The 55,516-nt window shown below is 72.9% G+C and carries 57 protein-coding genes (2 of these 57 running past the window's edge); 27 read left to right on the top strand and 30 right to left on the bottom strand.

Annotated features, from left to right (window positions below):
• The 4 genes from ftsL to mraZ all read right to left on the bottom strand — a co-directional run.
• Positions 1-244 carry the 5' portion of a cell division protein FtsL gene (ftsL, locus tag AC2YHB_RS04575; RefSeq protein WP_179650842.1) on the bottom strand. Its footprint begins 332 nt before the window's first position, so 244 of the gene's 576 nt are visible here — the first part of the coding sequence; it begins with the start codon at positions 242-244; its stop codon lies off the left edge, out of view.
• Positions 241-1,245, bottom strand: coding sequence for a 16S rRNA (cytosine(1402)-N(4))-methyltransferase RsmH (rsmH, locus tag AC2YHB_RS04570; RefSeq protein WP_179650840.1), 1,005 nt, complete (start codon positions 1,243-1,245; stop codon positions 241-243). Before rsmH ends, ftsL begins: the two co-directional genes overlap by 4 nt.
• Positions 1,246-1,252: 7 nt before the next feature.
• Positions 1,253-1,426, bottom strand: coding sequence for a hypothetical protein (locus AC2YHB_RS04565; RefSeq protein WP_179650839.1), 174 nt, complete (start codon positions 1,424-1,426; stop codon positions 1,253-1,255).
• A gap of 319 nt (positions 1,427-1,745) precedes the next feature.
• Positions 1,746-2,168, bottom strand: a complete 423-nt coding sequence (gene mraZ / locus AC2YHB_RS04560; RefSeq protein ID WP_036542364.1) for a division/cell wall cluster transcriptional repressor MraZ — start codon at positions 2,166-2,168, stop codon at positions 1,746-1,748.
• Between the two features lie 352 nt (positions 2,169-2,520).
• On the opposite strand from mraZ, the gene AC2YHB_RS04555 reads away from it, so the two are divergent.
• Genes AC2YHB_RS04555 through AC2YHB_RS04545 form a run of 3 tightly spaced genes read left to right on the top strand, consistent with a single transcriptional unit; the run spans position 2,521 to position 7,179 of the window.
• A complete protein-coding gene (locus tag AC2YHB_RS04555; protein WP_179652520.1) occupies positions 2,521-3,564 on the top strand; it encodes an AAA family ATPase in 1,044 nt (347 codons plus the stop codon).
• A gap of 13 nt (positions 3,565-3,577) precedes the next feature.
• Positions 3,578-4,807: a DUF58 domain-containing protein gene (locus AC2YHB_RS04550; protein WP_257026937.1), complete on the top strand. Its 1,230-nt coding sequence runs from the start codon at positions 3,578-3,580 to the stop codon at positions 4,805-4,807.
• Positions 4,804-7,179, top strand: coding sequence for a transglutaminase TgpA family protein (locus AC2YHB_RS04545; RefSeq protein ID WP_487353556.1), 2,376 nt, complete (start codon positions 4,804-4,806; stop codon positions 7,177-7,179). The genes AC2YHB_RS04550 and AC2YHB_RS04545 overlap by 4 nt, the downstream gene beginning before the upstream one ends.
• A 163-nt stretch (positions 7,180-7,342) precedes the next feature.
• On the opposite strand, the gene AC2YHB_RS04540 is transcribed toward AC2YHB_RS04545, so the two are convergent.
• The 5 genes from AC2YHB_RS04540 to AC2YHB_RS04520 form a co-directional block, all read right to left on the bottom strand.
• Positions 7,343-7,771: a DUF3040 domain-containing protein gene (locus AC2YHB_RS04540; RefSeq protein WP_036542353.1), complete on the bottom strand. Its 429-nt coding sequence runs from the start codon at positions 7,769-7,771 to the stop codon at positions 7,343-7,345.
• A gap of 93 nt (positions 7,772-7,864) precedes the next feature.
• Complete coding sequence (gene dinB / locus AC2YHB_RS04535; protein WP_218864761.1) at positions 7,865-9,130, bottom strand: DNA polymerase IV; 1,266 nt, start codon at positions 9,128-9,130, stop codon at positions 7,865-7,867.
• A gap of 21 nt (positions 9,131-9,151) precedes the next feature.
• Positions 9,152-9,865 carry a methyltransferase domain-containing protein gene (locus AC2YHB_RS04530; RefSeq protein WP_179650835.1) on the bottom strand — a complete coding sequence of 238 codons (714 nt, stop codon included), beginning with the start codon at positions 9,863-9,865 and terminating at the stop codon, positions 9,152-9,154.
• Between the two features lie 30 nt (positions 9,866-9,895).
• The gene (locus tag AC2YHB_RS04525; protein ID WP_179650833.1) at positions 9,896-10,375 is read right to left on the bottom strand and encodes an SAV_6107 family HEPN domain-containing protein; all 480 of its coding nucleotides are present in this window, start codon (positions 10,373-10,375) and stop codon (positions 9,896-9,898) included.
• A 43-nt stretch (positions 10,376-10,418) separates the two neighbouring features.
• The gene (locus tag AC2YHB_RS04520) at positions 10,419-10,871 is read right to left on the bottom strand and encodes a hypothetical protein (protein WP_036542347.1); all 453 of its coding nucleotides are present in this window, start codon (positions 10,869-10,871) and stop codon (positions 10,419-10,421) included.
• Between the two features lie 52 nt (positions 10,872-10,923).
• Between AC2YHB_RS04520 and AC2YHB_RS04515 the strand changes: the two genes are divergently transcribed.
• The gene (locus AC2YHB_RS04515; RefSeq protein ID WP_036542344.1) at positions 10,924-11,397 is read left to right on the top strand and encodes a YbaK/EbsC family protein; all 474 of its coding nucleotides are present in this window, start codon (positions 10,924-10,926) and stop codon (positions 11,395-11,397) included.
• 2 nt (positions 11,398-11,399) lie between these two features.
• Positions 11,400-12,716, top strand: a complete 1,317-nt coding sequence (locus AC2YHB_RS04510) for a phytoene desaturase family protein (RefSeq protein ID WP_036542341.1) — start codon at positions 11,400-11,402, stop codon at positions 12,714-12,716.
• Positions 12,717-12,728: 12 nt separating this feature from the next.
• Here the strand turns inward: AC2YHB_RS04510 and metF are convergent, their stop codons facing one another.
• Positions 12,729-13,619, bottom strand: a complete 891-nt coding sequence (gene metF, locus AC2YHB_RS04505) for a methylenetetrahydrofolate reductase [NAD(P)H] (protein ID WP_036542330.1) — start codon at positions 13,617-13,619, stop codon at positions 12,729-12,731.
• Between the two features lie 76 nt (positions 13,620-13,695).
• On the opposite strand from metF, the gene AC2YHB_RS04500 reads away from it, so the two are divergent.
• A complete protein-coding gene (locus AC2YHB_RS04500) occupies positions 13,696-14,784 on the top strand; it encodes a polyprenyl synthetase family protein (RefSeq protein WP_308645648.1) in 1,089 nt (362 codons plus the stop codon).
• Positions 14,785-14,821: 37 nt separating this feature from the next.
• Here the strand turns inward: AC2YHB_RS04500 and AC2YHB_RS04495 are convergent, their stop codons facing one another.
• The 4 genes from AC2YHB_RS04495 to AC2YHB_RS04480 are packed head-to-tail and all read right to left on the bottom strand — an operon-like array spanning position 14,822 to position 17,029.
• Complete coding sequence (locus AC2YHB_RS04495; protein WP_179650829.1) at positions 14,822-15,652, bottom strand: methyltransferase domain-containing protein; 831 nt, start codon at positions 15,650-15,652, stop codon at positions 14,822-14,824.
• A gap of 54 nt (positions 15,653-15,706) precedes the next feature.
• A complete protein-coding gene (locus tag AC2YHB_RS04490) occupies positions 15,707-16,120 on the bottom strand; it encodes a barstar family protein (RefSeq protein WP_179650827.1) in 414 nt (137 codons plus the stop codon).
• The gene (locus tag AC2YHB_RS04485) at positions 16,117-16,641 is read right to left on the bottom strand and encodes a guanyl-specific ribonuclease (RefSeq protein ID WP_308645647.1); all 525 of its coding nucleotides are present in this window, start codon (positions 16,639-16,641) and stop codon (positions 16,117-16,119) included. The genes AC2YHB_RS04490 and AC2YHB_RS04485 overlap by 4 nt, the downstream gene beginning before the upstream one ends.
• 7 nt (positions 16,642-16,648) lie before the next feature.
• Positions 16,649-17,029: an Rv2175c family DNA-binding protein gene (locus tag AC2YHB_RS04480; protein WP_051931777.1), complete on the bottom strand. Its 381-nt coding sequence runs from the start codon at positions 17,027-17,029 to the stop codon at positions 16,649-16,651.
• Positions 17,030-17,164: 135 nt separating this feature from the next.
• On the opposite strand from AC2YHB_RS04480, the gene pknB reads away from it, so the two are divergent.
• The 4 genes from pknB (at position 17,165) to AC2YHB_RS04460 (ending at position 21,866) form a co-directional block, all read left to right on the top strand.
• A complete protein-coding gene (pknB, locus tag AC2YHB_RS04475; RefSeq protein ID WP_308645646.1) occupies positions 17,165-19,270 on the top strand; it encodes a Stk1 family PASTA domain-containing Ser/Thr kinase in 2,106 nt (701 codons plus the stop codon).
• A gap of 17 nt (positions 19,271-19,287) precedes the next feature.
• Positions 19,288-20,196: a DMT family transporter gene (locus tag AC2YHB_RS04470; RefSeq protein WP_179650825.1), complete on the top strand. Its 909-nt coding sequence runs from the start codon at positions 19,288-19,290 to the stop codon at positions 20,194-20,196.
• 69 nt (positions 20,197-20,265) lie between these two features.
• Positions 20,266-20,751 (top strand): SRPBCC family protein, encoded by a 486-nt coding sequence (locus AC2YHB_RS04465; protein WP_051931775.1) that lies wholly within the window; start codon positions 20,266-20,268, stop codon positions 20,749-20,751.
• A gap of 65 nt (positions 20,752-20,816) precedes the next feature.
• Positions 20,817-21,866, top strand: a complete 1,050-nt coding sequence (locus AC2YHB_RS04460; protein ID WP_179650823.1) for an NADase-type glycan-binding domain-containing protein — start codon at positions 20,817-20,819, stop codon at positions 21,864-21,866.
• A gap of 14 nt (positions 21,867-21,880) precedes the next feature.
• On the opposite strand, the gene AC2YHB_RS04455 is transcribed toward AC2YHB_RS04460, so the two are convergent.
• The 3 genes from AC2YHB_RS04455 to AC2YHB_RS04445 form a co-directional block, all read right to left on the bottom strand.
• Positions 21,881-23,218: a class II 3-deoxy-7-phosphoheptulonate synthase gene (locus tag AC2YHB_RS04455; RefSeq protein WP_036543165.1), complete on the bottom strand. Its 1,338-nt coding sequence runs from the start codon at positions 23,216-23,218 to the stop codon at positions 21,881-21,883.
• Positions 23,219-23,283: 65 nt separating this feature from the next.
• Positions 23,284-24,789 carry an APC family permease gene (locus tag AC2YHB_RS04450; RefSeq protein ID WP_036542321.1) on the bottom strand — a complete coding sequence of 502 codons (1,506 nt, stop codon included), beginning with the start codon at positions 24,787-24,789 and terminating at the stop codon, positions 23,284-23,286.
• 42 nt (positions 24,790-24,831) lie between these two features.
• Positions 24,832-25,467, bottom strand: a complete 636-nt coding sequence (locus AC2YHB_RS04445; protein WP_051931771.1) for a nucleotidyltransferase family protein — start codon at positions 25,465-25,467, stop codon at positions 24,832-24,834.
• 87 nt (positions 25,468-25,554) lie between these two features.
• Here AC2YHB_RS04445 and AC2YHB_RS04440 point away from each other — a divergent pair, with 87 nt between their 5' ends.
• Complete coding sequence (locus tag AC2YHB_RS04440; RefSeq protein WP_179650821.1) at positions 25,555-26,382, top strand: endonuclease/exonuclease/phosphatase family protein; 828 nt, start codon at positions 25,555-25,557, stop codon at positions 26,380-26,382.
• On the opposite strand, the gene AC2YHB_RS04435 is transcribed toward AC2YHB_RS04440, so the two are convergent.
• Complete coding sequence (locus AC2YHB_RS04435; RefSeq protein ID WP_179650819.1) at positions 26,339-27,367, bottom strand: 6-phosphofructokinase; 1,029 nt, start codon at positions 27,365-27,367, stop codon at positions 26,339-26,341. The genes AC2YHB_RS04440 and AC2YHB_RS04435 overlap by 44 nt on opposite strands.
• Positions 27,368-27,377: 10 nt before the next feature.
• The gene (locus AC2YHB_RS04430; RefSeq protein WP_487353555.1) at positions 27,378-28,487 is read right to left on the bottom strand and encodes an ABC transporter ATP-binding protein; all 1,110 of its coding nucleotides are present in this window, start codon (positions 28,485-28,487) and stop codon (positions 27,378-27,380) included.
• 252 nt (positions 28,488-28,739) lie between these two features.
• On the opposite strand from AC2YHB_RS04430, the gene AC2YHB_RS04425 reads away from it, so the two are divergent.
• The 7 genes from AC2YHB_RS04425 to AC2YHB_RS04395 are packed head-to-tail and all read left to right on the top strand — an operon-like array spanning position 28,740 to position 35,903.
• A complete protein-coding gene (locus tag AC2YHB_RS04425; RefSeq protein ID WP_308645645.1) occupies positions 28,740-30,047 on the top strand; it encodes an ABC transporter substrate-binding protein in 1,308 nt (435 codons plus the stop codon).
• Between the two features lie 45 nt (positions 30,048-30,092).
• Positions 30,093-31,118 (top strand): carbohydrate ABC transporter permease, encoded by a 1,026-nt coding sequence (locus AC2YHB_RS04420; protein ID WP_036542307.1) that lies wholly within the window; start codon positions 30,093-30,095, stop codon positions 31,116-31,118.
• Positions 31,115-31,939: a carbohydrate ABC transporter permease gene (locus tag AC2YHB_RS04415; protein WP_036542304.1), complete on the top strand. Its 825-nt coding sequence runs from the start codon at positions 31,115-31,117 to the stop codon at positions 31,937-31,939. Before AC2YHB_RS04420 ends, AC2YHB_RS04415 begins: the two co-directional genes overlap by 4 nt.
• The gene (locus AC2YHB_RS04410; RefSeq protein WP_051931769.1) at positions 31,936-33,402 is read left to right on the top strand and encodes a glycoside hydrolase family 1 protein; all 1,467 of its coding nucleotides are present in this window, start codon (positions 31,936-31,938) and stop codon (positions 33,400-33,402) included. The genes AC2YHB_RS04415 and AC2YHB_RS04410 overlap by 4 nt, the downstream gene beginning before the upstream one ends.
• A gap of 10 nt (positions 33,403-33,412) precedes the next feature.
• A complete protein-coding gene (locus AC2YHB_RS04405) occupies positions 33,413-34,453 on the top strand; it encodes a LacI family DNA-binding transcriptional regulator (RefSeq protein WP_036542301.1) in 1,041 nt (346 codons plus the stop codon).
• A 26-nt stretch (positions 34,454-34,479) separates the two neighbouring features.
• Positions 34,480-35,298 (top strand): DUF1028 domain-containing protein, encoded by an 819-nt coding sequence (locus AC2YHB_RS04400; RefSeq protein ID WP_179650815.1) that lies wholly within the window; start codon positions 34,480-34,482, stop codon positions 35,296-35,298.
• Positions 35,295-35,903 carry a maleylpyruvate isomerase N-terminal domain-containing protein gene (locus AC2YHB_RS04395; RefSeq protein WP_179650813.1) on the top strand — a complete coding sequence of 203 codons (609 nt, stop codon included), beginning with the start codon at positions 35,295-35,297 and terminating at the stop codon, positions 35,901-35,903. The genes AC2YHB_RS04400 and AC2YHB_RS04395 overlap by 4 nt, the downstream gene beginning before the upstream one ends.
• A gap of 10 nt (positions 35,904-35,913) precedes the next feature.
• Here the strand turns inward: AC2YHB_RS04395 and AC2YHB_RS04390 are convergent, their stop codons facing one another.
• The gene (locus AC2YHB_RS04390) at positions 35,914-36,804 is read right to left on the bottom strand and encodes a hypothetical protein (protein ID WP_179650811.1); all 891 of its coding nucleotides are present in this window, start codon (positions 36,802-36,804) and stop codon (positions 35,914-35,916) included.
• A gap of 13 nt (positions 36,805-36,817) precedes the next feature.
• Positions 36,818-37,438 (bottom strand): TetR/AcrR family transcriptional regulator, encoded by a 621-nt coding sequence (locus tag AC2YHB_RS04385; protein WP_051931767.1) that lies wholly within the window; start codon positions 37,436-37,438, stop codon positions 36,818-36,820.
• A 59-nt stretch (positions 37,439-37,497) separates the two neighbouring features.
• Here AC2YHB_RS04385 and AC2YHB_RS04380 point away from each other — a divergent pair, with 59 nt between their 5' ends.
• Positions 37,498-38,715, top strand: a complete 1,218-nt coding sequence (locus AC2YHB_RS04380) for an oxygenase MpaB family protein (RefSeq protein ID WP_051931764.1) — start codon at positions 37,498-37,500, stop codon at positions 38,713-38,715.
• A gap of 15 nt (positions 38,716-38,730) precedes the next feature.
• Here the strand turns inward: AC2YHB_RS04380 and AC2YHB_RS04375 are convergent, their stop codons facing one another.
• Genes AC2YHB_RS04375 through AC2YHB_RS04360 form a run of 4 tightly spaced genes read right to left on the bottom strand, consistent with a single transcriptional unit; the run spans position 38,731 to position 41,759 of the window.
• On the bottom strand, positions 38,731-39,387 hold the full coding sequence (locus AC2YHB_RS04375) for a response regulator (RefSeq protein WP_036542291.1): 657 nt from the start codon (positions 39,385-39,387) through the stop codon (positions 38,731-38,733).
• Between the two features lie 28 nt (positions 39,388-39,415).
• Entirely contained in the window at positions 39,416-39,919 is a 504-nt protein-coding gene (locus tag AC2YHB_RS04370) for a flavin reductase family protein (protein ID WP_179650809.1), read from the bottom strand.
• Entirely contained in the window at positions 39,916-41,049 is a 1,134-nt protein-coding gene (macS, locus tag AC2YHB_RS04365) for a MacS family sensor histidine kinase (protein ID WP_036543146.1), read from the bottom strand. The genes AC2YHB_RS04370 and macS overlap by 4 nt, the downstream gene beginning before the upstream one ends.
• The gene (locus AC2YHB_RS04360; protein ID WP_036543143.1) at positions 41,046-41,759 is read right to left on the bottom strand and encodes a lysophospholipid acyltransferase family protein; all 714 of its coding nucleotides are present in this window, start codon (positions 41,757-41,759) and stop codon (positions 41,046-41,048) included. The genes macS and AC2YHB_RS04360 overlap by 4 nt, the downstream gene beginning before the upstream one ends.
• A 137-nt stretch (positions 41,760-41,896) precedes the next feature.
• Here AC2YHB_RS04360 and AC2YHB_RS04355 point away from each other — a divergent pair, with 137 nt between their 5' ends.
• On the top strand, positions 41,897-42,673 hold the full coding sequence (locus AC2YHB_RS04355; protein WP_179650805.1) for an alpha/beta hydrolase: 777 nt from the start codon (positions 41,897-41,899) through the stop codon (positions 42,671-42,673).
• 29 nt (positions 42,674-42,702) lie between these two features.
• Complete coding sequence (locus tag AC2YHB_RS04350) at positions 42,703-43,125, top strand: hypothetical protein (protein WP_487353554.1); 423 nt, start codon at positions 42,703-42,705, stop codon at positions 43,123-43,125.
• A 166-nt stretch (positions 43,126-43,291) separates the two neighbouring features.
• Here the strand turns inward: AC2YHB_RS04350 and AC2YHB_RS04345 are convergent, their stop codons facing one another.
• From AC2YHB_RS04345 to AC2YHB_RS04325, 5 genes are read right to left on the bottom strand one after another with little or no spacing between them, the layout of a single operon-like run.
• A complete protein-coding gene (locus AC2YHB_RS04345) occupies positions 43,292-44,203 on the bottom strand; it encodes an ROK family protein (RefSeq protein ID WP_179650801.1) in 912 nt (303 codons plus the stop codon).
• 25 nt (positions 44,204-44,228) lie between these two features.
• The gene (locus AC2YHB_RS04340; protein WP_036542281.1) at positions 44,229-45,176 is read right to left on the bottom strand and encodes an ROK family glucokinase; all 948 of its coding nucleotides are present in this window, start codon (positions 45,174-45,176) and stop codon (positions 44,229-44,231) included.
• Entirely contained in the window at positions 45,173-45,601 is a 429-nt protein-coding gene (locus AC2YHB_RS04335; RefSeq protein WP_036542279.1) for a hypothetical protein, read from the bottom strand. The genes AC2YHB_RS04340 and AC2YHB_RS04335 overlap by 4 nt, the downstream gene beginning before the upstream one ends.
• Positions 45,598-46,797 carry an ArsA family ATPase gene (locus tag AC2YHB_RS04330; RefSeq protein WP_179650799.1) on the bottom strand — a complete coding sequence of 400 codons (1,200 nt, stop codon included), beginning with the start codon at positions 46,795-46,797 and terminating at the stop codon, positions 45,598-45,600. The genes AC2YHB_RS04335 and AC2YHB_RS04330 overlap by 4 nt, the downstream gene beginning before the upstream one ends.
• 20 nt (positions 46,798-46,817) lie before the next feature.
• The gene (locus AC2YHB_RS04325; RefSeq protein WP_036542273.1) at positions 46,818-47,276 is read right to left on the bottom strand and encodes an SRPBCC family protein; all 459 of its coding nucleotides are present in this window, start codon (positions 47,274-47,276) and stop codon (positions 46,818-46,820) included.
• An 89-nt stretch (positions 47,277-47,365) separates the two neighbouring features.
• Between AC2YHB_RS04325 and AC2YHB_RS04320 the strand changes: the two genes are divergently transcribed.
• The 6 genes from AC2YHB_RS04320 to AC2YHB_RS04295 form a co-directional block, all read left to right on the top strand.
• Entirely contained in the window at positions 47,366-49,153 is a 1,788-nt protein-coding gene (locus AC2YHB_RS04320) for an AMP-dependent synthetase/ligase (protein ID WP_179650797.1), read from the top strand.
• A 200-nt stretch (positions 49,154-49,353) separates the two neighbouring features.
• Positions 49,354-50,070 carry a Flp pilus assembly protein CpaB gene (gene cpaB, locus AC2YHB_RS04315; RefSeq protein WP_179650795.1) on the top strand — a complete coding sequence of 239 codons (717 nt, stop codon included), beginning with the start codon at positions 49,354-49,356 and terminating at the stop codon, positions 50,068-50,070.
• A gap of 10 nt (positions 50,071-50,080) precedes the next feature.
• On the top strand, positions 50,081-51,274 hold the full coding sequence (locus AC2YHB_RS04310) for a CpaE/TadZ family protein (protein ID WP_179650793.1): 1,194 nt from the start codon (positions 50,081-50,083) through the stop codon (positions 51,272-51,274).
• Positions 51,271-52,800, top strand: a complete 1,530-nt coding sequence (locus tag AC2YHB_RS04305; protein ID WP_179650791.1) for a TadA family conjugal transfer-associated ATPase — start codon at positions 51,271-51,273, stop codon at positions 52,798-52,800. The genes AC2YHB_RS04310 and AC2YHB_RS04305 overlap by 4 nt, the downstream gene beginning before the upstream one ends.
• Positions 52,800-54,719 (top strand): type II secretion system F family protein, encoded by a 1,920-nt coding sequence (locus AC2YHB_RS04300; protein ID WP_179650789.1) that lies wholly within the window; start codon positions 52,800-52,802, stop codon positions 54,717-54,719. The genes AC2YHB_RS04305 and AC2YHB_RS04300 overlap by 1 nt, the downstream gene beginning before the upstream one ends.
• A gap of 29 nt (positions 54,720-54,748) precedes the next feature.
• On the top strand, positions 54,749-55,516 hold the 5' portion of the coding sequence (locus AC2YHB_RS04295; protein ID WP_179650787.1) for a type II secretion system F family protein. The gene runs 129 nt beyond the window's last position; the window shows 768 of its 897 coding nt (coding positions 1-768); its start codon is at positions 54,749-54,751; its stop codon lies off the right edge, out of view.

Genomic DNA, 55,516 nt, shown 5'->3' with positions numbered 1-55,516 from the left:
CCGTGGCCTGGTTCTCCAGGGCAGTCGCCTTGAAGGAGGCCTGCTGCATGGAGGTGTTGAACAGCAGCAGCCCGACCACGCCCGCCAGCAGGATCACGCTGACGAAGGCGACGAAGGGCACCCGCGGGGCGCGCGTGCGTCGCGTGCGCGGCACGACCGTGAGCCGGGCCCGCTCCAGGGCGGCCTGCGCGATCCGCGGCGCAACGGACTGCAGGCGGCGGATCTGCGGTGCGGTGCTGCTCATCGGCGGGCTCCCTTGCCACGAGTGGTGCTGGACTTGCTGGACGGACGGATGCGCTCGATCGCGCGGAGGCGGACGGACGCGGCGCGGGGGTTCTCCTCGATCTCCTCCGCGTTGGCCTGCTCGGACCCCCGCGTCACGAGCCGGTACGACGGCTCGGCGCCCTCGGGCACGAAGGGCAGGTCGTCGGGGACGTCGAGCCGGGTCGCGTCGGCGAAGACGCGCTTCACCAGACGGTCCTCGAGCGAGTGGTAGGACTCGACGACCACGCGGCCCCCGACCCCGATCGCGTCGACCGCGGGCGGCATCGCGCGGCGCAGCACGCCGAGCTCGTCGTTGACCTCCATGCGCAGGGCCTGGAAGGTGCGCTTGGCCGGATGGCCGCCGGTGCGACGGGCGGGGGCGGGGATGACGTCGTACAGGAGGGCGACGAGGCGCCCGGAGGTCGTGAACGGCTCGACCGCCCGCTCCCGGACGACGGCGTCGGCGATCCGGCGCGCCATCTTCTCCTCGCCGTACTCCTTGAGGACCCGGGCCAGCTCGGCCGCGCTGTAGGTGTTGAGGACGTCGGCCGCGGTGGGGCCGGTGCTGCCCATCCGCATGTCGAGCGGGGCGTCCACCGCGTAGGCGAAGCCGCGCTCCGGCAGGTCGAGCTGCATCGACGAGACGCCGAGGTCGAAGAGCACACCGTCGACGTGGTCGAGGCCCTGGTCCTCGATGACGTCGGCGATCTCGTCGTACACCGCGAGCACGCCGGTGAAGCGGTCGCCGTACGACACCAGCCGCTCGCGGCTCATGGCCAGCGCCTGCGGGTCGCGGTCGATGCCGATGACCCGGGCGTGCGGGCACCGCTCGAGCACGGCCTCGGTGTGGCCGCCGAGGCCGAGGGTGCAGTCGACGAGCACCGTCCGCTCGCCGTCGGCGAGGCCGTCGCGCTCGAGCGCGGGCGCGAGGAGGGAGACGACCCGGTCCAGCAGGACGGGGACGTGGCGCGGGCTGCCCATGGTGGCCTCAGCGCCCCGTGGGCCCGGAGAGCAGGTGGGCGAGGACCAGCAGCAGCGCACAGCCGACGGAGACGGCCGCGGAGAAGGACATGAGGAGCAGCACCTCGCGTGCCTGCTCGCGCACGCGTGGCTGGGACCGCTGACCGGAGACCTCCGGTGCGTGCGTCCGCATCACGCTCATGGCTTCGACCCTTCGACCCTGTGTGGCACTTCTGGAGCTGCTGGAAATCGAGCGGATCCGCAGAGCCAGGTCCCTGCCCGCTCCCGTGCCCGGTGGTGTTCGGGTGCCGTCTGGTGCCGGGGAAGGTGCCCCAGAAGGCCGGGTGGCCCCGTGGTCGTGGTGACCGCCTGGTGCCGGGGAAGGTGCCCCAGGTGGTCCGACTTCGGGGTGTCGGGAGCGGGAGCGGGCTGAGACCTCGTCCTGCGGATCCGCTGTTGTGTTGTCAGTGGTGGTGCTGGCGCTGCTGGTGGGTGGCGCTGCTGGTGGGTGGTGCTCGGGCTCAGTCGTCGTCCTCGTCGAGGTCGGCGAACTCCTCCAGCGCCTCGAGCTGGAACTCGCGCCATGCGGTCGGGTTCCAGATCTCCAGCCGGTCCCGGACACCGATCACGACCACGTCGCGCTCGAGGCCCGCGTACTCCCGGAGGTGGGCCGGGATGCCGATCCGGCCCTGCTTGTCGGGCGTGCTCTCGTCGCCGCCGGCGAACAGCACCCGTGCGTAGCGCCGGGCGGCGCGGTTGGTCATCGGCCGCGCGGCCTGCCGCTCGGCCTCCTCGGCGAAGACATCGGTCGGCCACACGACCAGGCACTTGTCCTGTCCCTGTGTGACCACGAGGCCCTCCGCCAGTCGATCCCTGAACTTCGCCGGGAGGAAGAGACGGCCCTTGTCGTCGAGCTTCGGGGTGTAGGTGCCCATGAAGAGCATCGGGCCACCCCCAGCCGTCCCACCGGACTCCGCCGTTCCTCCACTTTCCCCCACAGTACTCCACTTTCCCCCACCGTCAACCACCGACGCTCCCCTTTCCGGGGCGTGTTGCTCCCCTGCGCGCCGAAAACCCGCAGGTCAGCGCCGTGGAGTGGGGTGGAGGAGCGGGGTGGAGCGAAGTGGAGGGAAAAGTGGGGAGAAGTGGAGAACCGGGGAGCGTCCGGGGACGTCAGAGGGAGCGCGTGGGTGGATCCGCTGGGTCCGGCGCGCAGCAGCCACCCGAGCCGTAGGGTTGGTCCACCGAGGGAGAGCACGACGAGGAGTTGCCGTGGAGACGCCGACCAGCCCACCGATGAGCCCGCCGCAGGGCCAGCCCGCGCCCGTCGCCCCGGCGACCTCGCCGGCCACCCCGCCGGCCACCCCGCCGGCCACCCCGCCGGCCGTCGCCGACGTCGACACCGTGGCCAGGGTCGCCGCGCAGATCCGCGCGAACGTCGAGAAGGTCATCGAGGGCAAGAGCGAGGTGGTGGGCGCCGCGATCGTCGTCCTGCTCGCCGAGGGGCACCTGCTGATCGAGGACGTCCCCGGCGTCGGCAAGACGATGCTGGCGAAGGCGCTGGCCCGCAGCATCGACTCGACGGTGCGCCGGGTGCAGTTCACCCCGGACCTGCTGCCGTCCGACATCACCGGGGTCTCGGTCTTCAACCAGTCGACCCGCGCGTTCGAGTTCCGCCCCGGCGGTGTCTTCGCGAACGTCGTGATCGGCGACGAGATCAACCGCGCCTCGCCGAAGACCCAGTCGGCGCTCCTCGAGTGCATGGGCGAGCGCCAGGTCACCGTCGACAACGTGACCTACCAGCTCGAGTCGCCCTTCATGGTGATCGCGACCCAGAACCCCGTCGAGATGGAGGGCACCTATCCCCTGCCCGAGGCGCAGCGCGACCGCTTCATGGCCCGGGTGTCGATCGGCTACCCGGTGCCGGCGGCCGAGATCGCGATGCTGTCCAACCACGGCACCGTCAACCCGCTGGACGACCTCGAGCCGGTCACCAACAGCGCCGAGGTCCGCAAGCTGTGCACCATCGTCTCGCAGGTCCACGTGTCCGACGCCGTGCAGCGCTACGCCGTCTCGCTCACGGCCGCGACGCGCAACAACCCCGAGCTGCTGCTGGGCGCCTCGCCCCGCGCGACGCTCCACCTGGTGCGCGCGGCCAAGGCCCGCGCGGCGCTCCACCGTCGCGACTTCGTGCTGCCGGACGACGTACGCGCCCTGCTCGGGATGGTCCTGGCCCACCGCCTGCTGCCCAGCGCGGAGGCCGCCGTCGGCGGCCGCGGTGCGGCGTCGATCCTCGAGGGCATCGCGGCCCAGGTCCCCGTGCCCGAACCGTCCGCCTGACCACCCCTCCCCCATGCTGCGTTCCGCGCTCTCGTCGCTGACCCTCCGCGGCCGGGCCTTCGTCGCCGCCGGCGTCACGGCGATCGCGTGTGCCGTCGTGTTCGGGCAGGAGTCGCTGACCCGGGTCGGCGTCCTGGTGGTGGCCCTGCCGCTGGTCGCCGCGCTGGTGGTCAGCCGTCGTCGCCACGACCCGACGGTGTCCCGCACGGTGTGGCCGCGCCTGCTCCGTGCCGGCGAGTCGGCGCGCATCGACCTGGCGATCTCCAGCGACCGGCGCCGCGCGGACGGACCTCTCCTCGTCGAGGACACCCTCCCCTACGCCCTCGGCAGCCGCCCCCGGTTCGTCCTCCAGGGCCTCGGCCAGCAGTGGGAGCGCACCGTCCACTACCCGGTCCGCTCCGACATCCGCGGCCGCTTCGAGGTCGGCCCCCTGACGGTGCGGATCACCGATCCCTTCGGCCTCGTCGAGCGGCGCCGCCAGATCGGCGGTACCGCCGAGCTCGTCGTGACGCCCCGCGTCCTGCCGCTCCCGGCGATCCCGCTGTCCGGCGGCTGGCAGGGCGCCGGTGAGCACCGGCCGCAGGCCTTCGCGTCGGGATCGGCGGAGGACGTGAGCGTGCGCGAGTACCGCCGCGGCGACGACCTGCGGCGCGTCCACTGGCGCAGCTCGGCCCGCATCGGCGACCTGATGGTCCGCCGCGAGGAGCAGCCCTGGGAGGCCCACGCCACGGTGCTGATCGACAACCGCCAGTACGCGCACCGCGGCCAGGGACCCGCCTCGAGCTTCGAGTCGGCCGTCGTCGCGGCGGCGTCGGTCGTCGTCCACCTCGAGAAGCACGGGTACGCCGTCCAGCTGGCCACCGCGACCGGGGCGGCCGCCGACGGGTCGGAGCAGGCGCTGCGGGCGCTCGCGGTCCTGGACCTGACCGCGGCGCCCACCCTCGACACCGGCTGGTCGGGCGACCAGGCCCGTGGCGGTGTCGTCGTCGCGGTCCTGGGCGCCCACGTCGCCGGCGACACCAAGGCCCTGCGCCGGATCCGCCACGACGCGGGTGCCGCGCTCGCCGTCGCGCTGGACGTGGAGCAGTGGTCGGCCGCGCGGACGAGCAACGGTCCGGCAGCGGCAGCGGCACCCCTGCTCGCGATCGGCTGGCGCGCGGCGGGGGTCGGCCCGCGCGACCGGCTCGACGCCGCGTGGCGGGACCTCGGACGTGCCCCGTCGCGGGGAGGGATGCGGCCGTGAACGCTCCGCGGAACCCGTCCTCCCTCCCCTCCACGCTCCTGCTCGGCACCGTCGCCCTGCTGACCACGTGGGTCGCGCTGACCGCGTGGCAGGGCTTCGTGACCGAGCCGGGCTCCTATCTCGGCCGGGTCGCGGCGGCCGGGGCCGTCGTCGTCCTCCTCGGCGCCGTGCTGCGGTGGCGAGCGGCTCCGCGCCTGGTGACGATCGGCGTCCAGGTCCTCGCCGCCGCGCTCGTCGTGGCATGGCAGATCACCGGATCACCGGTCCCGTCCGGCGGCACGCTCGCCGAGGTCGGGAACGCCCTGTCGACCGCCGTCGACTCGGCGCGCACCTACAGCGCGCCGATCAGTCCCCGCGTGCCCCCGCTGTGGCCACTGCTGCTCGTCTGCGGCGTGGCCTTCGTCGTCATCGTCGACGCCGTCGCGTGCACGTTCCGGCGCGTGCCCGGCGCGGGCCTGGCCCTGCTGGCGATCTACTCGGTGCCCAGCGGCCTGCTCGACCAGGGCCCCGGATGGGGCAGCTTCGTGCTCGCCGCCACCGGGTTCCTCCTCCTGCTGCACCTCGACGCCCGCGAGTCGCTCCAGCGCTGGGGGCGCTCCCTCGGCCCGGACGACGCCTCGCCGTGGGGGCACGGCAACCCGGTTCGGGAGGCCGCCCGCGCCGGTGCCGGCCTGATCGGCGTGACCGCCACCGTGCTCGCCCTCGTCATCCCGGCCTTCGTCCCCGTCCTCGGGACCGACTTCTTCGACCTCGGTGGAGGCGACGGGAGCGGCGACATCCGGATCCGCAAGCCGATCGCCGACATGCGCCGCGACCTCGAGCGCGGTGAGGACGTGCCGATGGTGCAGGTCCACACCGACGACCCCGACCCGTCGTACCTCCGCATCTCGGTGCTCAACCGCTTCACCGGCGTGGAGTGGAGCAGCGGCGACCGCGACGTCGCCCAGGAGAACACCGCGAGCGGTGCCCTGCCCGAGCCGGCCGGGCTGGCCTCGTCGGTGCCACGGACGCAGTACGACTACCGCGTGCAGATCAACGACCACCTCGACTCGACCTGGCTGCCGACCCAGTTCCCGGCCGCCGCGGTCCAGGCCGAGGGCGACTGGCGCTTCGATCCCACCACGATGGACTTCCTGGCCGCCGACGACGACCTCGACACCCGCGGCATGGACTACACGATGACGGCCCTCGAGCCCGACTACGGCACGGACGGACGCTACTTCCGCGACCCTGCCGGCGGGTCCGTTCCCGACGAGCTCCTCGAGCTCCCTTCCGGGGTCCCCACGCTGGTGCGCGACCTCGCGCGCAGCGTGACCGCCCCCGCGACCAACGACTACGAGCGCGCCGTCATCCTGCAGCGCTTCTTCCGCGAGACCGGTGGCTTCACCTACGACCTGCGCGCCGCGCCGAACGGCACGGGCAATGGCACGCTGGAGGACTTCCTCGCGCCCAGCGGACGGGTCGGCTACTGCGAGCAGTTCGCGTCGGCCATGGCGGTGATGGCGCGGATCCTCGGCATCCCGGCGCGGGTCGCGGTCGGCTTCCTCGAGCCCGACCCGATCGGCGACGGCGTCTTCGAGTACAGCAGCCACGACCTGCACGCTTGGCCCGAGCTCTACTTCGCCGGCGCCGGCTGGGTCCGCTTCGAGCCGACGCCGTCGGGCCGCGTCGAGTCGGTGCCCGACTACAGCGACGTCTCCGCGCCGGGCTCCGGCCCCGAGAACACCGACGCCGCCACCAGCCAGTCCGCGTCCAGCGGCGGCACCGCGACGGTCGCGCCGAACACCGCCGCCTCGAAGCCCACCGAGCCCCCCGGCGCCACCGCCGACGACTCCGCCGGCGGCGCGAGCCACACCGGCCGCAACCTCGCCGTCGGCGGCGGCCTGCTCGTGCTGGTGCTCCTGGTGGCCGGGCTGGTCCTCGGGCCGCGCTCGGTCCGGAAGACCGCACGGCGGTCCCGGCTCGGCGGCGGCCCCGACGAGCTCTGGGCCGAGCTGCGCGCGACGTCCCTCGACCTCGACCTGCCGTGGCCCGACGGCCGATCGCCGCGGGAGATCGGCACCGTCCTGGTCGACCACCTCGCCGATCCCGACGCGGAGCCCCTCGAGCGCCCACGCACCGGACCGGACGTCGCGCCGCAGGCGGCCGACGCCCTCGAGCGACTGGTCGACGCCGTCGAACGGACCCGCTACGCCCGGCCCGGCTCCCCCGCCGCGGTGGCCGTGGCCGAGCGGTCCGCGACCGAGGCCGACGCCGCGCTGGTCGTCGCGTCCCTCACGGCCGGCGTCACCCCGCGCGCCCGCCGGCGCGCCCAGTGGCTCCCGCGCTCGGTGTGGAGGCCTCTGCGCGTGAGCCTGCGAACGCGCAGGTGAAGGCCGAAGGTTGAGGAGCGTCGGCTCAGACCCGAGCACAGCGAGGGACTGAGGGACGCGTCTCGAAACCCGCGGACGTGGTGCAGCTCGTCATGCACACAGGAGCGCCGGTGCACGTCGGGCGTCTCGTGACGGTCGCTGCGCGACCTCCTCGACGACCGGCTCAGAAGCCGCCGCGCTCGCGGCGGCGGCGCCAACGCGCCTGGAGGGTGTCCATGAACCCGGAGGACGACCGCCCGCCACGGGTACGACGCCCGCGGCCTCCGTCGATGACGCCGAACCCGGACGGGTGGGCAGCGACGTGGGGCTCCGCGCCGCCGGCACGCTGGCCGCGCAGCGCGGACAGCAGCACGGTGGCGGAGCCCAGCATCACGACGAACCCGGCGACGCCGACGGGCCAGTAGCCGCTGACCGCGCCGCCCATCATCACCGCGACACCGGCGGCGAAGGCGACGCCGGCGAGGATCGCGCGGCGGCGGGCCGCCAGGCGCTGGGTCGTCCCGCGAAGGGTCGAGGCGAACTTCGGGTCCTCCTCGCTGAGGGCGCGCTCCATCTGCTCGAGCAGGCGAAGCTCCTCTTCTGAGAGTGGCACCGTTTCCTCCGACGAACGTGGACTGTTCTCCAAGTGTAGGCAGGCGAATCCGCAGGGGGTAGGCCGTCCCTCGAAATTGTGGCCATCCGGTGATCAGCGGATGGCCTGAACAGGCCATCCGGGTGGCCGCGGGGCTGAGTCGGCGGCCGCGAGGAGGCTCGCTCGCCGCACCGCCGAGGAGCCGAACCGGTCCGCGGCCTGGTCGACGGCGCGGTCGGCGTCGGGCCAGCCGGGGTCGCGCTCGCCCAGCGCCAGCTGCCGGGAGTCGCCGTCGCGGACGCGCCGCAGCCCCTCGACCCGGACGCCGAGGAGTCGCACGGAGGGCCGCCGGGGCGCCAACGCGTCGAGCAGCGCGTCCAGCAGGGCCACGGCCGTGTCGTAGACCTCCTGGGTGACGTCGGTCGGCTCGGCCAGGGTGCGCGAGCGGTTGACGGTCGTGAAGTCGCTGAACCGCACGGTCAGGGCGACGGTGCGACCGACCCGGCCGGCACCACGGACCCGGGCCGTGACGCGGGAGGCGAGGCGGAGCAGCTCGCGGTGCAGGCGGGCGCGGTCGGTCAGGTCGACGGCCAGCGTGTGCTGCGAGCCCATGCTCCCCTCGGGCTCGCCCTCCCCGAACCCGAACACGCCGGCACCGCCCGGGCGCAGCTCGGAGCGGTCGGTGCCCCAGACCAGCGTGTGCAGGTGTGCGCCGAGGTGGCCGCCGAGCATCCGGCGCAGCTGGTCGGGCTCGATCGCGGCGACGTCTCCCACGGTGACCAGGCCGAGGCGGTGCAGCCGCTGCCGGGTGGCCTCGCCGACGCCGTACAGGACACCGACGTCGAGGGGGTGCACCTCGGCGACGAAGCGGTCGGGCGGGATGACACGCACGCCGTCGGGCTTCGCGAGGCGGCTGCCGAGCTTGGCGACGGACACCGTGGCGGCGATGCCGACCGAGCAGGTGATGCCGTGCTCGGCGCGGATGCGGGAGCGCAGTCGCTCGGCGATCGCCTCGGGCGAGCCGAACAGCCGGCCGGCGCCGCGCACGTCGAGGAAGGCCTCGTCGAGCGAGGTCACCTCGACCACCGGGGTGACCGTCCGGAAGGTCTCCATGATCGCCTTCGAGACGGGCGTCAGGAGGGTGAAGTCGGGCGGCAGGGTGACCGCGTCGGGGCACAGCCGGTGGGCCTCGACGCCGGACATCCCGGAGCGTACGCCGAAGCGCCGGGCCGGGTAGTTGGCCGACAGCACGACGCCGCGGTGCCCACCGCCGACCACGACCGGGACGTCGTGCAGCTCGGGGCGGTCGCGGATCATCACCGACGCGTAGAACGCGTCCATGTCGACGTGCAGGATCGGGCAGGGGGGTGGGCCGGTCATGGGTCGGCCCCGGCCCCGGCGTCAGGAACGCGTGGCGAGGACGTGCAGCTGGGTCGCGAGCGGGAGGTACTCCTCGCGGGCCGCCACCGCCCGCTCCAGGTCGACGAGGGCCGCGGCCGCGCCGGGCTCGAGGTCGACGAGGGCGGCCGGGACGAGGTCGGCGAAGACCCGGACCCCGTGGACCGTGGTGGGGACGAACCCGGCCGTGGTGAGCAGGGCCTCGAGCTCGCCGGCCGTGAACCGCCGGCCCGTGCGGCCGTCCACCGGCTCCTGGTCGTCGAGCAGGCCGCGCGCCTGCTGGAAGTGGCCGGCCATCGCCCGGGCCAGCACCGCGGCGTGTCGCTGGCCGACGACGAGGCTGAGCAGGCCGCCGGGCCGCAGGACCTCGCCGATCCGCGCGAGGGCGAGCGCCGGGTCGACGACCTCGAGGACCCCGTGGCAGAGCACCACGTCGGCCGAGCCCGCACCGACGACGTCGACCAGGTCCGTGACGTCTCCCTGGAGGCCCGTGACCTCGAGGTCGACCTCCTGCGCGCGGCGGGCGAGCGCGGCGAGGGCGTCGGGACTCGGGTCGACGACGCGCACCCGGTGCCCGGACTCGGCCAGCCGTACGGCGAACCCGCCGGTCCCGCCGCCGAGGTCCACCACGTCCCGCGGGCCGCCGGCGAGGGCGGCCTCGAGGGCGTCCCAGACGACGGCTGTCCGCACCGAACCGCGCTGCTCGCGAGAGGCCATGCGCTGAACACTAGTCGCCGCCCTCGAGGGTCAGCCCGCCGCCCGGCCGAGGACCTGCACGCTGATCGCGGCGTGCGGGGCCAGGCCGAGGGACTGCTCGACGAGCGCGAGGAACCGGTCGGCGTCACGGACCAGGTCGTCGGCCTCGCGCTCGGAGACCGCACGGGTCGAGCCGGCCTCGGCCGCGGCTCGCTTGGCCGCTCCTGCCGCGAAGAAGGTCGCCCACTCCCCCATCTCCGGAGCCACCTCCGCCAGCAGGACCCAGGCGTTCTTCTGCGCCCGGCGCCGGGGGCCGGCCGGCCGCGCGCGGGCCGAGAGCAGCGCGGCCGCGGCCCGCAGGGCCGCCACGTGGGCACAGGCGTAGCGCGTCGCGACGTCGCCGGCGGCGACGGCCTCGCTCAGCGACTCGGCGGAGCGGAGCAGGTAGTTGTGCGTGGTCGCGGGCAGGGTGTCCGGACCGATCGGGAACGACGGGGCCACGGTGATCTCCTTCGAGTGTCGTTCGAACATGTGTTCGAACGATTCGAAGGTACACCCGCCCTCCGACGCAACGTCAAGCGTCCGGCGAGCCGTCCAGGGGCCCGAGGCCCCGCACGTAGGCACGGCTCTGCGGGTGCCACAGGAAGACCAGGGTCACCGAGCAGATCACCGCGCCGGCGATCGCCGCCCAGTCGACGAGCCGGGGCGGGTCGGTGCGCACCGTCGCGACCGTCACGAGGAAGACACCCACCACGAGCGCGGCCAGCGCGTGGCGCGCCCAGTTGTGGCCGGTGCGGAAGAGGGCGATCAGCGTCGCTGCCAGGAGCGCCGTGACGGCGTACAGCACGAGGATGACCGGCACGAACTCGACCGGCTGGACGGTGCTGTCGCCGACCTGCATGGGCGACCAGACCGCCCCGAGGTCGTCCCGCTTGACCACCACCATCACGCACACGGCGAGGCCTGCGGCCACCAGGGACCACAGCAGCCAGCACGCGACTTCGACCGCCGGTGGTCGCTTGGTCATCGGTTCCTCCTGCATCGACGTGCACGGACCCGACCTCGATAGGGTCTCCCCCATGTCGGCCGAGCATCCCTCGATCGCCCACTTCCGCGCGGAGCACCAGCACCGCGGCGGCCGGGGCGAGATCGTCATTCTGCCCGACTCGGTCCACACCGCCGCACTGGCCGCCGAGGCACTCGGCTGCGCCGTCGGGGCGATCGCCAACAGTCTGCTCTTCGACGCCGACGGATCCCCGGTCCTCATCCTCACGTCGGGCGACCACCGGGTCGACACGGCGCTGGCCGCCGAGCGGATCGGGCGCGGCCCGCTGCGCCGCGCCAGCCCCGACTTCGTCCGCCAGCACACCGGACAGGTCATCGGCGGCGTGTCCCCCATCGCCCACCCGGCGCCCCTGCCGACCTACCTCGACGGCTGGCTGGCCCGTCACGACGTCGTCTGGGCCGCGGCCGGGCACCCGGCGGCGGTCTTCTCGACGTCGTACGACGAGCTGCTCGCCCTGACCGGCGCCACGCCGATCGAGGTGGAGTAGCCGTGGCACGCATCGTCGTCGTCGGCGGCGGCCTCGGCGGCCTGGCCGCCGCGGCCCGGCTGGGCAAGCAGGGCCACGAGGTCGCACTGCTGGAGGCGTCGCACCAGCTCGGCGGCGCGCTGGCGCCCGTCGAGCAGGAGGGCTACCGGTGGGACGGCGGCCCGGCGAGCACGCTCGTCCCTGCCGCGCTGCGCGACCTGTTCCGCAAGTCCGGGCGCCCGCTGGAGAAGGACCTCGGCCTCGAGCTCGAGCCGCTGCCAGTGCTGCGCGAGCACCGCTTCGCCGACCGTACGTCGGTGCGGCTGCCGGGCGGCTCGCGGGCCGACCAGATCGCGGCGTTCGAGGAGCTCGGCGCGGGCCTCGGCGAGGTCTGGGCCCGCCACGTCGACATCTACGCCGCCGTGTGGGACGTGCTGCGGCGCAACTACGTCGAGGCACCCGCCCGGCCCGCCGACCGGCGCAGCCTGCCGAAGGAGCTCGACGACCTCTTCAACATCCGCGAGACGCTGTTCAAGCGGCTGCGGCACGACTTCCGCGACGAGCGCCTCGCCCTGGTCGCCGGCCACCTCGCGACCGCCGAGGGCCACGACCTGCGCAACGTCCCCTCGTGGGTCGGCGTGGGCTCCTACCTGGAGCAGACCTTCGGCGGTTGGCAGGTCCCCGGCGGGATGGGCCGGATCGTCGAGCTGCTGGAGTCGCGGCTCGCACTGCGCGAGGTCGCCGTGCGCACCGGCGTGGAGGTCACCGACATCGTCGTGCAGGACGGCCGTGCGGTGGCGGTCCGCACCAGCGAGGGCGACGCCGACGCCGATGTCGTCGTGGTCGCGGTCGACCCGCGACGCCTGCCGGCCCTGGCGTCGTACGTCGAGCGGACGATGCCGGCCATCCCGCCGGTCGTCTCGCACCTGGGCCTCGCCGGCGACGTGCCCCCGCTGACGCACGAGATCGTCTTCAACGCCGAGCCGATGATCGTCGTCCGACCCGGTGTCGCCGCCCCGGACGGCGGCACCGCGTGGACCCTGCACGGCCGCGGCAAGATCGCCGAGGACATGGTCGCGGCACTGGCCCGGCACGGCCTTGACGTGCGCGACAACATCGTCACCCGCATCGACCTGAGCCCGCGCGACCTCGTGCAGCGGTGGCGGGGCTCGCCGATGGGCGTGCTGTGGCAGGGCCGTGGCACGGTCCGCGCGCGGATCGGCCCGGAGACGCCGGTCGCCGGCGTCTACCTCGCCGGCGCCCACGGCGCACCCGGCGCGGGGGTGCCGTTCGTGACGCAGTCGGCGGCGCTGGTCGCGGGCCTCGTCGGACCGGCCTGACCCCTCCCGCGGTCAGACGGTGATCTGCAGCGCCTCGAAGATCTCGAGCGTCGCCTTCGACCGGTTCAGCGTGTAGAAGTGCAGCCCGGGCGCGCCGCCCGCGAGCAGCTCGTCGCACAGCTCGGCCGCGATCCGGATGCCCTCGGCCCGGACGGCGGCCGGGTCGCCGTCGTACGCACTGATCCGCTCGACGATCTCGTCGGGCACGCTCGTGCCGATCAGCTCGCCCTGGCGGCGGATGGCGCTGAGGTTCAGGATCGGCATGATGCCCGGCAGGATCGGGATGTCGACGCCGCGCTCACGGACCCGCTCGACGAGGCCGAAGTAGTCGGACGCGCGGAAGAACATCTGCGTGACGGCGAACTCGGCGCCGGCCCTGGCCTTGGCGACCAGCACGTCGGCGTCGTGGTCGAGCGACTCGGCCGAGGGGTGGCCCTCGGGGAAGGCGGCGACGCCGACCCGGAAGCTGCCGCGGGCACGGGCCAGCTCGACCAGCTCGATCGCGTAGTTGAGGCCGCCCTCGGTGGGCGTCCAGTCGGCGCGCGGGCCCTCGTGCGGGTCGCCGCGCAGGGCGAGCACGTGGGCGACGCCCTCGGCGTCGTAGGCGTCGAGGATGCCCTCGAGCTCCTCGCGGGTGTGGCCGACGCAGGTCAGGTGGGCCAACGGGATCAGTGAGGTCTCCCGGGCGATGCGGCCCGTGATCGCGACCGTCTTGTCGCGGGTGCTGCCGCCGGCGCCGTAGGTGACCGAGACGAAGGTCGGCTGGTAGGGCTCGAGCGCCCGGATCGCGTCCCACAGCTGGGCCTCGCCCGCCTCGTCCTTCGGGGGGAAGAACTCGAACGAGAACGAGCGGCCACCCTCGCGGATCAGCTCCCCGAGCGAACGCCCTGCACCAGTCGTCATGGGCCGGAGTCTAGGTGGGCGGAGCGGCCCGGACCCGGGCATCTCGTCAGGTGTGACGCCTCACTACTCTGTGCGGGTGACTGAGCAGCGGTGGGACCCGACCTCGTTCCGGGCGGAGGTCCAGGCCGCGCTCGACACCTTCCTCGCCGAGCAGACCGTCCGGCTGGCACCGCTCGGCGCCGACGCCGCGCGCCTGCTGACCGAGGCCCGCGCCACGGTCTCGGGCGGCAAGCGCTTCCGCGCGGCCTTCTGCCAGTGGGGGTACGCCGCCGTCGCGGGCGTGCCCACCGGTGACGACGCCGCCGCGGTGCTGCGGGCGTCGGCCGCGCTGGAGCTGCTGCACGCCAGTGCCCTCGTCCACGACGACCTGATGGACGCCTCCGACACCCGCCGCGGCCGCGCCGCCACCCACCGCGGCTTCGAGGCCGAGCACCGCGCCGACGGCTGGCGCGGCGACCCGGTGCAGTACGGCGCCGCGGCCGCCATCCTCCTCGGCGACCTGCTGCTGTCGTGGGCCGACGAGCTGGTCCGCCGCTGCGGGCTGGGCTGGGACCGGGTCGGACCCGCCCTCGACGTCTTCGACCTGTGCCGCTCGGAGGTCATCGCCGGGCAGTTCCTCGACGTCTCCGTGCAGGCGCGCGGGCGCGCGTCGGTCGACCAGGCCACGACGGTGCTGCGCTACAAGTCGGCCAAGTACTCCATCGAGCGCCCGCTCCACGTCGGCGCGGCCCTCGCCGGCGCGGGCGCGGCGACGCTCGAGCGGCTGACCTCCTTCGGGCTCCCGCTCGGCGAGGCCTTCCAGCTGCGCGACGACCTGCTCGGCGTCTTCGGCGACCCGGCGACGACCGGGAAGCCGGCCGGCGACGACCTCGTCGAGGGCAAGCGCACGGTCCTGGTGGCGCTGGCGCTCGACGCCGCCGCACCGGCCGACGCGGCCCGGCTCGACGCGGCCCTCGGCACCGCGCTCACCGAGGCGGAGATCGAGGAGCTGCGCGCGATCATCGACGGCAGCGGCGCGCGGGCCCGGGTCGAGACCATGATCGACGACCTGGCGACGCAGGCGGTCGGCGCGCTGCGGGCGGGCCAGGCCGACGAGGGCTGGGACCCCGGCGCCTGCCAGGTGCTGGAGCAGCTCGCCACCGCGGCGACCCGACGCACCCGCTGAGCCTGCGGCCCGCTGGACCTGCTGACCCGGACCGGTCTCAGCGACGGCCGAGCACGGCGAACATGGTGACGGCCATGAACGCCTCACCCGCCTCCTGGGCGGTCCGGATGTCCGCCAGCAGCGCGTCGCCCTCGGCCTGCGTGACCGCGCCCGCGCCGACCGCCTCCTCCAGCGTCTTCCCCACGAGCACCAGCAGCGCGCCCGTCGGCGGGATGACCGCCGTGGCGGCGATGTCGGGGTCGACCGTCAGGCCGGCCCGGGCGAACTGCCCCGGCAGGTGCCGGCCGGCGTGCGGGTTCGGCGAGCGCGCGTCGCGGAAGTCCGCGAGCCGTCGTACGACGTCCGGGTCGCCGGGCGTCTGCACCGCCGTTCCCCAGTCGGAGTCGATCACCACCACCCGTCCGCCCGGCCGCAGCACCCGGGCGAACTCGCGCACCGCGCCCGCTGGGTCGGTCAGGTGCTGGAAGACCCGCTCGCAGCGGATCACGTCGACGCTGGCGTCCTCGAAGGGCAGGGCCGTCGCCTCCGCGTCGACGAAGGTGGCGCCGGTGCCGGCCGACCGCTCCTCGGCGACCGCCCGCAGGCCGGCGTGCGGCTCGATGCCGACCGCCCGCCCCGACTCCCCCACCGCGGCGGCCAGTCGCCGCACCTCGGCACCGGTGCCGCTGCCGACGTCGACGGCCGTCTCACCCGGCTGGGGAGCAAGCGCCGCCAGCGCCCAGTCACGGAGCCGGATGACGCCCGGCAGGGACTCCTGCATGTCGAGGACGAAGACCTGCCCCGCGGTGTCCGCGGCGGCGTCCGCGGCGACATTGCCGCGGTGGAACGACGTCGCCGTCAGCCCGGCCAGCGCATCGGTGTCGGCCATGAGCCGAAACTAGCCACGCGCCGCGGGGTTGGCCATGGCCCGACCGGGTGGTCCTCACCCCAGCAGGGGTACGACGCCCTCCGGCCCCGGTCCGCGCAGGAGGACCTCCACGGGCGGGTCACCGTCCGCACGGGTCCCGAGCAGGTCGACGAGCACGGCGAACCGACGCGGCTCGGCGTGCGCGACGCCGCCCCACGCGTCCCAGAGCAGGACCGTCGGCGCGGCGAGGTCGCGCAGGCAGTCGTTGAGCGCGTCGAGGTTGTGCCCGTAGTGGTCGGGGAAGGCGAGCGCCTCGCCGATCCCCCGCAGCACATCGGCGACCGTGTCGAGGCCCGCGCCGTCGACGTACCCGAACGCCCAGCCGGCGTGCTCGACGGCGTGCCTCACGTCGGCCACGTCCAGCGCGGAGTCCCACCGGTGCACGCCCGGGGGGTGCCGGCCGGCCAGGACGGCAGCGAGCCCGCTCATCGCCTGATCCTCTCGAAGGACTCGTAGTGGTCCTCGGTCCAGTAGAGCTCTCCCCCGTCGCCGGCGATGATCCGCCGGGCGCCACGGTGGTCGAGGCCGGGGGTCTCGACGGTGTACTCCGCGTAGTAGCCGCGCTCGCGGTCCGGCAGCACGCCCTCGAAGTTGCCGAAGGTGGAGCCGTCCTTGCCGGGGTACGGGAACGGGCCGCCCGCGTCGATCAGCCCGACCGTGTCGGCCGCCTCGGGAGGCAGGTCGGCCAGGTCGACGTACGGGATGCCGTCCTCGTCGGCGCCGCCCTCGGCCCCGTCGTCGGTCGGGGTGGACTCCGCCGTCCGGGAAGGAGCGGAGGAAGGAGTCGAGGAAGGTGTCCGCGAGGGCGTCGAGCTCGACGACGCCCGGTCCTGGGCCCGCGAGCCCCCGTCGTCGTCGCCCTGCGACTGGATCCACCACACGGCGACCAGCAGCAGCACGCTGGCGACGGTCGAGAGGACCTGCGTGGTCCGCTTCCCGAGGCGCGGCACCGGACCCTCAGAACCCGAGGGCCTGCGCGCGGCGCTTGACCTCGGCGCCGCGGTTCTCGTGGAGCGCGTCGATCGGACGTCCGGGCAGGTCGGCGTCGAGGAAGATCCACGCGATGCACTCGCGGTCGTCGAAGCCCTGGTCGTGGAGCAGGGTCAGCAGGCCGGGAAGTCCCTTCACCGGCTCGCCGTCGACGAGGAACAGCGCCGGGATGCCCTGCTTGACGCCCTGACCGGGCTGCCCCGGCACCGCGGCGGCGAGCTGGTGGTCGCGCACCATGGTGCGCACCTTGGCCGGCGTCACCCCGATCAGCTCGGCTGCCTGGTCCCAGTCCAGCCACTCCTCGACGAGGGCGGAGAGGTCCTGGTCGGCCAGCGGTACGTCGTTCATGGGGCCATCTTCCACGACGAAGGGCACCAAGATCACACCGGCGTGGCCACCGGGCCGGCGTGGTGGTGCGCCGTACGATGGCGGCTCCGGCCACTTCCCCGGCCGGACCAGAGGAGCCTGCACAGGAGGGTCGCTGTGCACGACGACAAGCGTGCCCGCGGCGAGAGCGCCGCGCGCCCCGGCGACCCCTCGGGCAGCCCGCGCACCGAGGACCACCAGTTCGGGCGGCTGCTCGACGGCCGCTACCGGATCGGCTCGCGGATCGCGCGCGGCGGCATGGCCAGCGTCTACGAGGCCGTCGACACCCGCCTCGACCGGACCGTCGCGGTCAAGGTCATGCACCCCGGGCTCGGCGACGCGACCACCCAGGACGACTCGTTCGCCCGCCGCTTCGTCCGGGAGGCCAAGTCGGCGGCCGGGCTGTCGCACCCCAACGTGGTGGCGGTCTACGACCAGGGACGTGACGAGAGCGGCGACGGCACGACGTACCTGGTCATGGAGTACGTCCCCGGCCACACCCTGCGCGACACGATCACCAAGGAAGCGCCGATGTCGCCCGAGCGGGCGCTGGCGATCCTCGACCCCGTGCTCTCCGCGCTCGGCGCCGCGCACCGGGCCGGGCTGATCCACCGCGACGTCAAGCCGGAGAACGTCCTGATCGCCGACGACGGGCGGATCAAGGTCGCGGACTTCGGACTGGCCAAGGCGGTCAGCGCGGAGACCCAGCACACCGCCACCAACGGCGTCCTCATCGGCACCGTCTCCTATCTCGCCCCCGAGCTGGTCGTCGAGCAGCGGGCCGACGCCCGCGCCGACGTGTACGCCGTCGGCGTGCTCCTCTTCGAGCTGCTGACCGGCACCAAGCCGCACACCGGCGAGACGCCGATCGCGGTCGCCTACCGCCACGTGCACCACGACGTCCCGGCGCCGTCGTCGGTCGTGCCGGGCATCCCCGACTACGTGGACGCGCTCGTCGCGCGTGCCACGACGCGCGACCCGAGCCTGCGCCCCTCGGACGCGACCGTGCTGCTGCACCACGTGCGCCGGGTCGTCCACGCGTTGCACGACGGCGTCCGCTCCGACCCCGAGCTGGTCGACGACCTGCTGCCGCCGGCACGACCGACCGGCGCCGACGAGGTCGGGTCGGACACCACGCCCGAGCCGGTGAGCTCGCTGTGGGAGGGCACGCCCGACCTGCTGCCGGAGCCCCGGCGGCAGCCGCGGGAGCCCGACTTCGGCGGCGAGCGGACCTCGGTCATCGCCGCGCCCGCCTCGCCTCCCCCGCCGTCGCGCCCGGCGCCCTCGCGGCCGGTGCCGGCGGAGGGCGGTCGCCCGGTGCGCGAGCGCAGCCGCCGCGGCCTCGTACTCGCGCTGGTCCTGGTGCTCCTCGTGGGCGGCCTGGCCGCCGGCGGCTACTGGTTCGGCTGGGGCCGCTACACCTCGACCCCCGGCGTGGTCGGTCTCGAGCAGGCGGCGGCGGAGACCAAGCTGGACGACGCCGGGCTCGGCGCCGAGGTCGAGCAGGTCTACTCCGACAGCGTCGAGCCGGGCGTCGTCGTGTCGACCGACCCCGGGCCGGGCGACCGGATCCTGCCCGGCGACGAGGTCACCCTCACCGTCTCGAAGGGCCCCGAGGTCTACGACGTCCCCGACCTCGCCGGCCTGACCGTCGAGGAGGCCGAGGACAGGCTGGCCGAGGTGAAGATGGTCCTCGGACGCCAGGTCCCGCGCTACTCCGAGACGGTGCCGAAGGGCCAGATCGTCCGCAGCAGCCCCGCGTTCGGCTCCAAGGAGTCGAAGGCGCTGCCCGTCGACACGGCCGTCGCCGTCGTCGTCAGCAAGGGCAAGCAGCCCATCAAGGTCGGCGACTGGGTCGGCAAGGACGCCGAGAAGCTCGAGAAGTCCCTCGAGGCGAAGGGCCTGCAGGTCAAGGTCACCGACACCGAGTACAGCGACGACATCCCCGAGGGTCGGGTCATCAGCCACACGCCGAAGTCGGGCGTCGTCTACAAGGGCGACGAGATCGGGCTCGTCGTGTCGAAGGGCCCCGAGCTGGTCACCGTGCCCTCGGTCCGCTACCTGTCGACCGACGACGCCGTCGAGAAGCTCGAGGACCTTGGGTTCAAGGTGAAGAAGGAGCGGGCGACGATCTACCTCTCCGGCAACGTCGCCTGGGACACCAGCCCCGGCTCGGGGACCCGCGCCCGCAAGGGCAGCACGATCACCCTGTACGTCGTCTAGCCGCAGCCGAGACCCGCATGACCGACCACGGCGAGCGCCGTACCAGCCTGCTCGCGACGCTGACCCTGCTCGCGATGACCGCCTGCTGGGGATCGACGTTCTTCCTCATCAAGGACCTGCTCGAGCGGGTGCCCACCGTCGACTTCCTCGGCGTCCGCTTCCTGGTCGCCGGTGCGGCGATGCTGGCCGTCGCACCCCGCGCGATCGCCCGGCTCTCCCCGCAGGTGCGGCGCCACGCGCTCGTCCTGGGCTGCCTGTACGGCGTCGCGCAGATCCTGCAGACCGCAGGGCTCGCGCACACCCCGGCCAGCGTGTCCGGCTTCATCACGGGCCTGTACGTCGTCGCGACACCGCTGTTCGCCGCCGCGATCCTGCGCACCCGGATCACCGGCGCCACCTGGGCGGCGGTGCTGCTGGCGACCGCCGGGCTGGGCGTGCTGACCCTCGACGGCCTCTCGATCGGCTACGGCGAGGCGATCACCCTGGTCGGCGCCCTGCTGTACGCCGCCCACATCGTCGGGCTCGGCGCCTGGTCCACACCGGCCGACGCGCTCGGCATGTCGATCCTGCAGGTGCTCGTCATCGCGGTGATCTGCATGGTCGCCGCGCTGGTGGGCGGCGCGCCGGGCGTCGTCCTGCCGGACCGCGGAGCGGACTGGGCCTCGCTGGTCTACATGGCGCTCGTCGCCGGCGCGGCGGCGATCCTGGCGCAGACGTGGGCGCAGGCCCACCTGCCACCGACGCGCAGCGCGATCATCATGAGCATGGAGCCGGTGTGGGCCGCGTCCTTCGCCGTCCTCCTGGGCGGCGAGTCGGTCACCGCGCGGATGGTCGTCGGCGGCCTGATGGTGCTCGCCGCCATGCTCGTGGTCGAGGCGCTCCCGCGGCGCAGGATCGAGGCCGAGGTCACCCACCTCGCCGTGTGACGGCACCTCTGGCCTTCTGCGCCCGACGGGCGCACCATGGAGGTCTGGGGGTGTTCCTGAGGAGTCGCCATGGCCGGTCACATCATCCACGTCCACACCACGATCCCGGCGCCGCCGGAGCAGGTCTGGGATGTCATCACCGACGTCGCGCACGCCGACCAGGTGCTGCGCAGCGTCAGCGACACCGAGGTCCTGACCGAGGGCGCGTACGGCGTCGGCACGGCCTGGCGCGAGAAGCGGACGCTGTTCGGTCACCACGGTCCCGAGCAGCTGCACGTCGTCGAGGCCGAGGCGCCCGTGCGCACGGTCGTCGAGGCCGAGGTCGGTGACGACGTCATCCGCACGGCCTACCGGCTCACGCCGGCCGGCCCGGACCGGCACAGCACCCGCCTCGCGATGACCACCACCGTGGAGATGAGCCACCGCTCGGCGATGTCGCGCGCGATGTGGGCGGTCTTCGGCGGGTTCAGCTACGACCACAGCCGCAAGGTGCTGGAGCACGACCTGGAGGACATCGAGGCGGAGGCCTGCCGCCGCGCGACCGCCGCCGGGTGAGCCCGGACCCCGAGGGCGCCGGGGTGCCGCACGCCGCGGCGCGGTCGGGGTACGGTGAGCCCGCGATGACCACCCCGACGTACTGCACCAGCTGCGGGCACGAGCTCGGGGTCGGGCGGTTCTGCACCAACTGCGGCAAGCCGGTGCCCGGCCGACACCCCGAGGCGGTGCCCGCTCCCGACGTGCCCACGGCCCCGGTGACCGAGCGTGCCCCGGCCCCGCCGACGGCCGTCGTCCCGCCGCCCGTCGGGCAGCTCCCGCCGTCACCGCGCTACCCCCTCTTCGCGGACGCGCCGCCGCCCGCCGCTCCGGCCGCCGACCCGTACCCGACGGTCGCGCGCTCCCCCGGCGGCGCCACCACGTCCCTCCCGCCGGTCAGCCCGCCGACCCGCCCGCAGGGCGACCCCGGCCGGCGTCCCGCCCCCGCATGGCTGCCGTGGCTGGTCGCGTTCGTGCTGCTCGCGCTGGTCGCGGGCGTCGGGGGCTACCTGCTGGTCAGCTCGGGCGACGACGACAAGGCCGGCGACCGCGCCGGCAGTGAGCGGACGACCGACGGCCCCGCCGGCGACGACGCGACGGAGCCGGACCAGCCGGACAGCTCCGGGACCGGCGGCCCGGTGGCCCAGCCCGACCCCGCCGACGTCGTCGACCTCACGACCGGCGTCACCGCCGAGGTGCCCGCGGTCGCGCCGCCGAGCCGCGACCGGTCCAACCGACCGGTGCGCTTCGTGCCCGAGAACATGTGGGACGGCAAGCCCCGCACGTCGTGGCGGATGCCCGGTGACGGCACCGGCGAGACGCTCACCTTCGACCTCGGCCAGGACGTCGTCATCACCGAGGTCGGCATGATCAACGGCTACGCGAAGGTCGACGGGCCGGACAACTGGTACCGCGCCAACCGCCGGATCCGGGCCGTGCAGTGGGAGTTCGACGACGGCACGCGCATCACGCAGGAGCTCGCGGACCGCCAGGCGCTCCAGATGGCCGACATCGGCCCGGTCGCGACCCGCACCATCCGGGTGCACCTGCTCACCGTCACGCAGCCCGGCCGGGGCGCCAACGGACGTGACTACACCGCGATCAGCGAGATCCGGTTCCTCGGAGCACCTGCCTAGGGCTCAGGCGGCGCTCACTTCTTCCGGAGGTTCTCCGCGACCTGGAAGGCCAGCTCGAGCGACTGCACGCGGTTGAGGCGGGGGTCGACGACCGACTCGTAGCGGTGCGCCAGGCCCAGCTCGTCGAGCTGCTCGCCGCCGCCGATGATCTCGGTGACGTCGTCGCCGGTGTTCTCGACCAGGATGCCCGCGGGGACGGTGCCGAGCGCGCGGTGCACCTCGAAGAAGCCGATCACCTCGTCGAGGACGTCCTCGAAGCGGCGGGTCTTGTAGCCGTTGGACGCCTCGAAGGTGTTGCCGTGCATCGCGTCGGAGACCCACGCGACGTCGACGCCCTCGGCGGTGACCTTCTCGACCAGCGGCGGGAGGCCGTCGCGGATCCTGCCCGCACCGAAGCGGGTGATGAAGGTCAGCCGGCCCGGCTCGTTGGTCGGGTTGAGCTTGGCCGCCAGCGCCAGCGCGTCGTCGGCGGTGGCCGTCGGGCCGAGCTTGCAGCCGATCGGGTTGCTGATGTGGCTGAAGTACTCGACGTGCGCGCCGTCGAGCTGACGGGTGCGCTCGCCGATCCAGACCATGTGGCCCGAGACGTTGTACGGCTTCTCGGTGCGCGAGTCGATGCGCGTCATCGCGTGCTCGTACTCCAGCAGCAGCGCCTCGTGCGAGGAGTAGAAGTCGACGCGGTGGAACTCGTCCGGGTCGGCGCCGATGGCCTTCATGAAGGTGAGCGCGCGGTCGATCTCGGCGGCCATCGCCTCGTAGTGCTGGCCGACGGGGCTGTTGCGCACGAACTCCGAGTTCCAGGTGTGCACCTGGCGCAGGTCGGCGTAGCCACCGGTGGTGAAGGCGCGCACGAGGTTCAGCGTCGACGCCGACGCGTGGTAGACGTCGAGCAGGCGCTGCGGGTCGTGGCGGCGCGACTCCGGGGTGAAGTCGAAGCCGTTGACCGCGTCGCCGCGGTAGGCCGGCAGGGTCACCCCGTCGCGGGTCTCGCTGTCGGAGGAGCGCGGCTTGGCGTACTGGCCGGCGAGGCGGCCGACCTTGATGACCGGCACGGACGCGGCGTAGGTCAGCACGACCGCCATCTGCAGCAGCACGCGCAGCTTGTTGCGGGTGTTGTCGGCCGTCGCGTCGACGAACGTCTCGGCGCAGTCGCCGCCCTGGAGCAGGAAGGCCTCGCCCCGGCTGGCCGCCGCGATCTTGGCCTTCAGCTCGTCGCACTCGCCCGCAAAGACCAGCGGGGGAAGCGTCCGCAGCCGGTCGACGACAGCGGCCAGGGCCGCCGGGTCGTCGTACGTCGGCTGCTGCTTCGCGCCGATGGCGTGCAACTGCTCGAGGGACGGGAGGGTGCTCACCCCCCAAGGGTACGGCGCGGCACGGGTGCCCGCCGACTCGGCGGGCACCCGTGGACGCCGCTGCGCTACCTGGGGTCGTCCGAGGGGTCGACGTCCATGTGCTCGATGTCGAGGAAGTGGCCGCCCTCGGGCTTGTAGAACGCCCGGGTGAGGCCCCAGAGCACGACGCCGAGCAGCAGCATGATCCCGGCGATGGCGTACTGGATCCGGTCGGGCGCGAGCCGCGCCCACGGGCCGAGCAGGTAGAGGCAGAGCAGGGCGCCGAGCACCGGGACCACCGTCGGTGCCTTGAAGTGGCCGCTGTCGGGCTCGCGGCGCAGGATCAGGCATGCGACGTTGACGATCGAGAAGACCGCGAGCAGCAGCAGTCCGGTCGTGCCGGAGAGCGCACTGACGACCGAGACCTCGGTGCCCTCCTCGGCGTCGCCGAGGGTCGAGTCGCGCAGCTGGACGACGGCGACGATGAGCGCCATCGCCAGCACGGTCGTGAACGCGATGGCGGCGTACGGCGTCCGGCGGCCGTGCAGCACCTTGCCGAGCGCCGGCGGGAGCACGCCCTGGCGGGCCATGCCGTAGAGCAGGCGGCTGGCCATGAGCATGTTGATCAGCGCGGTGTTGGCGACGGCGAACACCGTCAGGAACGGGAAGATCTTGTCGATCGGCAGGTCCGGCGCGCCGAGCTTCACGACGTCGATCAGGATGCCGGCTTCCTTGTTGGTCGGGTTGGCGATGTCGCCGGGCGGGATCACGATGACGACCGAGATCGCGACGAGCATGTAGATCAGGACGGCGATCCCCAGGCCGGTCAGCATCATCCGCGGGAAGATCCGCTCGGGCTCCTTCGTCTCCTCGACCATGTTGACCGAGTCCTCGAAGCCGACCATCGAGAAGAACGCGATGGCGGTGGCGATCGTGACCGCCATGAAGATCCCCTTGTCGGAGGGGTTCTCGAAGACGGTGATCCGGTCGAAGTCGCCGTCGCCCTTCGCCATCACCGAGAAGCCGATCGCGATGACGATCGCCAGGGCCGTCATCTCGACCAGGGTGAGCACGACGTTGAACTTCACGCTCTCCCCGACGCCGCGCAGGTTGATCAGTGCGAGCAGGCCCATGAAGGCCAGCGCGACGAACATCGCCCAGCCGGGCGTCGTCGGCACGCCCGACCAGATCTCGTCGAGCCCGATCAGCAGGTTGTTGGCGAGCAGGTTGGCCGAGGTCGAGGCGCTGGTGATGCCGGAGCAGATCACGGTGAACGCCACGAGGAAGGTGATGAAGTGGACCCCGAACGCCTTGTGGGCGTAGAGCGCCGCTCCCGCGGCCTGGGGATACTTCGTCACCAGCTCCAGGTAGGAGAACGCGGTCAGCGTCGCGACCGCGAAGGCGACCAGGAACGGCAGCCACGCGATGCCGCCGACCTGCCCCGCGAGGCGGCCGGTGACGGCGTACACGCCGGCGCCGAGGATGTCGCCGACGATGAACAGCAGCAGGAGCCCCGGGCCGAGGACCCGCTTGAGCTCTGGTTGGTCGTGCTGCTTGCCCGCCGGTCCCGGTGGTGCGGTGTCAGTGGTCATGGGCCTGTCCCCTCCCCGAGTCGGAAGTCGTCCCCCAGGCACTCACCCTTGCGCAGCACCGGCGGGATGTGAAGCATTTGGCCGGTGGGGCGCGGCGACATCGAGTCGCCGGAGCAGGACGAGGCAGGCCTCGGCGAACGGGTTGCCCTCGGTACGACGCTGCACCTCCGCCCAGTCGACCTGCTCGCGGATCGCGCGGGCGGCCGGGATCACGGGCGTCAGGTTGCACGCGTGCTCCTCCATGGCGCCGAGCTTGTCGGCCATCAGCACCGTGGCGGGCAGCACCGGCATCTGCACCGACTCGACCTCCATCACCTCGGCCTCGTCGAAGCGGGAGCGGTCGAGCGGCTCGCCGCCCACCCGGTGGATCACGTCCACCATCGCGTCGTCGACGAAGACCTTGAACAGCCAGTCCTCCGGAGGCTGCACGACGACCAGGTCGCGCTCGGCGAGCAGGTCACGCGCCCGCAGCGCGTCCTCCTCGGCGACCATGAAGTCGACGTCGTGGTCCGGCTCGGGGCCGCCGCGCGCCCAGATGCCGTAGCTGCCGGCCAGGGCGAACGGCAGCCCGCCCTCCTTGAGCGCCACCGCCACCAGCTTCAGGGCCGCGCGCAGCGCGTCCTGGCCTGCCACGCCGGCCGGACGCGCTGCGCCGGACGAGGCGTCGTCGTGCACCATCCGCCATCACCTCGGGCCGGGAGGTACCCCGGCGCCGGCTCCCCATGCCGCCCGATGCAGCCGGCGGTTCGGGGTACTGGTCCGGGCATGAGGCTGGTCTCGTTCAACATCCTCAACGGCCGCACGCTCCACGACCACGCCGTCGACACCCGGGTGCTGGCCGAGGCGATCCGTGCCCTCGAGCCGGACGTGCTGGCGCTGCAGGAGGTCGACCGCAACCAGCACCGTTCCGGGCGCGCCGACCTCACCGCCGTCGCCGCCGAGGCGATGGGAGCCGTGGACCACCGGTTCGTCGCCGCCCTGGCGGGCAGTCCCGGCGCGACGTGGACGGCCGCCACCGGCCGGGAGCAGCCGGAGGACGCGGCGTACGGGATCGCGCTGCTGAGCCGCTACGAGGTGGCCGGCTGGGAGGTCGTCCGGCTGCCTGTGCTGCCGACGCGGGTGCCGGTGCGCTTCCCCGGGCAGGTCCGCCCGACCCTCGTCCGGGACGAGCCGCGCGTCGCCGTCGCCGGGTCGATGCGCACACCCGACGGCGAGGTGACGGTGGCGACGACCCACCTGTCCTTCGTGCGCTGGTGGAACGGCCGCCAGCTCGCCCACCTGGTCCGCGCGCTGTCCGGCGCGCGGCGGCCGCTGCTGCTGACCGGCGACCTCAACATGGACCTCGGACGGGCCGAGCGGGTCTCCGGCCTGCGGGCGCTCGCGGCACACCCGACCTTCCCCGCCGACGCCCCGGTCGAGCAGCTGGACCACGTGCTCGCTGACCCGGCGCTCCCGGCGCGGTCGACCGCTCGGCAGATGGCGCTGTCGGACCACCGCGCGCTGGTGGTCGACGTCGACCTCGCTCCCCAGGACCCCGGGCAGCGGGAGGTCAGCCGAAGAAGACCTGCGCCTCGGCGTACTCGCGGGGGCTGACGACCTTCAGCTCGCCGGTGCCCTCGATGAGCGGCACCCGCACGATGTCGGTGCCACGCAGCGCCACCATGACGCCGTACTCCCCCTCGGCGACGGCGTCGATCGCCTGCAACCCGAACCGGGTCGCCAGCCAGCGGTCGAACGCGGTCGGCGTGCCACCGCGCTGGATGTGCCCGAGGACGACGGCGCGCGCCTCCTTGCCGGTGCGCTGCTCGATCTCGTGGGCGAGCCGGTCACCGATGCCGCCGAGGCGGACGTGGCCGAAGGCGTCCTTCTCGCCGCTGACGAGCGTCATCCCGCTGCCGTCGGCGGGGACCGCGCCCTCGGAGACGACGATGATCGGGGCGTACTCGCTGCGGAAGCGGGTCTCGACGTGCGCGCAGACGGCCTCGATGTCGAACGGGATCTCGGGGATCAGCACGGCGCTGGCGCCCCCGGCGATGCCGGCGTGGAGCGCGATCCAGCCGGCGTGGCGGCCCATCACCTCGACGACGAGCACGCGGTGGTGCGACTCAGCGGTGGTGTGGAGCCGGTCGATCGCCTCCGTGGCGATGTTGACGGCGGTGTCGAAGCCGAAAGTGAAGTCGGTGCCGGAGAGGTCGTTGTCGATCGTCTTCGGGACACCGACGACCTTGACGCCGAGGTCGGCGAGCTTCGTCGCGACCCCCAGCGTGTCCTCGCCACCGATCGCGACGAGGGCGTCGACGCCGGCGGAGGCGAGGTTCTCGCGGATCCGCTCGACACCGCCCTCGACCGCGAACGGGTTGGTCCGCGACGAGCCGAGGATCGTGCCGCCGCGTGGCAGGATGCCGCGGCACTGCTCGATCCCGAGCGGCATGGTGACGCCCTCGAGCGGCCCCCTCCACCCGTCGCGGAAGCCGACGAACTCGAAGCCGTGATCCTTGACGCCCTTGCGGACGACGGCCCGGATCACGGCGTTGAGCCCGGGACAGTCGCCACCACCGGTCAGCACTCCGACGCGCATGGTCATCAACCTACGCCCCGAGCCGCAGGCCGGTCTCCCCGTCGAAGACGTGCACGGCCTCGGGCTCGACCGCGAGGCGCACCTCCTGGCCACGGCGCAGGCCTGTGCGCTGGTCGAGGCGTACGACGATCTGCGGCACGAGCTCGCCTGCCGGCCGGTCCGCGATGTCCACCCCCGGCGGCGTGGCGTAGAGGTAGGAGTCGGCGCCGAGCTCCTCGACGACCTGCACGGTGACGGCGAAGCCGGGGTCCTCGGGGCCGACGACGCGCCAGGCCTCGGGCCGCACACCCAGCGTGACCGTGCCGGTCGCGCGAGCCGCCGCGGATCGCGCGATCGGGAAGTCCACGCCGTCGACGACGGCGACGCCGTCGCCAGCAGTCCTGCCGGACAGGAGGTTCATGGCGGGCGATCCGATGAAGCCTGCGACGAACGCATTCGCCGGGCGGTCGAACAGGCCGAGCGGCGTGTCGACCTGTTGCAGCACGCCGTCCTTCATCACGGCCACGCGGTCGCCCATCGTCATCGCCTCGACCTGGTCGTGGGTGACGTACACCGTGGTCACCCCGAGCCGCCGCTGCAGGGCGGCGATCTGCGTGCGGGTCGAGACCCGCAGCTTGGCGTCGAGGTTGGACAGCGGCTCGTCCATGCAGAACACCTGCGGCTGCCGGACGATGGCCCGGCCCATCGCGACCCGCTGGCGCTGGCCACCGGACAGCGCGCGCGGCTTGCGCTCCAGCACGGCCTCGAGGTCGAGCAGGCGGGCGGCCTCCTGCACGCGGGCGCGGCGCTCGGCCTTGGGGACACCGCCGATCTTCAGCGCGAAGGCCATGTTGTCGGCGACCGACAGGTGCGGGTAGAGCGCATAGGTCTGGAAGACCATCGCGATGTCGCGGTCCTTCGGAACGACCCGGGTGACGTCCTGGTCGCCGATGTGGATCGCGCCGGCGGTCACCGGCTCGAGACCGGCGAGCATCCGCAGGGAGGTCGACTTCCCGCATCCCGACGGCCCGACCAGCACCATGAACTCGCCGTCCTCGATGGTCAGGTCGAGGGCGTCGACCGCCGGGCGGGCCGCCCCGGGATAGGCGTAGCTCGCCTGGTCGAACCGAACCTGTGCCATGTCCGCTCCTCTCGCGGTCCCGACCGGCGCCGCGCCGGTGACCGGGCTCACAGTAGGCCAGTGCATGCACCACGTCCAGTGGAAGCGCTTTCACGTCTCACCCAGCGTGCGGCAGGCGATTTCGAGGCGCCCCTTGACGTCACATGTGACCCATGTCATGGTGTCTGCGCCGCCCGCAATGGAAGCGCTCTCACAACCTCGACGCCTCGCGGCAGACGTCCGCCTCATCGCACACCCCCGAGGAGCAAGACCGTGCACCACACCACCGCCGGCCCCCGCCGGTCCACCCGCCTGATCGCGTCGGCGGCCGTCGCGAGCCTCGTCCTCACGATGAGCGCTTGCGGCTCGAGTGACGACCCCACCAAGTCGGCCGAGCAGGAGAAGCTCGGCAAGGGTGAGGCGCTCACCATCACCACCTTCGGCGAGTTCGGCTACGACGCCCTCATCGAGGAGTGGAATGCGGACCACCCCGACATCCAGGTCCAGCAGACCAAGGTGTCGCTCTGGGACGACTGGAAGAACGAGCTCAACACCAACCTGCAGGCCGGCAGCGGCCTGCCGGACGTCGTCGCGATCGAGGGCGACTTCATGCCCGCCCTCGTCGCCGCGCCCGACCGCTGGGTCGACCTCTCGTCGGACGAGGTCGAGGGCCGCTGGCTCGACTTCAAGGAGAAGGCGGCGACGACCGCCGACGGTGCCCTGCTCGGCTACGCGACCGACGCCGGACCGGAGGCCATCTGCTACCGCGCCGACCTGTTCGCGAAGGCCGGCCTGCCCACCGACCGGGCCGAGGTCGCCGCGCTGATGACCACCTGGGACGACTACTTCGCGCTCGGCGAGAAGTTCGTGAAGGCCGTCCCCGACACCGCCTGGTACGACGCCTCCGGCTCGATCGCGCAGGCGATGCTCAACCAGGTCGCGTTCCCGTTCGAGCAGTCCGACAACACCGTCGACGTCGAGAACGACGAGCTCCGGGGCGTCTACGACACCGTGACGGGCTACACCCCCACGCTGTCGACCAAGGCGGCCCAGTGGGGTGACGACTGGAGTGCCGGCTTCAAGAACGACGGCTTCGCCACCATCCCCTGCCCCGGGTGGATGCGCAGCAACATCAAGGACAACACGGGCGACCCCGCGCCGAAGGGCGTCCGGTGGGACATCGCCGACGTCTTCCCGGGTGGCGGCGGCAACTGGGGCGGTTCCTACCTGGCCGTCCCGAAGTCCTCGACCCACCAGGACGAGGCCCAGGAGTTCATCACCTGGATCACCGCCCCGGAGCAGCAGCTGAAGATCTTCGCCAGCCTCGGCAACTTCCCGTCGCAGGTCGCCGCCCTCGAGGACGCAGAGCTGCTCAAGGCGAAGGACCCGTACTTCAACGACGCGCCGGCGGGCGAGATCTTCTCCAACCGTGCGGCGGCGATCGACGTCCAGCCCTACCACGGCCCGCTCTACTCCGACATCCTCGGCAAGTTCCAGGACGCCATCAACCGCGTCGACCAGGGCACCGACCCGAAGGAGTCGTGGGACACCTTCCTGTCGGACGTCGCCGCCCTGCAGTGACCCGGACAGCAGCGCCCACCCCATCGACGGAGTGATCGGTACCCGATGACCAACCCCACCGCACCCGCCGGGGACGTCGCCACCGCGACGTCCCCGGCGGACCGGCCACCCGAGCAGGACTCCGCTGGCGAGGGGTCCCCTCGCAACCGCCGGCTCGTCCGCCGCCAGCGCCGGTCGCGCTGGGACGTGAAGCTCAGCCCGTACCTCTACGTCTCGCCGTTCTTCGTGCTGTTCGCGATCGTGGGGCTCTACCCGCTGCTCTACACCGGCTACCTGTCGCTGTTCGACTGGAACCGCGCCTACTACGTCCGGGGCGACTTCGTCGGGCTCGACAACTACTCCTTCGTGCTGACCGACCCCGTCTTCCGCAAGTCGCTGGTCAACACCTTCTCGATCTTCCTGATGTCCTCGGTACCGCAGGTCGTCCTCGCCGTCGCCGTCGCGGCACTGCTGGACACCCGTCTGCGCGGCCGCACCTTCTGGCGGATGAGCGTCCTGCTCCCCTTCGTCGTGGCACCGACCGCGGCGGTGCTGATCTTCGGCAGCCTGTTCGCCGACCGCTACGGGATGATCAACCAGCTCCTCGGGGAGATCGGCCTCGAGCCCATCCGGTGGCACGTCGACCGCTGGTGGAGCCACTTCGCGATCGCGGGCATGGTCAACTGGCGGTGGACCGGCTACAACGCGCTGATCTTCCTCGCGGCGATGCAGGCGGTTCCCCGCGACCTCTACGAGGCGGCGTCCCTCGACGGCGCGGGCCGGATCCGGCAGTTCTTCGCGGTCACCCTGCCGATGATCAGGCCGACCATGATCTTCGTCATCATCACCAGCACGATCGGCGGCCTCCAGATCTTCACCGAGCCCCGGCTCTTCGACGACACGCCGAACCGCGAGGGCGGGCCCGACCACCAGTACATGACCTCGACGCTCTACATCTACGTCAAGGGCATCGAGGACCAGTTCTACGGCCGGGCGTCCGCCGCGGCGTGGATCCTCTTCCTCATCATCGTCGGGATCGCGCTGCTCAACTTCGGCGTCACCCGCTTCCTGACCCGCCGGAGCGTCTCATGAGGAACCGCCCCGGATTCGTGGTCTACGGCCTCCTCGGCGCCTTCGTGCTGGGCTCGGCGCTGCCCCTCTACTGGTCCTTCGTCATCGGCTCGCACACCAAGGGCGACGCCAACGACTTCCCGCCGCCCCTGCTGCCCGGCGGCCACTTCCTCGAGAACGCACGCCGTGTGCTCGACACCGTGGACTTCTGGCAGGCGATGCTGAACAGCCTGCTGGTGTCGACCGCCTGCGGGGTCGCCGTGGTGTTCTTCTCGACCCTGGCCGGCTATGCGTTCGCCAAGCTCTCCTTCCGCGGCAGCAACGCTTTGATGGGCTTCGTCGTGATGACCATGGCGGTGCCGACCCAGCTCGCGATCGTGCCGCTGTTCATCCTGATGCGGGACTACCGGCTGCTCGACACCCTGGCGGCGGTCGCACTGCCCACCCTGGTCACGGCGTTCGGCGTCTTCTTCATGAGGCAGTACCTCGTCGACGCCGTTCCGACCGAGCTGATCGAGGCTGCCCGAATGGACGGCTGCACCATGCTGCGGACGTTCTGGACGGTCGCGGTCCCGGCAGCCCGGCCCGCGATGGCCATCCTGTTCCTCTTCACCTTCATGCAGGTCTGGACCGACTACATGTGGCCGCTCGTCGCGCTGCAGAAGACCGAGACCCTCCAGATCGCCCTCGACCGGCTCGCACTGACCGGCCAGGGACAGACCACCGACTACGCACTCGTCCTCGCAGGCGCCGGGATGGCCACGCTCCCCCTGCTCCTGCTCTTCGTCCTCGCCGGTCGCCAGCTCGTGACCGGCATCATGCAAGGAGCTGTCAAGGGATGACCTCCCCCCTCGCTGTCCCGGCCCCCGTCCCCACCGACGAGTGTCGGTTCCCGGCCGACTTCCTGTGGGGCGCAGCCACGGCGTCGTACCAGATCGAGGGCGCGGTGGCCGCCGACGGACGCACGCCGTCGATCTGGGACACGTTCAGCCGCCTGCCCGGCGCCGTGCGCAACGGCGACACCGGCGACGTGGCGTGCGACCACTACCACCGGATGCCGGAGGACGTCGCCCTGATGCGCGAGCTCGGCCTGGGCTCCTACCGCTTCTCGATCGCCTGGCCCCGGGTGCGTCCCGACGGCGGCGCTGCCAACCCGGCCGGCATCGCCTTCTACGACCGCCTCGTCGACGAGCTCCTCGGCCACGGCCTGCTGCCGTGGGCGACCCTCTACCACTGGGACCTGCCGCAGGCGCTGGAGGACGCCGGCGGCTGGCTGGACCGCGGCACCGTCGACCGGTTCACCGAGTACGCCCTCACCGTCCACGAGGCACTCGGCGACCGTGTGCACCACTGGACGACCCTCAACGAGCCGTGGTGCAGCGCCTTCCTCGGCTACACCGGCGGCCAGCACGCGCCGGGCCGGCAGGAGGGCGTCGCCGGCGTGGTTGCCGCGCACCACCTGCTGCTCGCGCACGGCCGGACCGTCGCCGAGCTGCGCCGGCGCGCGCCGGAGGACCAGCTGGGCATCACGCTCAACCTCACCGTCGCCGAGCCGTACGACGCCAGCGAGCCCGCCGACGTCGCGGCTGCCGAACGGGTCGACCAGCTGTGGAACCGCGTCTTCCTCGACCCCCTCCTCCGCGGCAGGTACGACGACGGGCTCGCCGCGCACACCGAGGGCATGACCTGGCGCGGGAAGGCCTGGCAGGACTTCGTCCGCGACGGCGACCTGGCCACGATCAGCGCCCCGCTCGACTTCCTGGGCGTGAACTACTACCACGGCGACGCGGCCTCCGGCCGGGCCCGCCCCGCTGCCGAGCTGCTCGGCTCCCTGATCCCCCACCCGACCCGGCCGAACAGCAGCCCCTTCCCGGGCGGGGAGGGCATCGTGTTCCCCCGGCGTGGGCTGCCGGTCACCGGGATCGACTGGGAGGTGCAGCCCGAGGGACTCACCGAGCTGCTCGTCGGCCTGGACCGCGAGTACGACCTGCCGCCGGTCTACATCACGGAGAACGGCGCGGCCTACCCGGACGAGGTCGCAGCCGACGGCAGCGTGACCGACCCCGAGCGGCTGGCGTACATCGACAGCCACCTGCGGGCGCTGCACGCCGCGATGTCCGCCGGCGTCGACGTCCGCGGCTACTTCGCGTGGTCGCTGCTCGACAACTTCGAGTGGGCCTACGGCTACGAGCAGCGCTTCGGCATCGTCCACTGCGACTTCCCGACGCAGCGGCGGACCCCCAAGGCGAGCGCGCTCCATCTCGCCGAGGTCGCCCGCACCGGGCGCCTGCCGGAAGTCGGTTAACGTGCCCCGGGTGAACCGACCGTCGAGCGACTCCTCCGGCCAGGGCGCGGCGCCGACGCTGGACGAGGTCGCCGCACGGGCCGGCGTCTCGCGCGCGACCGCGTCGCGGGCGATCAACGGCGGCAACCGCGTCTCGCCCTCGGCCCTGGCCGCCGTCGAGGCCGCGGTCAGCGAGCTCGGCTACACGCCGAACCCCGCGGCGCGCAGCTTGGTCACCCGGCGCACGGACTCGGTCGCGCTCGTCGTACCCGAGCCCGACGAGCGGGTGTTCTCGGACCCCTTCTTCGTGCACACCCTGCGCGGCGTCAACCGGATGCTGGCCACCCGGGACCTGCAGCTGGTCCTCCTCCTGGCCCGACCGGGCGAGGAGGAGCGTCGGCTGCTGCGCTACCTCGGGAGCCGCCACATCGACGGCGCCATCGTGGTGTCCCACCACCGCAACGATCGGCTCGCCGACCACCTCGCGGCGCTCTCGCTGCCCTGCGCCTTCGTGGGCCGGCCGTGGACCAGCGCCGACAAGGTCGCCTACGTCGACACCGACAACCTCGCCGGGGGGAGGGCCGCCACCGAGCTGCTCGTCGAGCGCGGCTGCCACCGGATCGCGACCATCGCCGGTCCGGGTGACATGGCGGCCGGCATCGACCGGCTGGAGGGCTGGCGGGCCACGATGCGCGCCGCCGGGCTCCCCGACGACCTCGTCGAGCACGGTGACTTCACCGAGGTCGGCGGCGAGGCCGCGGCCCGGCTGCTCCTGGCGCGCGCGCCCGACCTCGACGGCATCGTCGCCGCCTCCGACCTGATGGCTGCCGGAGCGCTCCGGGTCCTCGCCGAGGCGGGGCGCAGGGTGCCCGACGACGTCGCCGTGGTCGGGTACGACGACGTGGGCGTCCCGGAGCGCACCACCCCCACACTCACCACCGTCCGCAACCCGATCGGCGAGATGGCCGAGCAGGCGGTCCGGCTGCTCCTCGAGCAGATCGACGACCAGCGCGGTCCCCGCCCGATCCGCGTGATCTTCCCGCCGTCCCTGGTGCGCCGCGACTCCGCCTGACCCCCGGGGGCTCCTAGGCTTCCCGCATGACCTTCTCGATCGTTGCCCGCTCCACCGACGGAGAGTCGTGGGGTGTCGCCGTCGCCTCGAAGTTCCTCGCGGTCGGCTCGGCCGTGCCCGCCGCGGTCGCCGGCGTCGGCGCGCTCGCGACCCAGGCCGACGCCAATGTCGCCTACAAGGGCCTGGCCCTGTCCCACCTCGACGAGGGCGCCACGGCGCCGGTCGCGCTGCAGCGGCTGATCGAGGAGGACCCCGGCTACCCGCACCGGCAGGTGGGCATCGTCGACCTCGACGGCAACGCCGCCTCGCACACCGGGACCGAGTGCATCCCGTGGGCCGGCGGCCGGACCGGCGAGGGCTACGCGATCCAGGGCAACTGCCTCGCCGGCGAGGAGGTCGTCGACGAGATGGAGCGCGCCTGGCTGGAGAGCGACGCCACCGCTCCCCTGCAGGACCGCCTGATGGCGGCCCTCTCGGCCGGCGACGACGCGGGCGGGGACCGCCGGGGGCGGCAGTCGGCGGCGATCCTCGTCGTCCGCGACGAGGCCGGCTACGGCGGCCTCGACGACGTCGCGGTCGACCTGCGCGTCGACGACCACGAGGCGCCGATCGGCGAGCTGCAGCGGCTGCTCGACCTCCACGAGCTCTACCTGACCGCCTCCACCGAGGACGAGAAGGTGGTCGTCGACGCCGCCCTGCGCACCGAGCTGGACCAGTTCGCCGCGGCCGCCGGGCACCGCGACTTCCTCACCTGGGTCGGCACGGAGAACTACGAGATGCGGGTCGCGCCGGACCTGGCGTGGATCGACCGGCGGATCCTGGCGGTCGTGCGGGGCGACGCATGACCGACTGGGCCGACCGCTGCGCCGCCTTCGCCGAGGCGGCCGACTGGTTCGTCGCGACCTGTGCAGAGGTCGGCGACCGCTGGGACGGGCCCGGACTCGGCGACTGGGACCTCCGCGCGCTCGTCGGCCACACCAGCCGGGCCCTGCTCACGGTCGAGGAGTACGCCGCCCGCCCGGCCGACGACGTCGTGGCGGACTCCCCGGCGTCGTACTTCCGGGCGGCGCGGGTCTTCGCCAACGGCCCGGACGTGGCGGAGCGCGGGCGTGCCGCGGGCCGCGCGCTGGGCACCGACCCGGCCGCCGAGGTGGCCGCGACCGCGGCGCGGGTCGTGGCCCTGGTCCGGGGGCTCGACCCGGAGCAACGGGTGACCACGATCGTCGGCGGCATGCGACTGGTCGACTACCTGCCGACCCGGACGTTCGAGCTGGCGGTGCACACGGCCGACATCGCCGCGGCGATCGGCGCGCCGCTGGACGTCCCTGCGGGAGCGGCCCGGGAGGCGCTCGCCATCGCCGGCGAGCTCGCGATCGAGGGTGGCACCGCGGGCGCCCTGCTGCTGGCCGCCACCGGCCGCCCTCCCGCGAGACCGCTCACGGTCCTCTGAGGTCCCGGCGTCAGCCGAGCCGGTCGAGCGCCCGCTGCGCGGCGTCGCGCTCGGCCGTGGCCGTGCGCAGCTCCGCGGCCGCCCCGTCGCGGACCTCCTCGGCCTCGGCCAGCTCCTCCTCGAGCCCCTCGGCCTCGTCCTCCAGGTCGGCCAGCTTGCGGCGCAGCTCGTCGATCCCCGCCTGCACCTGCAGCTGCTGGGCCTCCAGCCGGGCGATCTCCTCCGCGGCCTCGTCGTGCGTGGCCTGGGCGGCCTCGTGCTCCTCGACCGCCGCGGCCAACCGCTCCTCGGCGGCGGCGCGCGCCTTCGCCGCCCTGTCCGGGTCCGGTACGACGTGCAGGTCGGGCGGCCCCGGCACCGGCGCCTCGCGCGGGGTCGCACTGAACCCCAGCGCCTCCGGCACGGCGAGGGCCGCGGCGAGGTCGGCCTCGTCCATCGCCTCCACGCCGGTCGTGGACAGCACGGAGACGAGCAGCCCGCTGCGCACCGCCCGGCCACAGCCCTCGTCGACCATGGCGGCCGTCAGGGTCGCCTCGACCTGCTCGGCGACGGCCTCGGTCACCCGGAGCCCCTCGTCGGCCGCCAGGCGGCGGGCCTGGGTGGTCACCGCGGCCGTGACCTGGCGACGCTGCTTCGTCAGGGCCCGTAGCTCGCCCGCCGACATCGCCTGCTGGGCCTCGCGCAGGGCCGCGCCGACGTTGAGCACCTGGTCGACCTGGGCCGCCTCGCGTCGTACCAGCAGGTTGACGACCCATGCGGCGGTGCTGGGCTTGCGCAGCGCCTTGACCCGGGCGGCGAGCGGCGTGCCCTTGAGCTCCTTGGCCCGCGCGTCGCGCGCCGGTGTGAACTCGGCGAGCGGCAGCGCGTAGAGCTCGTCGGCGATCTCCAGCAGGTCGGCCACAGCCCTGATCCTGTCAGGAGCTGCCGGGAAGGTCGCGGATGCCCGCCCCGATCATCGCCACGGTGAGGTCGACCAGCTGCTCGCGGTCGACGCCGTCGGGGCGGCCCAGCGCGATCCGCAGGCAGGTCGAGACGAGCACGCCCATCAGCATGTAGACGACGCCCTCGAGCTGCTCGGGCGGCAGGTCGGGCCGGTGCCGGCGTGGCAGCAGGGAGGCCAGCCGGTGCAGGTCGGCCTCGATCTCCGGCAGCACGTTGGCGTTGTTGCCGGCGGGCAGCTGGTCGACCATCGCGGTGATCACGCCGCGGTGCCGCTCGAACCCGTCGACCAGGGTGACGACGACCAGGCGGAGCGCGTCGTCGAGGCTCATCTCGAGCGCGTCGACCACGCTCACCATCAGGTCGTCGCTGATCGAGCGGACCGCCTCGTCACGGAGCACCTCGACGAGCTCGTTGCGGTCGTTGAAGTAGCGGTAGAAGGTGCCGCTGCTGACATGGGCCCGCTCGACGACGGCCGTCGTCGTCAGTCCGGCGGCGCCACGCTGGTCGAGGATCCGCACGGCCGTGTCGAGCAGCAGCCGGCGGGTCTGGACCGCTCGGTCCTGGCGCGGGCGGGCCCGCTGCTTCTGCACCACGCGGCCTCCCGTGGAAGAAGTGAATGGAAGATGAGACTTCCTCACTTTAGCCTCGGTCCATGGTGACCGAGCAGCTGCCCACGGCCGTCCCGACCAGCCTGCGCCGCGTCGACGAGGCGCACCGCAGGTTCGGCGCCTTCACCGACACCTACCTCGCGGCGATGTGGGCGGGCGACCCGCTCGCGGACGCCTTCGTGGCGGACTTCCCGGACGTGGGGCACGGCAGGGCGATGAGGATGCTGCGGCAGGCCTGCCGCGAGGGCATCGACGCGGTCGCCGACGCTCCGGCCTCGCTCAGGGCGCTCTTCGCGGCGCTCGACGACGTGCCGGCGTGGCTGGACGCGGAGCGGATCTACCGCGACAGCCAGTACACCTCGCGCTACTCCCGCGCCTCCGGCATCGTGCTCGGCGCCGCCTCCCTGGTCAGTGGCTACGCCAACTCGGCGGCCTCCCGGCCGTTGGAGCTGACCGGCCGGTACGTCGAGAACGCCGGCGCCCGGACGATCGAGGTCGGCTCCTGGCTGCTCGCCGTCAACCAGCCGGGCGGGCTGGACCGGTTCTCCGACGGCTTCGAGCTCACGCTCCGGGTCCGGGTCATCCACGCCCTGGTCCGCGCCGACCTGGCGCGCCGTCCGGACTGGGACGGCGCCGCGTGGGGCGTACCGATCTGCCAGGCCTATCTCGCCTACACCCTCGTCGAGTTCACGTTGATCCCGCTGCGCGCGATGCGGCGCATCGGGGCGCCGTACCTCCCGCACGAGGAGGACGCCGCCTACGCCCGCTGGCGCTATCTCGGCCACCTGCTCGGCATCGACGAGGCGCTGCTCCCGCGCGACGCGGCCGAGCAGGAGCGGCTCGAGGAGATCTACCTGCTGACCCGGCCGGTCGTCGACGACTACTGCCGCGCGCTGGTCGCGAGCATCAACCGGGACTTCCTCGTGCCCGAGATCGAGGGCGTGCTGCCGCGTCGCCTCGCGAGGCGCGCGCCGCAGGTCGTGCACGCCCTGGAGCGGCTCTTCCTCGGCGACGAGATCGCCGACGACCTCGCCATCCCGCACACGCGCCTGACCGGGGTGATCGCCCGGACCGGCCCGCTCCTGTCGGCGGTCAACCACCGCCGCGACCTGCGCGCGACGTCGCTGCCGCGGCGCACCCGCCGGGGCAAGGCCTACGAGGTGGAGCAGGAGCAGCGGCTGCGGCGGGACTGGAACGTCCAGCACGACCTGGTCGACGCGTCGCCGTCCGGCGGGCGCCCGCACCCCGCCCGGGGCGACTGAGCCCGCGTCAGGGCGTCAGTCCTCGTCGTCGCTGTCGAGGCCCTGCTCGATGGCGTAGCGGGTCAGCTGGACGCGGTTGTGCATCTGCAGCTTGCGCAGCGTGTTCTGCACGTGGTTCTGCACCGTGCGGTGCGAGAGCACCAGCCGCTCGGCGATCTGCTTGTACGACATGCCCTTCGCGACCATCTTGAGGATCTCGGTCTCGCGGTCGGTGAGCCTCTCCCCCGGCGGCACCTCCGGCTCGTTCATCCGCCGGAACTCCCCGAGGACCAGCGCCGCCAGCCCGGGCGTGAACACGCTGTCCCCCGCGGCGACCCGGCGTACGGCGGCGAGCAGCTCCTCGCGCGACGCCGACTTCACCAGGTAGCCGGTCGCGCCGGCCTTCACCGCCGCCAGCACGTCGTCCTGCTCCCCCGACGCCGACAGGATCAGCACCCGCGAGGACGGGTCGTCGGCCAGGACCGTCGCGGTCACCTCGACACCGCTGGGCTCCGGGATCTGCAGGTCGAGGACGACGACCTGCGGCCGGGTCGCCCGGAAGCGGTTGATCGCCTCGGTGCCGGTGGCGGCGACCGCCACGACCTCGAAGCCGTCGGCCTGCAGGTCGCGCTCCACGGCGTCACGCCACATCGGGTGGTCGTCGACGACCATCACCCGGATCCGGTCCGTCATGGTCAGGACCCTAGCGCCCGCTCACCCCTCAGAGCCGGTGGAACCGGCCGCGCCGGTGGAGCAGCGGGTCCTCGTCCTCGCCGACCTCCGCGTGCTCCACCACCACCGACACCTCCACCGACCAGCCGACCTCGCGCTCGCCGTCGAGGCGGACGTCGGCCCAGGTCACCGCCGACGCGAGCCGGGGCCCGTGCGGGGTGCTGAGGAACTCCGACTGCCGGAACGGGCCACCGGGAGCGGGCGCGGTGCCCGCGAACGCCTCCGCCAGCTGGCGGTCCGGCCACGACAGCAGCTGAACGACGGCGGTCCCGGTGTCGCGGAGCGCCTCCAGCAGGTCGGAGTCCGGGTCGAGCAGCGCGAGCAGCCGCGCCTCCTCGCCGAGCGCGACCATGAGCGACGTGACGGTCAGCCCGGCGCGGCCGGACCCCTCGCCGGCCGTCCAGAGCGTGACCGCTCCGCCCAGCCGGCCACGCAGGCGTCGTACCGGGTCGGGGCGGTCGTCGGCGAACGGGTGCGTGCTGTGGATGGTCACGGTGCCGCCTGTCCTCGGGGGATGCTGAAGGTCCACTCCGTGCCGTAGCCGCCGGACTCGAGCTCGGCCGTGCCGCCGAGGTCGCGGACCCGGCCGCGGATCGACTCGGCCACGCCCATCCTGCCCTCCCGCGAGGCCGCCTCCAGCCGACCGGCAGGGATCCCCGGGCCGTCGTCGCGCACCGACACCTCGACCCGGTCGCCCAGGTCCTCGACCAGCACCCAGGCCGGGGCGCCCTCGCCGACGTGGCGGTCGACGTTGTCCAGGCACGCCCGTACGACGGCCACGAGCTCGTCGACGACGGGCGAGGGCAGCTCGACCGCTCCCGCGGGCAACGCGACCTCCGTCGCGGGACGTGTGCCCAGCCGCCCCAGCGCGGCGGCCAGGTCGGCCCGCTCGGAGGCCCGGCCGGTCGCCGCGACGGCGTCCTGGGAACGGATCAGCGTGCGCAGCGCCTGCTCCTGCTGACCGGCCAGCCGGCCGAGCTCGGCGGCCTCGCCGCCCAGCTCGCCGCCGCGGCGCTGGACCAGGGCGAGGACCTGGAGCACGCCGTCGTGGACGACCCGCGCCAGGCGCGCCCGCTCGGCGGCGGCAGCGGCCTCGCGCTGCGCCTCGTCCCGCTCGGCGGCCATCGCCTTGAGCGACTCGCAGACGAAGCCGACCATCGAGCCACCGAGCAGCAGCAGGAAGACGTTGCCCCAGTCCTTCTGGGCGACCTGTGACCGGCTGAGCAGGTCGACCGCGCCGAGGACGACCGCCGCGACCGTGCCGCCCCGCCAGCCCCAGCGGATCCCCCACGCCAGGAGCGCGCCGACGATCCAGTAGCTCGGGATGGTCGCGTGGAACCACGGGCCCTTGGCGACGGGCGTCGCCAGCAGCAGCGCGACCGCGAGGGCGAGGTCGACGCCCAGCAGCACCGGGCCGCGGCGCTCGGGGGCGGCGTACACGGGGATCGAGACGATGGTCGCCACGACCATCACCGCGACGCAGGTCCAGCCGAGGACCGGGCGGTCGTAGTTGTTGCGGTAGGCGTTGATGACCACCGCGTAGGCGAGCACCACGACCCGCAGGACCGCGAGTGCGCGGAACATGCGGTCCTCGACCGCGAGGGCCGCACGGGTGGGGGTCAGGAGGCGATCTTCCGCTCGTCGCCGTGGTCGGCCTTCTTCGACTCGGCCTTCGCGCGGCTGGCGTACATGTCGACGTACTCCTGCTGGGAGAGCCGCATGATCTCGTACATGATCTCGTCGGTGATCGAGCGCAGGATGAAGCGGTCGTTCTCCATGCCGGCGTAGCGCGAGAAGTCCATCGGCTTGCCGAAGCGCACCGTCGGGCGGGTGATCCGGCCGAACTTCTTGCCCGGGGGCGCCACCACGTCGGTGCCGACGACGGCGACCGGGATGACCGGGACGCCGGTCTCGAGGGTCAGCCGCGCGATGCCGGTCTTGCCGCGGTAGAGGCGGCCGTCGTGGGAGCGGGTGCCCTCGGGGTAGATGCCGAAGAGCTCGCCCTCGGCCAGGACCCGCTTCGCGGACACGAGCGCGCCGGACGCGGCGTCGCCGCTGGTGCGGTCGATCGGGATGTTGCCCGTGCCGCTGAAGAAGTTCTTCTGCAGCCAGCCCTTGATGCCGGGCGAGGTGAAGTACTCGGCCTTCGCGACGAAGCGCACCATCCGCGGGATCACCAGCGGCATGAACAGCCAGTCGGCGTAGGAGAGGTGGTTGCTGGCGAGGATCGCCGGACCCGTCGCCGGGACGTTCTCGACACCTTCGGCGCGCGGCCTGAAGACGACCTTCAGGAGCGGCCCGAGTGCGACGAACTTCAGGAACCAGTAGAACACCCTGACCGCACCTTTCCCGTTGCAACCTGGCGCCCGCCCGATCGAGCACCGCCTGCGTCGCAGCGTAGTCCCTCCACGTGTCCGGGACGTATCCGGCAGTGTCCGCAGGGACACCCGGCGTGCGGCACAATCGCGCCATGTCCACGAGCCCCGCGCCGCAGACCGAGCCCCTGACCGTCGCCGCCCGCCCCGAGCTGACCGGCGGCCGCCGGATCGGCGTCCTGCTGAGCCACGGCTTCACCGGCTCGCCCGCGTCGATGCGGCCGTGGGGGGAGCACCTCGGCGCGCTCGGGTACGGCGTCGTCGTACCCCGCCTCCCGGGGCACGGCACGACCTGGCAGGACCTCAACACCCACCGCTTCGCCGACTGGTACGGCGAGATCGCGACGGCCTTCGACGCTCTGCGCGCCGAGCACGACGAGGTCGTCGTGGGCGGCCTGTCGATGGGCGGGGCCCTCGTGCTGCGCCTCGCCGCCGACCGGGGCGACCAGGTCGCGGGCGTCATGGTCGTCAACCCGGCCCTCGCCACGAAGCGGCTCGACGTGAAGCTGCTGCCGGTCCTCAAGCACCTCGTGCCGTCGTTCCCGGCGATCGCCAACGACATCAAGAAGCCGGGCGTCGACGAGTCGGGCTACAGCCGCACCCCGCTGAAGGCGATCCACTCCTTCATCGGCAGCTGGCCGGCGCTGATCGCGGACCTGCCGCGGATCAAGGCCCCGCTGCTCTACCTCCGCTCCCCCGAGGACCACGTCGTCGACGGGAAGTCCGAGCCGATCATCCTCGACGGCGTCTCCTCGACGGACGTCACGCGGGTCGAGCTGCCGGAGAGCTACCACGTCGCGACGCTCGACAACGACGCCCCGACGATCTTCGAGGAGTCCGCCGCGTTCATCGCCCGGGTGACCACCTCCTGAGGTGCCCGGTCCCGGCGTAGGCTGGCGACGTGCAGCGGGAGCAGCCTGACGAGGACGCCGCCTGGCAGGCCATCGTCGACAACTACGGCGAGCGGGTGCTGGAACCGGAGGCCGAGCCGACCCCCGAGCCGACCCCCGAGCCGACCCCCGAGCCGGAGCTCCCCGCGCGCCTGCGCGACGAGGAGCCCGACGAGCTGCGGTACGACGCCGAGGAGTCCTTCGTGCCGCCGGCTCCCCCGCCGCTGCCGCGCCCGGCCCCCGACCGGCTGCTCGCCTGGGTCGGCGTCTTCGGCTCCCCCGCGGTGCTGCTGTTCTTCGTGGTCACCGGGTTGGGGATGCCGCAGCTGATCGGCTGGGCCCTCGTCGGCGCCTTCCTGGTCGGCTTCGGCTATCTCGTGATGCGGATGCCGAGCGACCCGCCCGACCCCTGGGACGACGGCGCGGTGCTCTGAAGCGGGGCGCCGCCTCAGGCGCGGGACGTCATACGAACCGCGCCCGATGACGCTCGCTTCGTATGACGGTCGTCGCCGGCGACCCAGGGGAACGGCCAAGCGGCCGCGCCGAGGACCGGTCGACCACGCGCTCGGCCACGCCGACCGACCGCGTGACAGGAGTGGCTCAGGGGCGCCCGTCGCGGGCCAGCAGCGCCGCCCCGATGGCGCCCGCCTCCGGGCCCAGCGACGCCGGCACGATCTCCGGCACCGGTCGGTGGTCCGTGCCCTGCAACGACTCGCGCAGGCCCGCGCGGGCCGGGGCCAGCAGCAGGTCGCCCACCGCCGAGACCCCACCGCCGACCACGACGACCTGGGGGTCGAAGGCCGACACCAGGGCCGCCGTACCGACGCCGAGCCAGAGGCCGATCGAGGCGAAGGCCTGGCGGGCGACCTCGTTGCCGGCGAGCGCCATCGCGGTGACCTCGGGGCCGTCGAGGTGGCGCCCGAGCGCGACCCGGGTGACCCGCTCGAGGGCGCGCCCGCTGCAGTACTGCTCCCAGCAGCCGTGGAGGCCGCACTCGCAGGCCAGTCCGCCGGGGACGGCCTGCATGTGGCCGAACTCGCCCGCGAGGCCGTGGGCGCCGCGGACCAGTCGTCCGCCGAGCACGAGGGCGCCTCCGATGCCGGTCCCGATGGTGACCATCACCGCGGAGTCGAAGCCGCGCGCGGCACCGGCGGTGAGCTCGGCCCAGGCCGCGCAGTTGGCGTCGTTGTCGAGCACGACGGGAAGGCCGGTGAGCTCCTCGAGTCGCTTGCGCACGGGGGCGTCCCGCCACGGCAGGTGGGCGCCGAAGAGGTAGTTCTCGCCCGCGGCGTCGACCAGCCCGGCGGCGGAGATCCCGAGGGCGACGGGCGGCCGGGCCAGGGAGACGTCAGCCGCGGCGTCGGCGATCGCCTGCTCGACGGCCGACTCCGGCGCGGCGCGCCCCGGCATCGGCCGGGTCGCGACCTGCTCGACGTCGCCGGACGCCGCGATCCGCACGGCGAGCACCTTGGTGCCGCCGACGTCGACGCCGATCCAGTGATCCGGGGCCATGGCGGGGTCGTCGCGGTCGCGACCGTCAGATGCGGGCCAGGTCGGCGGCGCCGATGACGCCCGCGCGGTTGCCGAGCTCGGCCAGGCGGATCTCCGGAGTCGGGCGGTAGCCGCGGCCGCTCAGCTCGTGCTCGAAGGTGGCCCGGAGCGGAGCCACCAGCAGGTCGCCCGCCTCGCTGACGCCGCCGCCGATGACGATCACGGCCGGATCGAGCACCGCGACCAGCGACGCGATGCCGTGGCCGAGCCAGTGGCCGAGCTGCTCGAACTGCTCGATCGCGAAGCGGTCGCCCTCCTGGGCGGCCGCCGTGATCATCGGGCCGGTGATGGCCGCGGGGTCACCGCCGGCGCGGTCGACCAGGTCGCGGGCCAGCAGCGAGCTGGCGGCGACCGCCTCACGGGCCGAGCGCACGAGCGCGGTGCCGCTGCCGTACTGCTCGAGGCAGCCGCGGTTGCCGCAGCCGCACAGCCGCCCGTCGGGTACGACGTTGAGGTGGCCGATCTCGGCGCCGACACCGTGCGCGCCGCGCAGCAGGGCGCCGTCGACGACGATGCCGCCACCCACGCCGGTGCCGACCGTGACCATCAGCTGGTCGTCGACGTCGCGCCCGGCGCCGTACCGGAACTCGCCCCAGGCAGCGGCGTTGGCATCGTTCTCGACGACGACCGGCAGCCCGGTGAGCCGGGCGAGGTCGGCGCCCAGCGGCTCGTTGCGCCACGCGATGTTGGGCGCGAAGAGCACCGTGGACCGGTCGGAGGCGACATAGCCCGCGGCCCCGACGCCGACGGCGGCGATGCCGTGCGCCGCGGCGAACTCGGCCACCAGCCCTGCGGCAGCGGTCTCCATCGCGGACGGATCGGTCGCGGGCGACTCGACCCGCGCCTCGGCGACGATGGTGCCCTCGCCGTCGACGACGGCACCGGCGATCTTGGTGCCGCCGATGTCGATGCCACAGGTCAGTGCACTGCTCACGGTGTGTCTCCGGCTTCCGGTTCGTCGGCGTCGAGGTCGATCTTCTCGACCTCCGGTCCGCGAGCCTGACCCGGGGTCCCCTGCGCTGCCGGGAGCGTCTCCATGAGACCGGCCGCGGCCTGCAACAGCGACGACGCAGCAACGGCGAGGTGGGCCTTCACCTCGGGCGAGGTCTGCCGGACGGCGTGCACCACCCGGCACACCGGGCAGTAGCGGCACTCGGCGCTGCCGGTCGCGATGTGCTCGTTGACCTCGTGCGCCATCGCGGCCGCCTGGCCGGCGAGGTCGCCCAGGCCGCCCGCGGCGTCACCGGTCTGCTGCTTCGCCAGGTCGGCGAGCGCGCCGAAGAGCTTCATCGCCTCCTCGCCCACGCTGCCGACGTCGTGGTGCGGGTGCTCGGGTCCGGGCTGCTGGTCGTCGCTCATCGTGCCTCCAGGACGGGCTCGGCGAACCGGACCCGCAGCTCGCCGTCGTCGACGCGCGCGCCCGCGACCCGCAACCGGGCCAGGCCCGGCGGGAGCGTCAGCAGGCGGCGGTAGGAGCCGACGGTCATCACCAGCTCGTCGCCGTTGCGGGCGAGGTCGACCTCCGAGCGGGTGACGAACGGGAGTGCGAGGTGCACGACCGCTCCGCCGCTGTCGGTCCGGGTCACCCGGAAGGGGCCGTCGCCGACGGGCGCGGCGAGCGGGTCGGCGTCGCCGTACAGGGTGGTGGCGAGGTCGGCGAGGGCCGCGACCCCGACCGGCTCGCTCGGCTGGTACTCCGAGGTGAAGACCGGGAGCCCGTTGAACGACTGGGCGACCTCGGCGAGCACGCCCGCCTGCGCCTCGACCCAGGCCGCCCGCCACCGGTCGGCGTCGTCGGCGGGGAAGATCCGGTTGGCGACCACACCGTCGACGCGGTAGCCGAACAGGCAAAGGCTGGTGAACGCCCGGCGAGCCTCGGCGAGGACGACCCGCTCGGGGGTCAGCACCAGGCGGACGCTGGCGTCCGGTCCCGAGAGCAGCTCGTGGACGTCGTCCAGCTCGGCGTGCAGCCGGGTGATCGCGTCGAAGACGGCGTCGCCGGGCATCGGTACGCCGGCGGCGCGGTTGAGCACCGGACGCAGCGCCTTGACCAGCCGGCGCTGGATGGGGAGCAACCGCTCGATGTACCAGCCGAGTGCCTCCGGCAGGGCCAGCAGGCGCAGGGTCTCGGCCGTCGGCGCGCAGTCGACGACGATCACGTCCCACTTCCCGGAGCGGGCGTGCTGGCGCAGCTCGAGGAGGGCCAGCACCTCCTCCGCGCCGGGGATGACGGTCATCTCCTCCGCGGCGACCGGGTCCATCCCCGCCGCGTCGAGGACGGAGAGCAGGTAGCGCTGGATGTCGGCCCACGACTGCTCGAAGCGCAGCTGGGCGTCGACCTGCTGCAGGAAGAGGCCGGGCGCCACCTCGGTGGGCTCGGCTCCCCCGTGCCGGGCCCCGGTTGCGGCGGCGCCGTACGCATCGGCCAGGGAGTGCGCCGCGTCCGTCGAGATGACGAGCGTGCGCAGGCCGCGCGCAGCCGCGAGCGCAGCCGTGCCGGCGGCGACGGTCGACTTGCCGACGCCGCCCTTGCCGGTGAAGAGAACGATCCGCACAGGCTGGTCCGTGTCCGCGCTCAGGCGCCGGACTCGACGCGCTTCTTCAGCCCCTTGAGCGCGGTGTCGATCAGGATCTTCTCGCCCTTGCGCTTCAGCATGCCGATCAGCGGGATGGAGACGTCGAGGGCGAGGCGGTAGGTCACCTCGGTGGTCGTCGGACCGGTCGCACGCAGGACGTAGGCGCCCTCGAGGGCCTTGAGCATCTTGCCCTCGACGAGCGTCCAGGTGACCTGGTCGTCACCGCTCCAGTCGTAGGCGAGGGTGTACTCGTCCTTGATCGGCGAGACGTCGAGGGCGAAGAACACCTCGCGCGCGCGGCCGGCCTGCTTGGGGTCGGCGGCGTCGTACGACGAGCGCACGTCGGCGACCGTGACGCCCTTGGCCCACGAGGGGTAGGCCGGGAAGTCCGCGATGACGGCCATCACGTCCGCGGCGGGGGCGTCGACAACGATCGACGAAGACGTCTGTTCGGCCATGCCGGAAGGCTACCGGACCGCCTGCCTGGCCGGGGGCGCGGCCGACGTGACGCAGAACTCGCCGGTACGACGAGCGGTAGCCTGCGATCGTGCGCGAGTACTCGACCCCGCAGACCGTGACCGTGCCCACGAGCGGCAACCTCACCGACGACGTCGTCCGCAATGCCGCGGAGGCGCCGGACGCGGTCCAGTTCAGCCGACCGGACGGCGAGGGCGGCTGGGCGGACGTCACCTGTGCGACCTTCCTCGCCGAGGTGTCCGCGGTCGCGAAGGGCCTGATGGCGGCGGGGATCGAGCCCGGTGACCGGGTCGCCCTGATCTCGCGCACCCGCTACGAGTGGACCCTGCTCGACTACGCCATCTGGTTTGCGGGAGCCGCAACCGTGCCGATCTACGAGTCGTCATCGGAGGAGCAGATCCACTGGATCCTGTCCGACTCGGGCGCCCGGGCGATCGTCGTCGAGGACGCCACGCACCTCGCGCGCGTCGGGTCCGTGCGCGGCGACCTCCCGGAGCTGGCGCACGTCTGGTCGATCGACAGCGGGGCGGTCGAGGAGATCCGCAGGCTCGGCACGGGCGTCGACGACGCCGACCTCGAGGCCCGCCGTACGACGGCCGGGCCCGCCGACCTGGCGACCCTGATCTACACCTCCGGCACGACCGGGCGGCCCAAGGGCTGCATGCTCTCCCATGACAACTTCCAGAACGAGCTGTGCGTCGCGGTGGCCGAGCTGGAGCGGCTCTTCGACACCGACGGCGCCTCGACGCTGCTCTTCCTGCCACTCGCCCACGTGTTCGCGCGGATCATCCAGGTCGGCTGCATCAAGGCCCGCACCCGCCTCGGGCACAGCGCCGACATCAAGAACCTCCTCCCCCAGCTGGCGACCTTCCGGCCCACGTTCATCCTCGCCGTGCCCCGGGTCTTCGAGAAGGTCTTCAACACCGCCTCCCAGCGCGCGACCGCCGACGGCAAGGGCAAGATCTTCGACCGCGCCGCCGAGGCAGCCATCGCGTACTCCCGCGCCCTGGACGCCGGCCGGGTGCCGGTCCGCGTGCGGGCGCAGCACGCCCTCTTCTCGCGGCTGGTCTACGGCCGGCTCCGCGGCGCGCTGGGCGGCCGGTGCGAGTTCGCCGTGTCCGGTGGCGCGCCGCTGGGCGACCGGCTCGGCCACTTCTACCGCGGGATCGGGGTCACCGTCCTGGAGGGCTACGGCCTGACGGAGACCACCGCCGCCCTCACCGTGAACCTCCCCGAGGCCCAGAAGGTCGGCACCGTCGGGCGCCCGATCCCCGGGACCGCCGTACGGATCGCGGACGACGGCGAGCTCCTCTTCAAGGGCGGCCAGGTCTTCACGGGCTACTGGAACAACCCGGAGGCGACCGCCGAGGCGCTGCAGGACGGCTGGTTCCACACGGGCGACGTCGGCGAGGTCGACGACGAGGGGTTCGTCCGGATCACGGGGCGCAAGAAGGAGATCCTCGTGACGGCCGGCGGCAAGAACGTCGCCCCGGCGGTCCTCGAGGACCGGGTGCGCGCCTCGGCGCTGGTCAGCCAGTGCCTGGTGGTCGGTGACGGCCAGCCCTTCATCGGCGCCCTCGTCACCATCGACGAGGAGGCCTTCCCCGCCTGGGCCGAGCAGCACGGCAAGTCCGGCAAGGTGGCCGACCTCGTCGACGACGAGGACCTCCGGGCCGAGGTCCAGGCGGCGATCGACGAGGCCAACAAGGCGGTGTCGAAGGCGGAGTCGATCCGCAAGTTCACGATCCTCCCGACCGACTGGACCGAGGAGGGCGGGCAGGTGACGCCGAGCCTCAAGCTGAAGCGCAACGTGGTGATGCGGGAGAGCCGCGAGGAGATCGCCGCGCTGTACGAGTGACGGGGCAAGTCCCTCCCGTCCTGGGTCCATAGTCCCAACGGGCCATGTCCCAGATCTCGATCGGGCATCAATCGCCTGCTCCGGCCTTTTTCCCTCCCTCTGTGGCCTTCGTCTCGCTAGCCTCAGCCTGCGCTGCATCCGGGGAGCAGTTGCCTCATCACATGGGGAGCGGGAGGGCTCTGAAAGTGGATCGTCGCAGGTTGTTGCTCGTCGTCGCAGCGGTGATCGCCGCGCTCGGCGTTGCCTTGGTGTTCGTCTACGCGCGCGGCGCCGACACGCGTGCCGCGGACAAGTACGACACCGTCGAGGTGCTGACCGCCTCGCAGGAGATCAAGCCGGGCGAGAGCCTGGACGACGCCCTCGAGAACGGGAAGGTCCAGCTGACGCACATCGCGAAGGCCCAGCTCCTCGAGGGAGCCAGTGAGGACTCGGACCCGCTGCGCGACAAGGTCGCACTCACCACCATCTACGCCGGCGAGCAGCTGATCCCCGCCAAGTTCGGTGCCGTCGAGGACGTGAAGGCCGCCGCGGTGCTGCCGATCCCGGAGGGCAAGCTCGCCATCTCGATCGAGGTCGAGGACGACGCCCGCGTGGGTGAGTTCATCCGGGCCGGTGCGCAGGTGGCGATCATCCTCACCCGCCCGAAGGGCAGCTCGTCGCCGATCGACAGCCGCGTGCTGCTCGAGCGGGTGACGGTCCTCGCGGACGGCGTGAAGACCTCGCTCAAGGGTGAGGACACCACCACCGAGAACGCGGACGACGAGATCCGGCGCCTGATCACGGTCGCCGTCAGCCAGCGCGAGGCCGAGAAGGTCCGCTTCGCGGAGAAGGCCGGAGACCTGTCGATCGGACTGCTGAACGACGGCAGCGACGTCAAGCGGGACGACGGCGTCAACAACGACAACCTCTTCAAGTGAGCTGAGCGAGATGCCCGTCATCGTCGAGGCGGATTCCGCCTCCATCGCTCCCCTGCTCGGCCAGATGCCGACGGGGTCCCACTCGGTCGCCTCGATCGACCGGATGCACGCCTGGCTCGACCAGCACGCTGACGAGTACGTCGTCGTGCTCGGCCCGGGCGTCGGCCTGGCCACCGCGCTGGAGTGTGCCGAGGACCTCCGGATCAAGCGACCCACCGTCAGCGTCGTCCTGGTCCGCGAGCACTTCGACACCGACGTCCTCGCGCGTTCGATGCATGCCGGCGTGCGCGACGTCGTGGTCGCCGGCAACGACGACAAGGCGCTGACCCGCGCGGTCGAACGCGCCCACCAGCTCTACCAGGCGCTGCGCGGCCCCGGCGGTGTGCGCCAGCTCGGACGGGTCGTCACGGTGTTCTCGCCCAAGGGCGGTGTCGGCAAGACGACGTCCTCGGTCAACCTGGCCCTGGCGCTCACCGACCGCGGTGCCCGGAAGGTCTGCCTCGTCGACCTCGACCTCGCCTTCGGCGACGTCGCGATCACCATGCAGCTCTTCCCGACCCACTCGATCGAGCAGGCCGTCGGCTCCGAGGACTCGGTCGACCTGGCCATGCTCGAGGGCCTGCTCACCCGGCACGAGGACTCGCTCACCGTGCTGGCAGCACCGGCGCACCCCGACGTCCGGGAGCGGATCACTCCCCTGCTGATCTCGAGGATCCTCCGAGCACTGCGCGACGGCTTCGACTACATCGTCGTCGACACCTCGCCGTCCTTCGACGACGCGACGCTGACCGCCCTCGACGAGACCGACGAGTGCGTGATCGTGGCGACGCTCGACGTGCCGACCCTGAAGAACGTCAAGGTCGCGCTCGAGACCATGGACATGCTGAGCATCGCGCGCGGCCATCGCCACCTCCTCCTCAACCGCGCCGACGACGAGGTCGGCATCAGCGTGGAGAAGGTGGAGAGCATCCTCGGCATGCCGGTCTCCTCCCAGGTCGCGACGGCCGTCGACATCGCCGCCTCGACCAACTCGGGCACGCCGATCGTGTCCCACAAGCCGCACCACGCGGCGAGCCAGGCCTACTTCCACCTCGCGTCGGCCGTCACCGGCGAGCCGGTGGTCGCTCCGGGCTCCGCCGCACACGCCGGGGCCCCCGAACCCACCCGCTCACGCGGCCTCTTCCGGCGCGGGAGGAACTCATGAGCAGCCTGTCCGAGCGCCTCGCCGCAGCCCGCGCCGAGGCTGCGACGCAACAGGGCAAGCACGCCGCCGACGCGGTGGAGGAGACGACGGTCGTCTCCTCGCCGTCACCGGACGCCCCCGCGCCGCCGAGCCTCGACAAGGCACAGCCCGGCACGGGCCCGGCGGCGAGCACCGGGCCCCTCTCCGCCCGCGCCGCGGCAGCCGGCGCCGAAGGTCGCCCGGCCTCCCGTCGTACCCTCGCGGGTCAGGAGATCGACCGCATCGAGGACCTCAAGGCGAGTGTCCACGCCGAGCTGCTCAAGCAGCTCGGCCCCCACCTGTACGACGCGGAGATGGACCAGGATGAGCTGGACCAGACCGTGCGGAGCGTGCTCTCCGAGGTGCTCGGGGCACAGGACCGGCCGCTCAGCGCGGCCGACCGCGCCCGTGTCACCCAGGAGATCACCGACGACATCCTCGGCTACGGCCCGATCGACCCGTTCCTGCGCGATCCCGAGGTCTCGGAGGTCATGGTCAACGGGCACGACGACGTCTGGCTGGAGCGTGACGGCCGACTGATGAAGGCGGACGCGCACTTCGCCGACGAGTCGCACCTTCGACGCACCATCGACAAGATCGTGTCGCGCATCGGACGCCGGGTCGACGAGTCGTCGCCGATGGTCGACGCCCGCCTCCCCGACGGCAGCCGCGTCAACGCCATCGTGCCGCCGCTCGCGATCGACGGCTCGGCGCTCACGATCCGGAAGTTCTCCACCGACCCGCTGACCGTGCAGGACCTGATCAACTTCGGGTCCCTCACCCCGCAGACCGCGGACTTCCTCGACGCCTGCGTCCGTGGCCGCCTCAACGTGATCGTGTCCGGCGGTACCGGCGCGGGGAAGACGACGACGCTGAACGTCCTGTCGTCGTTCATCCCCAGCGACGAGCGGATCGTCACGATCGAGGACGCTGCCGAGCTGCAGCTCAAGCAGGACCACGTCGTCCGGCTCGAGTCGCGTCCGGCCAACATCGAGGGCAAGGGCGCGGTCACGATCCGCGACCTCGTGCGCAACAGCCTGCGCATGCGGCCCGACCGCATCGTCGTCGGCGAGGTCCGCGACGCCTCCGCGCTCGACATGCTGCAGGCGATGAACACCGGCCACGACGGCTCCATCTGCACCCTGCACTCCAACGGCCCGCGCGACACGCTCGCCCGCATGGAGACGATGGTGCTGATGGCCGGCATGGACCTGCCGATCCGCGCCATCCGGGAGCAGGTCGCCTCTGCCGTCGACCTGATCGTGCACCAGACCCGGTTCAAGGACGGGTCACGACGCATCACGCACATCACCGAGGTGGAGCGGATGGAGGGCGACATCATCACCCTCCAGGACGTCTTCGTCTTCGACAACAGCGCCGGGTTCGACGAGAACGGCCGGATCCTCGGCCGGCTGCGCACGACCGGGCTCCGTCCGAAGTTCCTGGAGAAGCTCGCCTACGCCAACGTCGCGGTCGACCCGACGATCTTCCGGACGGAGCGGATCTGATGGCCGCCCGACGGCCCCTCCTCCTCCTCGCGGCCACCTTTGCCGCGCTCACGCTTCCGATGGGCGCGGCCTCGGCGGAGGACGGCACGATCGCGCACGTCGAGTCGACCGGCGAAGGACTGCGAGTCCTCGTCAACTTGCCCGAAGGCGCCCAGGTCGACCTGTCCGGCGTGGAGGCGACACTCGACGGCGAGGACCTCGCCGCGACGGCGGTCACCGCGAGCAGTGGCACCGACGTCAAGCGCACGACGGTCCTCGCGATCGACACCAGTCAGTCGATGGCCCGCCAGGGACGCTTCGCCGCGGCCAAGGAGGCTGCTGCGACGTACCTCGACACCGTCCCGGCCGACGTCGAGGTCGGCATCGTGACCTTCGACAACGACGTGGCCGTCGCGCTCGAGCCGACGACCGACCGCGACGCCGCGCGCACCGTGGTCGACGGCCTGCGACTGGCGAAGGACACGCTGCTGTACGACGGTGTGGTCGCGGCCATCGACGCCGCCGGCACCGAGGGCCAGCGCACGATCCTGGTGCTGTCCGACGGCGCGGACACCGGCAGCTCGGCGGCCATCGACGACGTCACCGATGTCGTCACCGTCACGAGGACGCTCGTCGATGTCGTGAGCCTCGGCCAGTCCGGCAAGGCCCTGGAGCCCCTGTCGGCCATGGCGAAGGCGGGCAACGGCCGCGTCATCGAGAGCAGCGGTGCTGCCCTCGCTGAGGACTTCCGCGCCGAGGCGGACGTGCTGGCCAGCCAGGTGTTGGTGACCGCCCCCCTGCCGAGTGGCTTCGATGCGACCCAGGCGACGGTGGAGGTCGTCCTCCCCACCAGCGACGAGCCGGTCATCGCGCGCGCACTCGCACCGATCCAGGCGGCGTCGGGCAGCGACGGTCCAGCGCCGTCCGATCCGACGGCACAGCTGGAGCGGCCCGGCGGCTGGGATGCCCCCGAGTGGCTGCTCTACGCCGGCGTCGGCGTCCTCGGCGTCGGTCTCGTGGCCGTCGCGATGCTCCTCGTCCCCGGGCGGCCGGGACCGATGAGCATCGCCGAGCGCGTCGAGGCCTACAGCACCCAGGTCAGCAGGCTGGACAAGCCGGAGAAGTCGCCCTCCGAGCCGGTCCTCGAACAGGCCAAGGCGGCCGCGGCCGGCGTCCTGGAGCGCAACCGGGGCCTCAACGACAACCTGACCCGGCGCCTGACCGCCGCGGGCAGCGCCTTCAAGCCGTCCGAGTGGCTGCTCCTCCACGTCGGCGTCGTGATCGCGGCTGGGATCCTCGGGCTGCTCGTCGGTCGCGGCAGCATCGTCGTGGGCCTCATCTTCGTGGCCATCGGTGCCGCCCTTCCACCGTTCTACCTCCGCCTGAAGGCCGCCCGACGGCGACGCGCGTTCGACGACGCCCTTCCGGAGGTGCTCCAGCTGATCTCCGGAGCGCTGAGCGCAGGGCTCTCGCTCGCACAGGCCGTCGACACGGTGGTCCGTGAAGGTCCGGAGCCGATCGCGTCCGAGTTCAAGCGAGTGCTCGTCGAGGCGCGGATCGGCATGCCACTCGAGGACGCCTTCGACGGCGTCGCCGAGCGCTTCCAGAGCAAGGACTTCGCGTGGTCGGTCATGGCCATCCGGATCCAGCGCCAGGTCGGCGGCAACCTCGCCGAGCTGCTCACCACCGTGGCATCGACCATGCGTGAGCGCGCGTACCTTCGGCGTCAGGTCCGCACGCTGTCCGCCGAGGGGCGGCTGTCCGCTGTGATCCTCTGCGGCCTGCCGCCGCTGTTCGCCCTGTTCCTCATCACGACCAACCCGGACTTCCTCCGCCCGCTGTACGCCGACGCGCGCGGCATTGCGGTCTCGGTGTTCGGCGTGGTGTGGTTGTCCATCGGGGTGTTCGCAATGTCGCGGATCGTGAAGGTCGACGTCTGATGCTTCTCTTCCTAGCCTTTCTGCTCCTGGTGGCTGCCGCGGTGGCCATCAACGCCGCGCTGGCCCGCGACGAGAACTCCGACGGCCTCGCTCGCGCCCTGCGTGCCCTCGAACAGCACGGCGACTCCGCCCGCGACCTCGCCGAGGACGCCAACCGGTCGTTCGGGGAGAGGGTGATCGAACCGCTGCAGCACCGTGCCGTGGGCATCGGTCGCCGCATCAGTGGCGCGGACGCGGCCGAGCGCCTGCGCCACCGCCTCGACCTCGCCGGCAACCCCCGCGACTGGACCGTCGACCGGATCATCGCGCTGAAGGTCATCGCCGCAGCCGCGCTGCCGGGGATCCTGCTCGTGTACGCCGTCCTGATCGGGCTCCCGCTGACCTGGATCCTGATCGTGGTGATCGCCGGAGTGCTCATCGGCTTCTTCGGGCCGGACCTCTACGTCTACAACCTCGCCCAGCACCGCGCGGACAAGATCAAGCGCACCCTCGCCGACGCGGTCGACCTCCTGACGATCAGCGTCGAGGCCGGGCTCGGCTTCGACGCGGCGCTCCAGCAGGTGGCCCGCAACACCGACGGACCCCTGGCGGAGGAGTTCTCCCGCGTCCTGCGGGAGATGCAGCTCGGCATGGGGCGCTCGGAGGCCCTGCGAGCGCTCGGCGAGCGGAGCAACGTGGACGACCTCAAGACATTCGCAGGGGCCATGGTCCAGGCCGATGCCTTCGGCATCGCCATCGGTCAGGTGCTGCGCGTCCAGTCGGCGGAGATCCGGCTGAAGCGGCGGCAGTACGCCGAG

This window comes from Nocardioides sp. SRI_004 (genome assembly GCF_057586415.1).
Note: the sequence above shows the minus strand (reverse complement) of the source record. Positions and strands in the feature narration are given on the sequence as shown.

Bases quoted from the DNA above. Each gene is read 5' to 3' on its own strand.
- AC2YHB_RS04430 (WP_487353555.1), bottom strand. From the start codon at position 28,487: ATGGCACAGGTTCGGTTCGACCAGGCGAGCTACGCCTATCCCGGGGCG.
- AC2YHB_RS04555 (WP_179652520.1), top strand. From the start codon at position 2,521: ATGAGCCCGCCGCAGGGCCAGCCCGCGCCCGTCGCCCCGGCGACCTCG.
- AC2YHB_RS04325 (WP_036542273.1), bottom strand. From the start codon at position 47,276: ATGGCCGAACAGACGTCTTCGTCGATCGTTGTCGACGCCCCCGCCGCG.
- AC2YHB_RS04310 (WP_179650793.1), top strand. From the start codon at position 50,081: ATGCCCGTCATCGTCGAGGCGGATTCCGCCTCCATCGCTCCCCTGCTC.
- AC2YHB_RS04335 (WP_036542279.1), bottom strand. From the start codon at position 45,601: ATGAGCGACGACCAGCAGCCCGGACCCGAGCACCCGCACCACGACGTC.
- AC2YHB_RS04525 (WP_179650833.1), bottom strand. From the start codon at position 10,375: ATGTTCGAACGACACTCGAAGGAGATCACCGTGGCCCCGTCGTTCCCG.
- AC2YHB_RS04490 (WP_179650827.1), bottom strand. From the start codon at position 16,120: ATGAGCGGGCTCGCTGCCGTCCTGGCCGGCCGGCACCCCCCGGGCGTG.
- AC2YHB_RS04380 (WP_051931764.1), top strand. From the start codon at position 37,498: ATGGTGACCGAGCAGCTGCCCACGGCCGTCCCGACCAGCCTGCGCCGC.
- AC2YHB_RS04465 (WP_051931775.1), top strand. From the start codon at position 20,266: ATGGCCGGTCACATCATCCACGTCCACACCACGATCCCGGCGCCGCCG.
- AC2YHB_RS04300 (WP_179650789.1), top strand. From the start codon at position 52,800: ATGGCCGCCCGACGGCCCCTCCTCCTCCTCGCGGCCACCTTTGCCGCG.
- mraZ (WP_036542364.1), bottom strand. From the start codon at position 2,168: ATGCTCTTCATGGGCACCTACACCCCGAAGCTCGACGACAAGGGCCGT.
- AC2YHB_RS04410 (WP_051931769.1), top strand. From the start codon at position 31,936: ATGACCTCCCCCCTCGCTGTCCCGGCCCCCGTCCCCACCGACGAGTGT.
- AC2YHB_RS04445 (WP_051931771.1), bottom strand. From the start codon at position 25,467: ATGGTGCACGACGACGCCTCGTCCGGCGCAGCGCGTCCGGCCGGCGTG.
- AC2YHB_RS04530 (WP_179650835.1), bottom strand. From the start codon at position 9,865: ATGGCCTCTCGCGAGCAGCGCGGTTCGGTGCGGACAGCCGTCGTCTGG.
- AC2YHB_RS04345 (WP_179650801.1), bottom strand. From the start codon at position 44,203: ATGGCCCCGGATCACTGGATCGGCGTCGACGTCGGCGGCACCAAGGTG.
- AC2YHB_RS04420 (WP_036542307.1), top strand. From the start codon at position 30,093: ATGACCAACCCCACCGCACCCGCCGGGGACGTCGCCACCGCGACGTCC.
- AC2YHB_RS04415 (WP_036542304.1), top strand. From the start codon at position 31,115: ATGAGGAACCGCCCCGGATTCGTGGTCTACGGCCTCCTCGGCGCCTTC.
- AC2YHB_RS04480 (WP_051931777.1), bottom strand. From the start codon at position 17,029: ATGAACGACGTACCGCTGGCCGACCAGGACCTCTCCGCCCTCGTCGAG.
- metF (WP_036542330.1), bottom strand. From the start codon at position 13,619: ATGACGACTGGTGCAGGGCGTTCGCTCGGGGAGCTGATCCGCGAGGGT.
- AC2YHB_RS04470 (WP_179650825.1), top strand. From the start codon at position 19,288: ATGACCGACCACGGCGAGCGCCGTACCAGCCTGCTCGCGACGCTGACC.
- AC2YHB_RS04305 (WP_179650791.1), top strand. From the start codon at position 51,271: ATGAGCAGCCTGTCCGAGCGCCTCGCCGCAGCCCGCGCCGAGGCTGCG.
- dinB (WP_218864761.1), bottom strand. From the start codon at position 9,130: ATGACCGGCCCACCCCCCTGCCCGATCCTGCACGTCGACATGGACGCG.
- AC2YHB_RS04355 (WP_179650805.1), top strand. From the start codon at position 41,897: ATGTCCACGAGCCCCGCGCCGCAGACCGAGCCCCTGACCGTCGCCGCC.
- AC2YHB_RS04520 (WP_036542347.1), bottom strand. From the start codon at position 10,871: ATGACCAAGCGACCACCGGCGGTCGAAGTCGCGTGCTGGCTGCTGTGG.
- AC2YHB_RS04400 (WP_179650815.1), top strand. From the start codon at position 34,480: ATGACCTTCTCGATCGTTGCCCGCTCCACCGACGGAGAGTCGTGGGGT.
- AC2YHB_RS04550 (WP_257026937.1), top strand. From the start codon at position 3,578: ATGCTGCGTTCCGCGCTCTCGTCGCTGACCCTCCGCGGCCGGGCCTTC.
- AC2YHB_RS04515 (WP_036542344.1), top strand. From the start codon at position 10,924: ATGTCGGCCGAGCATCCCTCGATCGCCCACTTCCGCGCGGAGCACCAG.
- rsmH (WP_179650840.1), bottom strand. From the start codon at position 1,245: ATGGGCAGCCCGCGCCACGTCCCCGTCCTGCTGGACCGGGTCGTCTCC.
- AC2YHB_RS04565 (WP_179650839.1), bottom strand. From the start codon at position 1,426: ATGAGCGTGATGCGGACGCACGCACCGGAGGTCTCCGGTCAGCGGTCC.
- AC2YHB_RS04440 (WP_179650821.1), top strand. From the start codon at position 25,555: ATGAGGCTGGTCTCGTTCAACATCCTCAACGGCCGCACGCTCCACGAC.
- AC2YHB_RS04495 (WP_179650829.1), bottom strand. From the start codon at position 15,652: ATGGCCGACACCGATGCGCTGGCCGGGCTGACGGCGACGTCGTTCCAC.
- AC2YHB_RS04435 (WP_179650819.1), bottom strand. From the start codon at position 27,367: ATGCGCGTCGGAGTGCTGACCGGTGGTGGCGACTGTCCCGGGCTCAAC.
- AC2YHB_RS04460 (WP_179650823.1), top strand. From the start codon at position 20,817: ATGACCACCCCGACGTACTGCACCAGCTGCGGGCACGAGCTCGGGGTC.
- AC2YHB_RS04375 (WP_036542291.1), bottom strand. From the start codon at position 39,387: ATGACGGACCGGATCCGGGTGATGGTCGTCGACGACCACCCGATGTGG.
- AC2YHB_RS04395 (WP_179650813.1), top strand. From the start codon at position 35,295: ATGACCGACTGGGCCGACCGCTGCGCCGCCTTCGCCGAGGCGGCCGAC.
- AC2YHB_RS04450 (WP_036542321.1), bottom strand. From the start codon at position 24,789: ATGACCACTGACACCGCACCACCGGGACCGGCGGGCAAGCAGCACGAC.